Below are 57,671 nucleotides of genomic sequence, written 5' to 3' on the forward strand. Positions count from 1 at the left end.
CGAACATGAATCGAGTCAGTATTAAGCGCGACATCTACCTCTACCTGTTTGGCATCGTCGTATTACTCACAGCCATCTACAGCTTGATGGTGTCTCAGAGCTATCACATCGGTCTCAATGAATCGGCAAAATATGGATTCTTATATGAGTTGGAAGTCGCAGAGCAACAATACATCGAAACAGGGCAACTGCCAGGCTACCAAAACCCAACATTCCAAGCCTTTCTAAGCTATTCAGATCTGCCCGCTAAGTTCCAACAAGCCTTTGATTGGAAAGCATTTGATAACGATGAAATTCATGAACACTACGAGCTTTCATCAAACAGCGAATCAGGTCAGTACCTCTATGCCGCAAAACATCCGATATCAGGTAGCGACGAAGCGCTATACATCATTTCGGAATATGATGAAGCCATCTACTTGAATCTATTCGAGCTGAATCCACCTGATTCTGTAGCTCAAATTAACAATGCCTTCATCGCTATCGGTGCCCTTTTACTCTTGGTATTTTTGATCATTCGCCTTCTGATACATCGAGTCACCAAACCGATTATTACCCTATCAAAATGGTCTGAATCTCTTGATGTGGACAAGACTGAAGGGCTAACTCAGTTTCGATATAAAGAGATCGATCAGTTGGCTTCACAACTGGTTAAAAGCGTACAAGGTGAACGCCAAGCCAATGAACGTGAAAGCTTTTTCTTAAGAGCAGCCAGCCACGAATTAAGAACACCAATTGCCACCATTTCAGCCAGTGGCGATATGCTGGTTCGGTTGTCTGAAAGCATTCCAAACAGCGGTCAGCGAGCCGTCGCGCGAATCCAACGTTCAGCCTCCAACATGAAAGCCTTGGTAACAACGCTGCTGTGGATGAGCCGCAATAGCGAGATAGAAACCAACTATGAATACATCAAACTAGAACCTTTGATCGATAACATCATCGAAAGCCAACGCTATCTTTTGAAAAACAAAGAAGTAGATATTCAAACCAAGGTAGAGCAAGAAGAACATACTCTGCCCCGTGAATTAACTGAGGTTGTGCTCACCAACTTAGTCCGAAATGCATTTCAACACGGTGGTAGCGGAGATATCAGAATTACACTGACAGAACATCAGTTTGAGGTGACCAACCGTTTGGAAGATGAAAACCTAGCAAACGACTCAGAACAGCAAACCTCTTTTGGTATCGGCCTAGAGCTCATTGATCGCGTTTGTCAGAACCAAGGTTGGCAGTTTACTCATGAAACCCACAACAATGAGTTCATCGTTAAAGTCATGCTGTAGCGATTTTCTGAAAGGTTAATTGATGGTGACCAAAAGTTTACCTTGGCTTGGTTATGTTAGTCGCACAATCTAGTTAGGAGTTATGTTATGGGCACTTGGATTTTAGAAACACTGTTGTGGGCTGTGGTAACCGTGGCGGTTTGTGTCGCGATTTGGGGACTGTACTTACCTAATATCTTAATCGCATTAGGTGTGTCGGTAGCGGTATCACTGTTATTGGGTAATAGTTGGAGAAGCTAGTTGTTTAAGGAAGAACATAGTTCAACACGTTAGTGAGTATTGGCACACCCGACAGCAGCGATATTGACTAAGTACGTTGATTAGGCACGTACTGTCGGGCGCGAATTAAATTAGCTACTTAGTGTTTCTTCAAAGACACCCAGTTCACGACCAAGCCATGTCGCTCTTACTGTGTGGTCCAAAGTTTCTTCACCGCCAGTCACAGGGTGAATCAACACCGACATATCACCGCGTTCTTGCTCAAGCCATTCAACAATACCCGACTCTTTGTTAGCAAAGTGAATCTCAAACATCGGCATCTTATGTGGACCAACCAAACGCTGTATTAATGGGAAAACCTCTAATACATCTTTACGTTCCGATAAAATTTTCTGACGCAGTGTTTCTGCCTGCTCTGCAAAACGCAGAGGGAAATAGATATGACCGTGGTACATGGCACCATCCTTTAGAATTATGATGCGAACAGTTTAACCTGCTTTCTCCAGCAAGGACAGCCAACCAATGGTAGCCGAAGTATTAAACATCATGTAGAAGACTGATCTAGCAGAAATTTCTAGAGCATTGCAACAAAAACGCCACACGTAGTTTCAGTGTGGCGTTTGTTTTTAAGCTATAAAATGCTTTAGCAATAATTAGCGTTAGTAAATTGAATCAACATTCAAAGGACTGTTCTTTGGTTTCTCTAGTTTTAATTGTTCAACCGCACTAAGACCTTTAGAGCTAATTCCGCCACTATAAGACTTCGTGCCATCAGCATTAGTCATTGAAGTTTCTCCCACGTTCCAAGCAACAAAGAAATCACTTAAGTCATAGTTGGAAACGTAGGAGCTACATACCATCATTAAGTCGCCACCGGTTAGCCCAGTATCTTTGGCACTACAATAGTTTTCAACCGCATCGCCCTCTGTATCACCTCGAGCTTTACGGTGCATAAGTTTGAACATGTTCCAGCCTTCATCTTCACTATACACATCAGATTGGCTTGCACCGCGTGTATACCAATCATCAATTGCAAAGTTCGATTTTGCCCAGATTTTTAGCTGACCAAACATAACTAATCGTAAACCTGCATCACCATGTGACCACGCATGTTCATTATTGAGCTCTAGCCATTTAGGTGCTTTCTTAATATCCGATTTAATACGATCCATTTCAGGGTTTGCATTGCGCCCCTCTAACTCCTGCATATACAACGCAAGAAGGTTATTGGTCACTTCTGTACTACCAGCCGCAAGGAAAGGATCTGATGCTAAGTTATGACCCACCTCATGCCACAACAGCCAGTCGTTCACAGGGTTGGTTGGAATGTATGTCCGATTTGCGTTAAAGCTTGAATTCATCACTGGGTAACCAGAGTGAGCCGCACCAATCGAAATCTGCACGTCATTCACAAAACGATGGCGGAACGCCTTTAGTTCTGGATAAGTAAACCTACGGTGTAAACCAGTGCTTTGTTTCTCATCACGCCCGTAGAAGTCACTTGCAGCTTCAGCGAAACGATTCATATCTGTTGCGAATTGGTTCAAATTAGCGGATTCTAGATTCCTGATTGGTGTAGTGTAAATAAATGAACCCGTATCGATTTCTGCAATTGGTGCGTCTGCCGATTGAATAGTGTTAATCCACTGTCCCTCTTTCCACCAAGCCGCTTTTAACGCGCCATTAATGCTAAACGAAACTTCACCAAGCTCTTTTACTTTCGGTTGAATATAAATCAGGCCGCCATAAGGGGCTTTGAAATTTAAGCTCGAACCATTGTAATCGTAGCTGGTTTGCATACGCGGAGGACGTTTCAAGCTCGTTTCGTGATTCGGCTTACCTGTAAGATCATCCGCCATCATCACAGTAATCGTAGCTGCCACGCCATCTTGAATGGTTACTTCTTGTAATTGAGGTGCCCACAGACCTGTCGATTGATTGTTTCCTGCCGCATACGTCACCGCTTTACCGTTGGTCTGAACCATTACCGTACTTGACGAAGATGCCCCCGAAGTTCGACCCGGATACATTGTGGTATCAACAACGATTTCATGATCCCAGAATGAGCGCCCCAACATGATACGAGTCAGTGGCTTTTCCATATAGTTCAACGGGTAACTAGGATTCAACTGTCCCGATAACTCACCTTCACCATGAATCATTCCATTAGCGACTAACGACGCTTTTAGGTCAACAGGACACTGTGCATCCATTGTGTCTGTTTGATGTAAGTCTTGGGTATAACAGTTTAGGAACTGAACAGCTTGCTTGAACCCCAACTCATCTTGTATGTCTGTTTCAAAACGGTATGCGTTGTCATTCCACATCCATACAGATAGGTTATCAAACGCTTGATTCAATTCGCTGTTAGACAGACGCTTACCTTGAGTACCTTTTGTTCTATAGTAAATTTCATGCTCATAAAGCGCCGTAAAGTTAGTGCCCAAGTTCGCCGCTTTAACCATACTACCAACAACAGCTTCACTTACTTCATAGCGTTCAAAGTCTGCGCGATGATAAGCACCACGAACAGTAACACCATCTCCAGAACGAGTTTCAATACAGTTAAATTCATATTCATAATCGTTTGTACAAGGATCAGTTCCAACAAATGCAGATTGCAGTTCTTTGATCGCCGCTTCACGCTCTTCTGCCGATTCAACAAAGATACGTGCGGATTTTTTCTCCATTACTGTTACACCAGACGCATCAAGCACTGGCTTCCCTTCAGCGTCTAACTTAGTAACCTCATAAGTCGGGATCTCAAACTTAATCTTGGACTCATCTTTGATCCACTCAACCGTACCATCTTGATTTACCGTGAATGGAGGCTCTCCTTGGTTATCTTGAAAACGCTCAAGAACCACCATTTCCTTTTGGCTCTTCACGTGAAGATTAGGATAAGGTGCTTGGCAGTAATAAGAGCTACCGCAGAAAGCTTGGTTTGTCGGCGTAACGTTTTCACCACCAAGAGATACACCTACGGCATCTGCCAAGCGTCCAATAGGTTCAGGGTTAGTCGTTTGAATCGCATCCATAAACAAGATATTGCCACCGTCATTAACATAGTTAATAAGAGCCGTAATATCGTCTTGGTTTAAGTTAGGGTTATCCAAGTCAGCAACAAACTGGTTAGTCATGCCATCTTGAACCAACTTAGGTGGGTATGCCTGAAGGATCAAAATCGGCGTAGTGCTCGCCTCCAAGCCATCAAAGTCACCTGAACCACGCTTTTCTACTGATGCAAAACCATACTGAGGACTAACAAAAAACGTGTACTGCTTACCCATTGTGGAGTGGTGATAAGCCGAATAGGCTTGATCAATATTGGTGACTGCATTCATCCCGGCAATAGGCAAACCATTGTTGAACCACTCAAACAAGTTCGAGAAAAACAGCCTCATGCTGCCTTGGTCATCATGTAGTAGGTTTTCAAACGTCGAAACAGTGCACTGTTGTTTGTTGCTGTCGATATGTAATGTGCGATTAGCCCAATAATTCTCTGGGCATGACAGAATACTTGGATATAAGCCATTGCCCATGAACACGACCTTACCTTTGCCTATCTCGCCTGCAGTAACGAATGGAAAACCATAAGTCGCGTTGTCTTCAGAGACTAAAGGAATCGGAGGCATCGAAATGCTTGGGTGTTGTGCGATGTAAGGCTTGCTTTCACGAGTCCAAGCCTGTTGCTCACTAAAATAAAGCTCACGGTTTTTATCAGTTCTTGGCATCACCACAGGGAATGCTCTGTTCGATATGTTTAGAGCTCGCATACCACGGGTATACCCAGTCGCACCGTAAAAGCTACCATTGTCATTGAAGACATGGAATGTGGTGACGTTGTGGAAGATTTGCAGCAGAGACTCTGTAACATACTGACCAGAATCCATAGATAAAACGGCAGGTTGACGAACATAATCCATAAACTGAGGCGTTTGGCGCAGCTGCTCATCAATGACTGCCGTTAACCCTTGGCTAAACTGACCAACAAACTCATTAGGAAGTTCGAAGTCTGTACCCTCTATCAGCCCCCCATTTGGCAGAGTTAGGTTGATCAACTCATTTATAACGTTAGGGTACTTTGAAAAGGTATCTTGGACTTCTTCAGATATCTCATAATAACTTACATGATCAACCGCGTAGCGCTCTAGTAATGACTGGATATTCGCTTTCTCTACCACATTATTGGTCACATCAGACAATTTATAAGTAATCTGATTACCCGTAATGGAGCCAAACTCAAACGTATCAATACCAAAAACAATTCTGTCGCCCCACAGGTACTCAAAGGTTCCCTCTTCATCCGTCACGCCCGTCGCGTTAGCCGAAAAGAAACTGATCCCAGAAATCGGCGTACCATTAGCGTCTGTAAGCTTACTGCGAGTTAACACCTTGCCTTCAACACTTGGCTTATAAGCATAGGTAGACTCTGCGTCTGCAGAAACAAAACCAGCGTTAAGGTTATTGTCCGCATTAGGGTCAACCGCAGGAACAACAGTTGTGTCTACGTGTGAACTAGGAGCCTTACCTACTTCATCGGTAGACTCTTCTTCTTTCGATGAAAAGTACGCATCAACAGCATCTTGATCATCAAGTTGCGAGAACACATCCTCAATATCAAAAGCATCCAGTTCTTTTAAACAGATAGCACTTTCAGTCTCACAAACATCAATTGATTCGAGTACCTTGGTAACGTTGTCTCCATGTAATTCTGTCAACTCAAATGCCGCATGAAGCGCATCATTTGAAATCGTGCTTTCGGTAACTTCAGGGAAAGGAGCAGTGAAATCACCTAAAGTAAGGTGACCCAAGGTACAACTAAAACTCACGCCTTGTTTTACACTGAACGTTCCGTTTTCAAGATGAATGCCGTCACAGTACACATCTCCAGAAACAAACGCCCCGCTCGACAACAGCGAACCGATGTAAGTTGTTGGGGGAATAATATCTGTTGGTGGAACAATGTCAGTCGGCGGAAGAATATCCGTTGGTGGAAGAATATCCGTTGGTGGAACAATATCTGTCGGCGGAAGAATATCCGTTGGTGGAACAATATCTGTCGGCGGAAGAATGTCTGTTGGAGGAACCGTATCAGGGCCATCACTATAGCTTAGTGAGTCGTGATTACACCCGGAAAGAGCCGCGGATATGATAGCCAGCGCAATTAAGTTTTTTTTCATTGAGCGAAGTTAGTCGTAATTTTAAATGGACCGTTATCTTATAGATTTACTCCATCTCGATGACTATTGTTTTTTGTCTTGACCACAAAGACCATTGCTCATAAGCGATTGAATAAAAAGATAATTGAGACTCTCATTCCAATTGCAAAACCTCCCCCTACCTTAAAACGAAAAAACACCATATCTCGATGAGATATGGTGTTTCAATTAGCCATTAACATTAAGACCGATAGGGTATATCTGCCAAAAACACGTTCAAAAAAGAACTAAGGCTTAAGCTTTAAAACTCGGTCAATGTCTTCTGCAGAATGGCGCTCTGGTACTTGCTCCCACTCTTCGCCAAATGAACGGTTAACCACTCGGCCTCGTTGGAAACCTTCGCGCGCTTCTAGTTGCTTCGCCCAGCGCACAACGTTGGTGTAAGACTCAACCTGTAGGAACTCAGCAGCATCGTATATTTTGCCCAGCACAAGGTTGCCATACCATGGCCAGATCGCGATATCAGCGATGCTTAGCTCTTCACCTGCCACAAATCTGTTATTTGCGAGTTGTTTGTCTAACACGTCTAGTTGACGCTTAGCTTCCATCGCAAAGCGGTTAATTGGGTACTCTTGCTTTTCATCAGCGTAAGCATAGAAATGGCCAAAGCCTCCGCCTAGGAATGGGGCAGAACCTTGTGCCCAGAACAACCAGTTAATGGTTTGTGTTCTTGCTGCCCCCTCTTTTGGTAAGAAGTGACCAAATTTTTCAGCTAAGTGCATCAATATAGATGCCGATTCGAAAACATTAACGTCTTCGTCACCAGACTTGTCGACAAGTGCTGGTATTTTGGAGTTTGGATTCACGCCAACAAAGCCAGAAGAGAACTGGTCAGCCTCACCGATGTTGATCAAGTACGCATCATATTCAGCTTCTTTAACACCCGCCGCTAACAACTCTTCCAGCAAGATAGTGACTTTTTGACCGTTAGGTGTGCCAAGAGAATACAATTGAAAAGCATGGTCACCAACAGGAAGTTCTTTATCAAAGCGAGCTCCAGATTCAGGACTATTGATGTTTGCCCACTTGTTACCACCAGCAGTATCGTTAACCCAAACTTTTGGCGGAGTGTATTGTTCTGACATGATATTTCCTTATTAATATAGGGTCTCACAAACTGATATTAGGTCACATGCCTGTGGTTAAAACCCCTGAATACGATTTATTTTCAAACTGTTAAGCATGGCTTATTCCAGAAAGACATAACCCGCTTAAGCGTTGGTGTGTGTTGAAGGTAAGTCTGTATTCAAACTTCAATCTAATATCGATAAGTCCACTGCATCATTTAGCAATGATTTTACGAACGACATACCGACAGCTTCAAGAAAGCTGTGATAAAATCGGGATATTACAATTGATAAGGATTTGGCAATGTCTTCTGATTTCACAGGTTCGAGTGCAGCGTATGCTCGCCAAGAGAAAGGCTACCGCGAAAAAGCACTAAAACTGTACCCTTGGGTTTGTGGTAAGTGTGCGCGTGAATTTGTTTACTCAAACCTCCGAGAGCTTACCGTTCACCACGTGGATCACGACCATACAAACAACCCTGAAGATGGCAGCAACTGGGAGTTACTGTGCCTGTACTGTCACGATCATGAGCATTCAAAATACACTGACCATGAGCGTTATGGTGTGGATGCAAAAGCGAGTTTAGATGATCATCAGTCAGCGACACACAACCCGTTCGCCGATCTCGCTAAGATGATGAAGAAGTAACACGCCTTCAGAGTAGTCTTTGGTAGATGGTAACTGCTAGATAATAGATACATAACAAGAAACCCCAGTATGTCACCATACTGGGGTTTCTTTTATCTGCCGTCATAACCAAAGAATAGAGTTCAGGTAGGCAGGATCAAAAAAGCCTTCCGAAGAAGGCTTTTTAAGAATCAAATCGAATTACGCTGCCGCTTGTTTGCGAGACTCTTCTACCTTCTTAGCGCGTTGTTTTAGCGTCAATTTATCGCGGTATGCAAACCAAACGTAAGACACAACCACTAAGAAGAACAGGTATGACAATGAGAAAATGAACGGCGATTGAATGATATCGTTCGAGATACCCCAAGAAACACCGATAACAGTCACTGCAATTTTCGCAAAAAAGCCACACATCAATAGCACTAATGCCAACTGTGGGAAACGCGTACTGCGGAATGCAAGCCAGTAGCAACTACCAACTGCTAGAGCCGCAACATAGAAGCCGAATAGGAAAGAGTGAATATGGTCAGCTGCCGCTACACCACCAGAAATTGACATCAATAAAATTAAAAACAGTTTCATAATACTCGCCTCACCATAAGTTGGAAACGCATCCTTTCAAATTTGGAATCTCAGTTTGCGTACTATTTTCCCACTTTTTACGGACAACACAACCCCTCCAATCGAACAAAATGTAAGCAAAAGTACTAACAAAAAGCACCCTTAACAATTACTTAACATTCTGTTTTTAATAAAACTCCGTTACTCCTTGTCTCATATGAACAAAGCGCTGTTTCGATTTATTTTGTTACACAAATTTAACCTTAGAAATTAATTAAAATTATTTGTAACTCTGTGATATCCGCACGGAATACGTGTCTATTCAAAAACCATCACCTCAAAATCCCTGAAATAATAAGAAAACAGAGCGAAAAAGAACAAAACAGAAAGGTGTTGAATACATTTTAAAAACCAATGAAAAACAAATTATTAACAAAATGAATTTAATTTACCGAAAATGGAAAAAGAGATTCCAATCACATTTTTATTGGTTATAATCCGCGCTCTTTTGCGCTATCTGTTGATAAACGCAAACTAATTTTGAAGAAACAATCACAATAACCCGTCTTTAGTTAAGTGGCTCTCCACTAACCGATGACAAAACTGAGAATAAAAATGAGCAAGATTGATAAAGCAACACGTATCCTGCTAGCAGGCTTCTGTATCAACCTTTGTCTTGGCATCCTGTATGCTTGGAGTGTATTTAACAAAGCGCTAGTAACTGAAGCTGGTTGGAGTGCTGCTGAAGCATCTTCACCTTACGCTATTGCAACTATCACATTCTCTGTTTGTCTTCTTGTTGCGGGCATCCTACAAGACCGTATGGGTCCACGTAAGATCCTTATCCTAGGTACAGCGCTTACAGGCCTAGGTATGATTGCTTCTGGTTTCGCTACAACGCCTATGATGCTGAACATCACGTTCGGTGTGATGACAGGTGCTGGTATCGGCTTCGGTTACGCATGTCTGTCTCCATCAGCAATGAAGTGGTTCCACTCTTCTAAGAAAGGTATGGTTAACGGTCTTATCGCAGCAGGCTTCGGTCTTGCAGCTATCTACCTAGCACCAGTAACTTCTGCGCTAATCGACAGCATGGGTATCCAAACTAGCTTTATGATTCTTGGTGTTGGTGTACTTGCAATCGCAGTACCTCTAGCAGCAACAATCAACAACCCACCAGCGGATTACACGCCAGCTGAGCCTAAAGTAAAAGCAGGCCAAGCTCCTAAAGCGGTTAAGAAAACTGAAGACCTAACTTGGAAAGTAATGCTGAAGACTCCTCAGTTCTACTCTCTATGGATCATGTACGCATTCGCTGCATCTGTTGGTCTAATGATCATCGGTAACATCACTACAATTGCTAGCGTTCAAGCTAACCTGCCAAACGCAGTTTACCTAGCGTCTATCCTTGCAGTATTCAACTCAGGCGGCCGTGTTGCTGCGGGTATGCTTGCAGATAAAATCGGTGGTGTACGTACTCTACTTCTAGCGTTCATCCTTCAAGGCGCGAACATGGCTCTATTCGCTACGTTCAACTCTGAATTCACGCTAATCATTGGTACGGCTATCGCAGCTGTTGGTTACGGTACGCTTCTAGCAGTCTTCCCAACACTAACTGCTGAGTTCTACGGCCTGAAAAACTACGGTACTAACTACGGCGTGCTTTACACGGCATGGGGTATCGGCGGCGCTATCGGTGCAGCAGTTGTTGGCTTCTCAATGTCAAACGGCGAAGGTTACGGCCTAGCTTACACAATCTCTGCAGTTATGATGGCAGTGTGTATTGTTCTAGCAATCATCACTAAGCCAATCTCTGAAGCTAAAGTTGCTGAACTAAAAGCATCGCAAGCTTAATCAACAGAAAAGATTGAATTTGTTACTGAAGAGCTTAACCTTAGGGTTAGGCTCTTTTTGTATCAAGCGACTTCTCCATTGACGACCGAAACCACTCTTCAGCTCTCCCCTACTTATTATCTCGACAACTTCAATCGGTTGGTTGAACACGCTCAAACGCTCTACCCCGATCTTCTGAGTGACGATGAATGCCGTTGGTTGTCCGCATACAAACGTCTTTCCGTTTCAAGCCAATGCTTAATGGTTCGTTTGCTTTCTCGTAAAGGCCGTTGGTTTCGCAGCGATAAACTCAACTATATTGAGATTCCAGATCTAAAGACCGCACTGCAAGAGCTAAGCACCTCAGGCTTCATTGGGTTGAGTCATCCCGAAGAACAGCATGACCTCGACATTAGTGAGGTCGAGCTAGGGTTGTACTTGCTCACCAAACCAGAGCTGTTGAATGTATTCCCCGCCCTTAAGAGCCATAGAACTGCCAAGAAAGACGAGCTGTTGTTACGACTTGATCAGCAACCTTTTGATCAATTTCAAAGCCTAACTTTTGACTGTATTTACGTCATCGAATCTCAAGTGATCGATGTATTACTGTTGCTGTTCTTTGCCAACACCTATCAAGACTTAAGCCAATTCGTCTTGAGCGCTCTTGGGCTCAATACCTTTGAGAACTACCCATTAAGCAAGCAGCGCCGCTTCTTCACTTCTAGAGATCAACTCAATCAATTAATCCAGATGCGCGATATTCAACGCTTGTATTCAGAAGGTGACCGCAAAGATGGCGAGTTTCTGGAACTGCTTTTAAATTCGATTCCTGAAGAATCAGAGCACAGAAGCATTGCCAGAAAACGCTCGCGTTTGATCAATGATATTGCTCGCGATCTAGAAAGGCTTAACCTAAACGACCAAGCTATCTTTTGGTTCAAGCAATCTACACTTCCTCCTAGCAGAGAGCGACTTGCGCGCATCTGTGATAAGCAAGGTACGCTAGACTTAATGTGTGACATTGTCACGCAGATGAAAGCTACTCCAACGGATGTGTCAGAGTTGGAAGTCGCGATTAAGCTTGAAGACAGGCTACTCCGGAAACAGGGGCACAAAGTTTCACGAACCATAAAGCCGAGCTGCAAAGAGATAAGACTGGAATTGGACCTCAGCCAAACGCGAGTCGAGCTTGCGGTGAAGCAGCATTATGAGAACCAAGGTTGGGATGTCTACTTTTCTGAAAACAGTTTTCTGTGTGGCTTGTTTGGTTTGGCTTTCTGGGATGTCATTTTCGCAGACGTTGAAGGCGCCTTTATCAATCGATACCAACATCGACCATTGGATCTGTACCATTCAGATTTCGTAGACAAGCGAGCCGGACAGGTTGAAGCCGTGTTTCAGACGATATCCAAACATGGGCTGAACCATTTGCTCAATATTTACGATGAAAAGCAAGGTATCGCTAATCCCTTTGTTCATTGGAATTATTTTCCTAAGGCACTCATCGAACACAGCTTGGCTTCGATTCCAAATGCCTTAGTTGTCGATCTCTTCAAGGTGATATTGAGTGATTTAAAGCTATTTAGAACTGGGATGCCGGATTTGATTGCATTCAAGGGCGGTGAGTTTCATTGGATTGAAGTCAAAGGCCCTGGTGATAAACTGCAAGACAACCAGTGGCGCTGGATCAAAGAGTTTGAGCGATTGTCTGTCCCTTTCTCTGTTTGTTACGTCAATCAGTGAGTCTTAGTTCTTAGCTCTTAACTGTTGGCTTTTAGCTTTTAACTCTTAGGGCTTAAATCTAGCTAGGTCTAAACTCCAATTTCTGAGCACAAGCGAGTGACGCGCATCGACAAGTCACTCGTCCCATCAAGATCTTGTCTACAAAATTGTTAGAACATGAGCATTTTCAATCATTTTCGATATAATTATAGAAAATGCCTAATATTTAAATACGTATGAATTTGAAAAAACTCTTCATTTTAGCTTTTGTTAGCGTCTTCTCAGGTTGTGCCGTCTACGCGGGTTTAAACTTCGACGAACTGTTTGGTGAACAACAAGTACGCGATCGCCAAGCTCCTATTCTTTCGGCTCAAGCACAGCACTTCATTGACGAAGTAAAGCCGATCATTGATAACCGATGTGTGGTTTGTCACGCTTGTTATGATGCCCCTTGCCAACTCAAAATGTCTTCAGTGGAAGGCATAGACCGAGGCGCGAGCAAAGCACTCGTTTATCAAGGCACCCGCTTGACGGCATCAGCCCCTACTCGCTTGTTTGAAGATGCGTTAACCACGCAAGAGTGGCGCGATGCGGATTTTCATCCAGTCCTCAATGAGCGAATGCAGAACTCAACGGCTAACCTCGATGCTGGTCTTGTTTCTCGTATGTTGATCCAGAAAGAGAATCACCCTCTGCCCGATCAAACCCAGCTTGAAGGTTTCGACTTTTCAATCGATCGCGACCAACAGTGCCCAACGATTGAAGAGTACGCTCAATACGAGAGAGATTACCCAACTTGGGGGATGCCTTATGGGATGCCGAATTTAGATAAAACCGAATACGCGACTTTAATGAGTTGGTTGGAAAATGGCGCGTTAATGAACGACCATATTCCGCTAAATGATGCAGAGCAAGAGCTCGTTAATGTCTACGAAAGCTTTTTAAATAAGAGTGATAATAAGAGCCAACTTTCAGCACGTTACATCTATGAGCACCTGTTTTTATCTCATGTCTATTTTTCTGATTTAGCTCAGCCAACACGCTTCTTCACTGTTGTTCGCTCTGCAACACCTCCGGGTGAAGCGGTACAGCGCATCACGACTCGTCGCCCTTATGACGATCCAAAAGTAGACCGTGTTTACTACCGTCTGATTCCAGAGCAAGGCACCATCGTCGACAAAACGCACATGCCTTTCGCACTTAATAAAGAGCGTCTACAAAAGTGGAATGCCTGGTTTGTCGACGTTAATTACGAAGTAAAACAACTGCCTAGTTACGACATCGATGTTTCAGCTAACCCAATGACATCATTTGAAGCGCTGCCAGTAAACTCGCGCTTCAACTTCATGTTGGATAACGCGCAAAACACCATCATGGCCTATATCAAAGGACCTGTGTGTCGTGGCCAACTTGCCTTGAACGTAATTAACGACCGTTTTTGGGTTTTCTTCATCGACCCAGAGAAAGCCGATGTTCCGGAAATCAACGCCTTCTATGCAAGCCAAAAGAAAAACTTAAAGCTGCCTAGCGAGCTAAAAAGCAACACCGTACCTGTGACCAACTGGGTAAGATACGCGAAGCAACAAGCGCGATACCTAAACGCGAAATCAGACTTCACCAACCAATGGTTCGAAAGTGGCGTAAACCTAGACACTGGCATCATTTGGGATGGCGATGGCATCAACCCGAATGCTGCTCTCACCGTATTTAGGCACTTCGATAGCGCCTCTGTTGTACAAGGGTTAGTTGGCACGCAACCTAAGACCGCGTGGATTCTTGATTATGCTCTTCTAGAGCGTATTCATTATCTTCTCGTTGCAGGCTTCGATGTTTACGGTAACTTTGGCCACCAACTGATTACACGCATGTTCATGGACTTCTTGCGTCTTGAAGGTGAGAGTAACTTCTTAACCCTTCTTCCTAAAGACGTTCGCCACATTGAACACTCTAGCTGGTACCAGAACCAAAGCGCACAACTGAGTGACTACTTGCAGCGAAACATTGCGCCTTTTGATCAGCCGACCAGCGTGGTTTACAAAACGGCCGATCCGAAGCGTGAACTGCTTAATATGATCAAAGATAAGCTCGCACCTGTTCTCGATAATCGTTTTGAGATTGTTGAAACAGGTTTTGGTAGAAAGAATGAAGCACTGCTTAACCAAGTGAATTTGATTAAGGGAGAAGGCCTGCGTCATGTGCCTCAATTAGTGATGATCATGATTGAAGGCGAAAACGGCGAAGAACAACTGTTCACTATGATTCACAATAACGCGCACAGCAACATTTCTAGCTTGTTTAATGAAGAAGGTAACCGCGATTACGCCAATGATGACCTAACCCTCGTACAAGGCGTTGTCGGTAGCTACCCTGCGGCTTACCTATCATTAACCGAGAGCGAGATTCCTAATCTGGTTAAAACGCTGCAAAACTTAAGCACAGAAGAGGACTACGTGGCGCTGCTAGACAAGTTTGCGGTACGACGCAGTTCTAGCGAATTCTGGCCATTCAGTGATCGCGTTCATCGTTGGTATCAACAAGACCAACCGATCGAGTTCGGCTTGTTGGATTACAACCGCTTCGAGAACCGTTAGTTTTCACTCATAAAGCATAAAAGCAAAAATCCTCTGTCTTGGCAGAGGATTTTTTGTATATAGGAAAGTATCTTAAGTGCTATTGAGAAGCGACGAGTTCTCTATATTGAAGCCGATGCTTCCGGTTGGTGTAGCTCATCAAAAAACGCACGCGCGGCGGGAGAAAGGGAATCCACAGGTTGCTTCAACACCACGTAAAACTGGCTCTTGAGGCTCCATTTCTCGGGCTGAAGCGGAATCAAGGCTTGGTCATAATGGCCACGGTCGATTAAGTGAGACGGTAAAAAACTCAGGTGTGTGCCGGCCAAGGTTAAAATTACACCCGACTCGACATGCCAACCATCAAAAGGCTTTACGGAATCGTACTGCTCGATATTCAGTAATCGGAACATCTCGTCTTTGGCATAGCCGCCCATGTTGATGCGACAGCCATCCAATGAGAAATCCCTGTCCATGATCTTCTCGGCCAGATCTTTGCGCGCATACAGATAACTGTGCTCTTCAAACAGTGGGTATTTATGTTGAAACGCTGATTTTTGATGTGACCCTAGAACCACTATCATCATATCAATCTGGTTCTTTGCTAGCTTCTCATTCAACTGAGTGAAATCGCCAACATCAACACTCACCTCTACACTGTTACTGCGTTGGTAAAACGTCTCGATCGCTTTAGGAAGTGGGTTATAGGGCAAAGTGACGGTGTTATCCAAGCATCCAATTCGCACATGCCCTGAGAGTTCTGTCTGTACACCTCGTAACTTATAAGCGAAGTCAGTTAAGGTCGACTTCAATTGGTTCGCATATTTATACACTTGCTCACCTTCGTGAGTCAGCTTAAAACCACGTCGTCCACGTTGGCATAATGTTAATTCTAAGCTTTTTTCCAAGGCAATAAGCTGATTACTCAGCACAGGTTGGCTAATCCCAGTGCTGGCGACCGCCTGATTGATGCCTCCTTGCTCAACAATTTCACAAAAAAGCTCTAATCTTCGCAGGTCTCTTTTATCTAACTTATTGTTTGAATTCACTTTGCCACTCACATTTGTTTTTTGTTATGTTTACATCTGATTATATTCATTTATTAACAATAAATACATCAGTATGCTTTATTCACACTTATGGAATAACAATGCATGGATGGCAATATGGCGGCAGAAGCTTACGTGAATAAACCCGAAGCAACACACAGCCACAAAAAGATAGATGACTTCGAATTGGAACCCGTACCCGAGAAGGCCAAACGATCTTGGTGGGTTATCAGCCTTATTTGGTTGGCTATCGGCATCGATATTTCGGGATTGTTTCTCGGCTCGATTCTAAGCAGCGGTATTGGTTTTGAAGACGCACTGCTTGCCACGTTTATTGGTTCAGGCTTATTGGCGATCATCGCTATGCTGTGTGCCAACATTGGCTTTCAAGCCGGCGTCTCTACCCCGCTGGTGAGCAGCGCGGTATTTGGTCGTAACGGCGGTAAAATCCTTGGCTTCATCAACGGCATCTCATTAGTTGGCTGGTTCGCATTCCAGGCTGATTTCTTCGCTTTCATCATGGTCGATGCACTGGCGAAATACGACATCATAATTTCACACCTCACCGCTCTTATTGGCGGCAGTGTATTAATGATGATGACGGCTATCTATGGCGTTCGCGCTTTAGGCAAACTCAGTACCTATTCAGTTCCATTGATGGTGACGCTGATTACCATCGGTTTGTTTATGGCCGCTGATTATCAAGGTGGCGCAGCGCCATCGATTGAAGACCCTTTGACACTAGGCCAAGCCATCTCTTTTGTTATGTCTATCTGGATTCTTGCTGCGGTTGCTGCGCCTGATATTGCTCGCTACGCCAAAACACGTCGTGATGCGATTTTAGGAGCGGGTATCGGTTTCCTCGTCGGCAACAGTGCCATTATTCTTATCGCATTGATCTTGACCAAAATGACCGGCACCGACGACCTAGTTGAGGTCTTCTTCACCTTAGGTTTAGGTATGGCTGCCATCATCGTACTGGTGTTTGCTCAATGGACCACCAACAGTAGCAACCTGACCTCTGGCGGCTTATGCATGTCGATGGTTCTACCGAAGATTCCGCGCCCTGTTCTGGTTGTGATCATGACCATCGTCGGTATTGGCATTGCTCAACTCGGCATGGTGAACAAGTTTACTGACTTCTTAATGCTCCTCAGCGTAACCATTGCGCCTGCGGCAGGTGTCTACATCGTTCAATATTATGTTTTAGATTCAACAAAAATGAGCTTTGAGAACATCCAGCAAGTTCCAGCTTGGATGTTTAAAGGTTTAGCTTCTTGGGCATTTGGTACTGTCTTCAGCGCTTGTACCGCACCAGAGTTTTTCAACCTGTTTTCGTTCACCAGCATCTCGGCGTTAGACGGCATTCTTGCCGCTGGTGTGATTTACCTCGCCCTAATGAAGCTTACTCCTTCAAGTGATAAGGAATAGTAGTTGTGATTATTACTGAACAAATGATTGATGATATCGCGCTTGGTGCGACGGTATTAGGTACTGGCGGCGGCGGTGACCCATACAGCGGTGCCTTGATGGCGAAAGTAGCCATTGCAACGGCAAAGCACCCTGTACGCATGATTCCTTTAGAAGACGTGCAAGACGATTGGATGACAGTGCCCTCTTCAATGATTGGCGCACCAACCGTCGCAGTAGAGAAACTCAATTCGAAAGATCAAATGTTGATTGCTTTCGAAGCGATGGAAAAAGCGCTCGGCACTGAAGTAGCGGCAACGTTTCCTATCGAAGTCGGAGGTTTTAATTCGCTGATTCCAATTCTCGTTGCAGCACAAAAGAACATTCCTGTGATCGATTGTGATGCGATGGGACGTGCGTTCCCAGAAGCTCAGATGGTGACCTTCTTTCTTGATGGTCTCCCTTCTGCCCCAAACACATTGGCCGACGAGCGTGGCAATGTCGTCACGCTTTATCCGATTGACGGTATTTGGTCTGAAAAGTTTGCGAGGCCGATTACCGAACAGATGGGCGGCTCTGCAGCAATGTGTGATTACCCAATGAACGGTAAGAACCTAAAACGCAGCGCACTGCCTGCAACACTGACTCAAGCAATGAAGATTGGTGAAGCGATTAGACTGGCGAACGACAACAATCAGAGTGGTACACAGGCCGTGTTAGACATTGTCGGCGGCCATACCATCATCAGTGGCAAGATTGTTGATATTCAACGTGAAACCGATGGTGGCTTTGCGACAGGTGGTGTCGTAATTGAAAAGCTGGCTCAGTTTGAAGATACCGGCGTCGATAACGTGTTTGTGCAGTTCCAAAACGAATTACTTCTCGCTCACAAAGGCACAAGCCGCGCCGACATGAACCAAGATAACCTGCTGGCATCAACACCAGATCTTATTTCGATCTTGGATCATGAAACGGGTAAACCAATCACAACCGAACAACTTCGTTACGGGCAGCGCATCGATCTTATCGCCTACCCTTGCGACCCTAAATGGCGCACTGACAAAGGCATCGAAGTCGCGGGCCCGGGTTACTTTGGCTACACAGTCGAGTATCAAACCACTGAACAACTAAAGTCTGCATTGAAGAGGTAGTCGCATGACAAACATTACGCTTGATTACTGCCGCCTTGGCATTGACGTAGGTGGCACCAATACCGACGGTGTGCTGCTCGACGCAGACTTGAATGTGATTGCCAAAGTAAAAACCGCAACCACACATGACATTTCAACCGGCATTGATAACGCGATTTCTGCACTATTAAACCAAGCAAACATTGATGGCAAACAGGTGAAACATGCGATGCTTGGTACCACTCAATGCACCAACGCAATCGTTGAACGAAAAGGTTTAGACAGAGTCGGCATGATTCGCTTAGCGCTTCCAAGTGGTGATAGCGTCCCGCCCCTTTGTGGTTGGAGTGAAGCGTGGCAAACACTGCTTGGGGAGCACTTCTACCAAGCACACGGCGGCTATGAATACGACGGCCAGTTGATTGCCGATATTCAAGAGTCTGAGATCCGCGAGCTTTGCCAGAAAATGAAAGGCCAAGTGGATTCCATTGCTATCTGCGGTGTCTTCTCTCCCGTCAATGGCGACCAGGAGCTTCAAGCAGCAGAGTGGATTCAACAAGAACTTCCGGGGGTGAACCTTTCGTTATCCCATAAAGTGGGCAGCTTAGGGCTTTTAGAACGCGAGAACGCCACTATCCTCAATGCGGCTCTGCAAGGTACAGCAAAACGATTCGTAGACGGCTTTTGTAATGCACTCATCAATCATGAAATCCACACCACACCTTATTTCGGTCAGAACGACGGCACACTGATGTCGCAACAATTCGCATTGATGTACCCGATTCTCACCGTGGCTTGTGGGCCAACGAACTCAATTCGTGGAGCGAGTCACTTAACGAAGTTAAAAGACGCGATTGTGGTCGATGTGGGCGGTACTACGTCTGATATTGGTGTGCTGACTCACGGTTACCCAAGAGAATCGAGCCTCGCAGTAGAAATCGGCGAAGTGAGAACCAACTTCCGTATGCCTGATATTTTGGCGTTAGCTATTGGTGGTGGTACCAAAGTTCGCTTTGAACAACAGCGTATAGAGCTAGGTCCCGAAAGTGTTGGTCATACCTTAACGCAAACGGCGCGTAGCTTTGGCGGAGATGAACTTACGCTCACCGATATTGCACTCAAAACAGGTCAAATGCAGTGGCAAGCAGAACATCAACTGAGTGATGAGATTGGTGTTTCGGCCGAACAAGCAAGCAAGGTTTATCAACAAATGGTCACGGATGTTGAAGAAGGCATCGATAAGATGAAGACCTCTGCAGCGAGTGTACCCGTGATCATGGTTGGCGGCGGCAGTGCACTATTCCCAGATCATTTTGAAGGAGTAAGCCAAGTGGTTCGCCCTGAGCACTTTGAAGTAGCGAATGCGATTGGTGTTGCGCTGGGAGAAATATCAGGCCAGTTCGATAAGATCGTACCGATTGATCCAGCATCACGTGAAGAGACCTTAAAGAGCTTGGAAGAGCAATCAAAGCAACTGGCGATTGAGGCGGGCGCATGCAGCGACAACGTTGCAATCATTGAACGCAGCGAGATTCCATTAAGCTACCTACAAGGTAATATGGTTCACGTTAAGATCAAAGCAGCTGGACATATCAAGATGATTTAAAGTGAATCAACGAAAATTGTATTTAACCAAATCCTATAACTAAAAAGCAGCCAATTCTTTCATAAAAAATGAAGAAATTGGCTGATTTTTATGTTGTTACTTTTGGTTTCTAGCTCACGATACGTTTCTGTCGCAACCTAAGGTTTGTTTTTATAACTGCTCTTGCAACGCCTCAAGTGACTCTTGAACCAACTTCGACAACTCGCTATCTTTGCCTCGGTATTCACTTAATGGATCGCTGCTCGCCTCTATCACTTGGCAAGCATTGAAAAGTTGCAACAAACCTAAACTGCCCGCGGAACCTTTCAGTTTATGAGCGAGAGATTTTACCTCACGTCCATTGTTCGAATCATTCGCTTCGACCATTTCGCTTAAAGTGACGCGGCTACTCTCTTCAAATAGTCCCACAATCTGCTTCATCTTTTCTAAGCCAAGAATGGACAAGTCACCTTTGATGACATTGGAATCAATCAATTTCACAGGAGTCTCTCCTTCGTCTTCAGTTTGCGAAGCTTTGATAGCTAGATCAGAGACGACACTCGCCATCTGAGATGAGTACAACTCGTTGCCTTTATTACGTTGAGGCTTGCTGTTTTGACTGCATATAGAATCGTTAGGATCAGGTTGTGGCAGTAGCAAAGTCTTGCCATCAAGCTGTGTTACAATGAGTTGAGCAAGTGCCTCTTTCTCTAACGGCTTAGGCAAGAAGCCATCAAAGCCAGACGACAAGTAGCTTTCAACTTCTTCGTTAAACACATGAGCCGATACTGCGATCATTGGAGGTACTTTTCGAATTACGTCTTCTTCACTTTCATGCTGAAGCGCATCGTCTTTGAGCTGTTGAATTAACTCGACGCCATCGCAATCTGGTAAGTTAATATCCACCAACGCAATATCAAACTCTTGCTCACTGAATATGGCTCTCGCTTCTTGTCCGGTTGTCGCAATCACAACCTCGTGGCCTAGATTATGCAGAAAGCCTTCAGCAACGATGCAATTTACTGGGTTGTCTTCAATCAGAAGTACCTTCGCTCGAATACACGCTTCAATGACTGGTACTTTCGTTTCTATCTTCTCACCGGCTTCAAGTGGCAGTGAGAACCAGAACTGGCTACCCTCGCCTTCTTCAGAATGAACGCCAATGTCCCCGTTCATTGCCAACATGATACTTTTACTGATCGCCAATCCAAGCCCTGTGCCGCCGGTTTTGTTGCGACCGCTATCGGTTTGGGTAAAGGCATCAAACAGGCAAGATTGTTCGCTAGCGTCAATGCCGACACCGGTATCTGACACTTCAAACATCACTCGATTTTCATCTTCGATATCTAAACTGATAAAGATATCGACCGAGCCACTTTCCGTAAACTTAATCGCATTACCAACCAAGTTATTCAAGATTTGGCTGATTCGCGTTACGTCACCACGCCAATAGCGTTGCACGTCACTTTCAATATGGAAATCAAAATTGAGCTTCTTCTCAGCGGCGCGCCCTTCCATCAATTGGTAGGTATCTTGAACCATCTGATGAAGGTCAAACGACGCTGTGCGGATTTCCAGATGCCCCGCTTCTATCTTTGAGTAATCCAACACGTCATTCAAAATCGCGAGTAGGTTCTTACCGCTGCGGTTAATGATGTCAGCATAGCCGGATTGCAACGGGTCTAGCCCGGTATCTTTGAGCAATCTTGCGGTACCTAACACACCGTTCATCGGCGTTCGTATTTCATGACTCATCGTCGCAAGGAAAGCAGATTTCGCGCGGCTAGCTTGTTCTGCGGCGTTGCGAGCCTTAGCATGGTTCCCTACCTCGATATTCAGCTTCTCATTGGTCTTCTGCAGCTGATAGGTTCGGTCTGTGACCAACTCTTCTAAGTGTTCTTTGTGCTCTTCAAGTTCGCGTTTCGCCTTTGCTTCACCCACCGCAACGACTTGCAGCGCCTGCGCGGTATTTCTGGCAGTGATGATCGCCTCGCCCATATGAGCCAACTCATCATTACCCTTAACCGAGATATCAATATTCAGGCGACCTTGTGCGATAGACATCAAGGCCGATGAGTATTCAGTAAGGCGTTTCACGACCGAGATATACACCACTCGCCACACGATAAATGCGACGATAACCAAGCCAATAACCGAAATCACAGACAGCGACCATTGAGCCAAATTCAACGTGCTCGTCAGCTCATCAACCGCTTTTTTGGTGCTGCGGTTTGAATCATCAACCAGTTGGTTAACCGTTGTATTCAACTGAGAGAACAACTCCAGTGTATTTTGCATCAGAAACTCTGACTTTTTGGTGTTCTCATATTGTTCTAACGAAATATCAAACACGACTTGGCGTTTTCTGAGCTCTTCAAGAAGCTGAGACATCTGCGCTGAACGAGTAGGATCTTCGACCGCTTTAACGCGGCGTGCCATGATTCTTAGATTGGATTCAAACTCAGATTGGATTTGATGAATACGTTCTACGTTGGTGACAGTCTGTGTCTCTTCTATTTGATTGAGCATTTTGAACGCCAGCAAATGCAATTCATGTAGACGCTCTGACAAATCAAGATCAACCTCTACAAGCGCATCCAGGGCTTGGTAGGCTTTATCCGTTTCTTTGGTTTCTAGCAGGTCATAGATGTGCGTTACGTTAGCAACCGCGATGGTAGCCGTGTTCAAAACTTGGGTTCGCGTCAGCTGCTCTAGCTCTTCGGCAAGTAAGCGCATCTCTTCGACACGAGACGACAGCTCTTTGTTTAACCAAAGCTTACGCTCAACCGACACACCCAACTCAGCCAGTGTGTTAATAACGCTTTGAACATTATTTTCGAGTTTATTAAGAAGTTGAGAATCGAAACTATCGACACCAAGATCTTTGATATGTTGAAGAAGCGACTCAAGTTGGTCAAACAGTACGGTGCCAGCCTCTTTTCTTTCAGCTTCGTTTCTCGCATTAGAAAGTGTTTGTACTGACGAAATAATACGGTTACTCAACTCAGAAACCTGACGAGCTTCGATCATGGCAGGAAGCGCCGAATCAACGACGTTTCTTTCCGTTTTGGCTACAAAGCTAAAACCAGAAACACCGATCAATGCAGACAATAGAACCAACAGTGCCATCACTAAGAATGAGGCCAGCAGCTTGCGTCCAATACTCGCTGAAGCTAACAACATAAACTCTAAACCTTAAAACGTTCTTCTTTACCCATGCAGAATACGCTATATTTTGCAGTGTTTCTTATCTAAAACCAATAAAACGGCAATTCATGCTATCTAGACCTTTCGCTTCAATAATTCTTCTCTCACTACTGGCCTCAGTGACTACTGTCGCAAGTGCTAGCGAGCCTTTGAGCCCAATAAAACCAGCCGAAGCCACATCGCAAAAAGAGAAAATCTGTGCCATTTATCCGCACCTAAAAGACTCATACTGGTTGTCTGTGAACTACGGAATGATCTCTGAAGCAGAAAAGCAGCAAGTTGAGCTAAGAGTATTGGAAGCTGGCGGTTACCCCAACGTGGCCAAACAAGCCTCGCAACTGGTGCTTTGCACACAATGGGGAGCCGATGCCATTATTTTAGGTACGGTTTCACCCGATGCGTATCATGACAATCTCAGCGATTGGGTTGGCTCGACGCCTGTGTTTGCTACGGTAAATGAGTTAACCGTCAATGAAGAACAACAGAAGGTATTAAAAGGTACGGTCGGTGTCGATTGGTACCAAATGGGATACCAAGTCGGAGATTTTTTGTCGAAACGACACCCGAAAGGATCAGGCGAAACACCTATCGCCCTGTTACTTGGTCCACAAGCAAGTGGCGGCACTAAGCCTGTGGCACTGGGGTTTTATGATGCGATCAAGTCGAGCGATATCAAAATTGCGATCAGCTATTGGGCAGATAACGATAAAGAACTGCAAAGAAACCTAGTACAACAGGTGATCGAGGAGCCGGATATCCAATATATAGTCGGAAGTGCCGTCGCGATTGAAGCAGCGATCAGTGAGCTACGAGCAGCCGATAAAACCGAAGAGATTGGATTAATTTCAAGTTACCTAAGTCACGGAACCTACCGTGGTTTACTTCGTAACAAGGTACTTTTTGCGCCAACAGATAAAATGGTTGAGCAAGGTCGCTTGTCGGTAAAACAAGCCACGAGTTACTTACGCGGTCAACCTTACGAGCAACACAGCGCACCGATTATCGAAGCGCTTACACCTGCAACTCTCAAAGATCAAATTATCGCAGACTCATTGTCACCTTCTGAGTTTCGTCCTGTATTCAGTGTGAATCCATAGTGCTATATTGGTTGAAGAACTCAAAACAATAAAAACGAAACAACAATTTAGGGAACATTCATGCAAAAAACAACGCGCACTATGCCAACACACAAGCATATCGCTTTGGTCGCTCATGACCACTTCAAACCTGAGCTACTAAGATGGGTCAAAGAGAACAAAGAAAAACTACAAAAGCACTTCCTTTACGCAACGGGCACGACTGGTTCTCTACTCAGTAAAGAGACAGGCCTAGCAATCAAGAGCATGATTAGTGGCCCTATGGGCGGTGACCAACAACTTGGCGCGCTTATCTCTGAAGGCAAGATCGATATGCTGATTTTCTTCTGGGATCCACTTAATGCTGTACCACATGACCCAGACGTAAAAGCACTGCTTCGTATCGCAAGCGTTTGGAACATTCCTGTGGCAACCAACCGCGCTACCGCTAACTTCCTGTTTAACTCATCACTGCTTGAAGAAGAAGTGATCATCGAGATCCCAGACTACGAAGCGTATCTAGCAGAGCGCACGTAATCGCACGTTAAATGTGCTCTCTACTGAACAGACTAAAAAGCCTGCATTTTATCGCAGGCTTTTTTATGTCTCGTTTTCAGGCGTTAAACAGTTCAATCCTAAAACAGTGCAGTGAATCTCTCTACTTGTCACTCCACACTGCCATCTCGTTGCCACTTGGCTCTCTGAAATGGAAACGTCTGCCGCCGGGAAAGCTAAAGATCTCACGGTTTATCTGACCACCAGCATCAATTACATCGCGCTCGGTTTGCTCAAGATCTTGGCTATAGAAAACCATCAGCGCCGCGCCGTTATCCGTATTCGACGCCAGATCCGCCAAATAGAAGCCACCCATTAAGCCTTTGCCTTCAAAAGCAGAATACTCAGGGCCATAGTCTTCAAAGCTCCAACCAAACACTTGGTCGAAAAACGCCTTAGTTGCAGCGATGTCTTTCGCAGCAAATTCAATGTAGTTAATAGAGCCGTGTTCCATAGCAAACTCCTTATGCTTTATGCGTCTGCCTTGTGATATCAAGGCAGGGCTTGAAGATCTAATATTAGACAATCACGTCAAGTAACATCACTTTTTACGAACAACGGGGTAATCAGAACCATGCAGCTCCTGCACAAAACCAGAACCGTCACCGCTGTGCGTGATCCATACTTTCTCTTTTGCTCGCGTCATTGCTACATAGAACAAACGACGCTCTTCTGCATAAGGGAACGCGTCTGATGATTCAGTCAATGCGCCATCAATATGTAGTTGTTTTTTCTTAGTCGGGAACTGTCCTTCGTCAACACAAAGAATAATGACAAAATCCGCCTCTTTACCTTTACTGCCGTGGCAAGTCATGAACTTGATATCAATGGACGTGAAGATCTTCTTCCAATCTTCCAACAACTCTGGCTTATGGTAATGATTACGTCCAAGTAGCAGCACAGACTTGTTGGTTTTACCTTTAGATTGGCGGTTCAATTGGTCGAGGATCTTCTCAACTTCTTTACTTGGCGCACTGTACACCGCCTTCTGCTTCTGTTGCTTGAAGCTGTTCAGTTCTTTCGGAATCTGAATTGGGTTTTCTTGTACAAAACGATTAGCCACCGCACCTAGCTGATTGTTAAAGCGATAAGTGGTATCGAGGTGATGAATGGTCGAGCTTTCAAAACGATCCTTAAAGCCCGTGGTCAAATCCACATCCGCACCTGTAAACTGGTAAATCGACTGCCAGTCATCACCTACTGCAAAAATAGAGGCTTGATGCTCGGCTTTAGACTGATTACAAAGTGCTTCAACCAAAGCAAGGCGATCTGGCGAGATGTCTTGGTATTCATCGATCATGATGAACTTCCAAGGTGAGATAAACTTGCCCTTCTCGACATACTGGGTCGCTCGACTGATCATGATTGAGAAGTCGATATGATTTTGTTCTTTCAGTTCCTTTTGCCAAGCCGTCACACATGGCCAACACAGTGACAGTTCGCTGTTGAGGCGCGTATAGTCTCGATGATCAATCAGCTGTTGCTGTACTTCTTTTTTCGTTAAGCCCGACGCATTCAACTGTTCAAGCTGCTTTTCAAGCCAACCGATCAATTTGAGGTTTGAAACGTGACTACCAAGCTCATCGTCACCGGTTAAATAAGCGATTGGCCATTTAGACAAGTGTTTTTGCCAACGTTTGAAGTTGGTCGGTGTCATCCAGTGCTTTTTCAACCAATCAATGCACCATGCTTGGCGTTGATTATCATCGAGCGCGAGTGGAGAAATAACCACGCGTTCGGGTTCAACTTGATTCAGTATCTTTAAGCCCAACTGGTGGAAAGTGCTGACTTGCACCTTCTCGGCAGATAAACCAATTTTGCTGTCGAGACGCTGCTTCATCTCTTCTGCCGCTTCACGACCAAAAGCGAGCAATAGCAACTCTTCAGCTTGAGCTTGATGGCTTTGTAGTAAATACGCGACGCGTGCCGTTAGAACGCTGGTTTTACCCGAGCCTGCGCCCGCTAAAATAAGGTTATGATCATCATTCATCAACACCGCATATTGCTGCGATAAGTTCAGTGGTGACGACTCACATTGCGCAAACAACACTTCCCAGTTTTTTCGCTCGGTCTCTAGCCATTGCTGATTTCTTTCAGCTTGCTTGATTTCCGTTTCAGATAACCATGGCTGCATTCTTGCGATGCGATTTGGCATGCGCTGCGCGGCTTCATCCAGAGTCATAGTCATGCTTTCTAAACCAGCGTTGACCATATCAACCCAAGTGTTGACCTTAGAATGCGGTAGGAAAGCAGGGAGTTGCTCAAGACGTGTTAATTCAGCTTCCCACTGAGGTACGTGTTCAGCCAATTGTTCACATTGAGTGTCGTGCCACTTCTGATAAGCGCTAACTGAGGCGCGTGCAAATTGACGACATTGATCCCAAGGTAAGCCTTGTACTAACCAACTGCGCTGTGTTCCATCTTGTTGATTAGCAAAAAATTGTAGCGATCCCCAGAACAATCCGCGTTTTATCGCGATCTTGCCACTCCAAATAGTAAATGGGATACGCTCTTCACTGCCTACTGAAGATAACAGCAAGCGTGGACCATCAAGTTCAACCTGATGATATTCATTTTGAATAAAAAACTGTGCAGTCTTGTTAGCGCTTAGCTGCATTGGAGTGTGCTCTTAATTGGGAATATTGAATTTATATCATGATGCAATGAGAATTAATAATATCTCATATCTTATCGACGCTTTCATGACCACCTACGGGCAATTATGGATAAGTATCAAATTCTTGTGCTTGATTTCTGTTAGGATTATGGTTTTTAGTGTGTCAAGTGAGCGACTGTGGACTTCTCAGCCAAATTGCGCCTCTATTGGGCGAATAAAACCATAAATTACAGCATATTAATTCTCATCACTCTGCTCGGTGTGGTGGTGCCTGCTTGGTATTATGGACAAAACACACTGATCACGCCTTTGATCTTGGGCGTTATTGCTGCGGCTCTTGCGGAAAGTGATGACAGCTTTACCGGACGCTTGAAAGCACTCACGCTGACCTTTATCTGTTTCGCCGTTGCGGCTTTCTCTATTGAACTTCTCTTCCATACGCCTTGGCTGTTCGCGATCGGGCTTTTTGTTTCAACCTTCTCTTTTATCATTCTCGGGGCAATTGGCCCTAAATACGCGAGTATCGCGTTTGGCTCTCTCTTAGTTGCCATATATACCATGCTTGGTGCACACGAGAGCACCAACCTTTGGTTTCAACCACTTCTACTGTTGACTGGCGCCGCTTGGTACTACTTCATGTCGATGATTTGGCAGATAGTGTGGCCAATGCAACCCGTGCAGCAAAACCTTGCCACGGTATTCGATCAAATCGGTAATTACATCGATTCAAAAGCGGAACTCTTCTACCCCGTTTCAGACTTGATTCCCCAACCACACCGAATCATTGAAGCCAAGCTCAATGCGAGTACCGTTAATGCACTTAACATGTGTAAAGCGACGCTGCTTAATCGCTCTAAGCGCGGACACATTGACGGCCCTAGTGACCGATTTCTCAACACCTACTTCATCGCACAAGATATTCATGAACGCGTAAGCTCTAGCCACTATCGTTATCAAGAGCTAGCAAAACACTTTGAACGCTCTGACGTGTTGTTTCGATTTAAGTATCTACTGGAAGCGCAGGCAAAAGCGTGTAAAGAAGTGGCGAGCTCATTGAAAGTTGGCGCTGAATACCAGCATGGTGACAAGTCTGTACTGGCACTTGATGAGCTGATGTCTTCGCTCAATCACCTGCACCAACAGAACAACCCTGAATGGAAATCACTGCTGAACCAGTTGGATTACTTATTCAATAACCTAGCAACCGTTGAAAAACAGCTCTCGAATATCAGCAACCCAGATGCAGAGAAGATTGAAGAAGGTGTATTGGACGATACCACCCCTCATACTTTGACGGCAATGTGGCACAAGATCAAAGCTAACTTGCACACCGATTCTATGCTATTCCGCCACGCGATTCGTATGGCGATCACTTTGACGCTGGGCTACGGGATTATCCAAGGTTTTGATATCGAACGAGGTTATTGGATTCTACTGACGACACTGTTTGTGTGTCAGCCGAACTACAGTGCAACCCGTCAAAAACTGACGGCGCGTGTCATTGGCACGGTCGCAGGTTTATTGATCGGAGTACCGTTACTGACTTTCTTCCCGTCGCAAGAGAGCCAATTGGTGTTCATTGTGATCAGTGGCGTGATGTTCTTTGCGTTTCGAATCAATAACTACGGGTTTGCGACCGGCTTTATCACACTGCTTGTGCTCTTCTGCTTTAACCAATTAGGTGAAGGCTACGCGGTAGTATTACCAAGGTTAGCAGATACCTTTATTGGTTGTGCCCTCGCCGTGCTTGCTGTCATTTATGTGTTACCTGATTGGCAATCGAAGCGACTGCACAAAGTGATGGCGGATGCGCTCGATTCCAATAAGAACTATCTCGCTCAGATCATCGGCCAATACCGTGTTGGTAAGAAAGATAGCCTTAACTATCGTATCGCTCGACGTAGTGCGCATAATAATGATGCAAACCTGACTGCCGCGATCAGTAGCATGTTGGTTGAACCGGGTAAGTACCGTACCTCTGAAGATGAGAGCTTCCGATTCTTAACACTCAATCATGCTCTACTTAGCTATATCTCGGCTCTGGGTGCTCACAGAACGCGTATTGATGATGAGGCAACACACAAACTGGTGCTAGATGCTCACAGAGTAATCCACGAGCATCTCGACGCTCTAAATGATCAACTCTATTCTCATAAAGAGCATTGTGAAGTGAAAAACGCTTATGACCCTGAGTTGGATAAACGTTTGAGTGAATGGCGAGAAGAAGATGAGAGTTCTGTCAGAATGGTTCTACAACAGCTCCATTTGATCTATCGAATGCTTCCAGAACTGCATACCCTAGCAACCAAGTTTGCCGTTAAGGTTAAGATCGACAAGCCGTTTGAAACGGAAGCTTCTTGAGCAACAAACAAAATACCGTAAAAACAAAAAGATAACGCCAATTGCTTATCTTTTGATCATCACAAATATTTATACATTGCTTTACCTATACCCCTAATTGGGTAGAGCAATTACTTACCTACCCTTGTGCCACAAGGGTTGCAGGCGTTTTTACATTGTAGAGATTTTCTGACTTTGATTGACCAAGCCTTAACTTTGCCTAACATTTCTCGGACAAAAAACGACCACAGGAATTTATAGTTGTCTTAGTTTCAAGAAACTTCAAACATCAGTTAATATTCACTTAATCTTGTTTGATTTCCTGAATCAGTAGGCTATGCTCTAAAGAGCATATGGATTTGAACAAAGGTCACACTATGAATACACAGCAATTTGAAGCATTTAAACAGCAAATACAGCTTCTTAGCCCACAACAATTAAAAGCACTTCAGGGTGAGATCGACGGCAACCTTGAAACAGAGAAGCCTTCTTTGCTTACTGATGAAGAGTTAAACGCGCTAAATGACCTGTTCAGTTAATAGACAGACGTCACTATTTTAGCTTAAGTTCACATTTTAACCGTAAATTTCATCTGTTCACCATTGCGCTCAAAATATCGTCCGCCTAGACTCATTTCATACGTCAATAAAAGGTTCTGATATGTCGATATCTGGTATCCAATCTGGTTACGCCATTATTCAGCAATCCACCAACATGGCTGAAGAAGCCGCAATCGAGCTCAACCAAGCCTCCAAACACGCTCTAGAATCCGACGACACTTTCCAAGCTAGCGATCTCAGCTTTAATCAAATAGAGCCTGAACAATCCATTTCCTTTAAAGACAAAGAACCTGAACCAGCTTCATCTTCAACCGATTCCTTGATTAAACTGACACAAAGCGCAAGTTATAACCGCGTTGGTGCGAGTGTGGTTGATCGTCAAAACGAAGCCATCGGTAGCCTTCTCGACATTCATATCTAAATTTCGCTCAAATACTGCCTATATTTGGCGAAACTTCGCTGCTTTTTGCTTCAACAACCACACAAACTGTAACTCATTATATCAGGCGCTTGTTTCTGGTTTATTACTCGGTAGAATCAGCGCAAACCAATTTGCTGCACAAACTTTACTTCATACTATTTATGCCAAAACTAAATCTGCATCGCCGTGACTATGTTTCTATTTTAGGAGGCGACATCTCCGCAGACGAATTAGAAAAAAAGCTTCAGCCTCATTTTGAAAAGCCAGTAAATAAGCTGACACCTAGCCCCTACCTGACAGAAAAGAATCTCACACGTCGCTGGACAGCGCTCGATAATGCAGATTCACAGCAAGAACTGCTCGACCCTCATACACAAAGCCAGATCCAAGCTTATGAGAAAAACATTGAGCACTTTATTGGCACAGTTAAAGTCCCTGTCGGTATCTCAGGCCCATTAAGAGTTAATGGCCTATTTGCTACGGGCGATTACCTCGTACCACTCGCGACCACAGAAGCTGCGCTTGTCGCGTCTTATAACCGTGGCTCTAAGCTGATTACGGCTTGTGGTGGCGCAAGTGCTATGTTGCTCAATGAAGGCGTAACACGTACTCCTGGCTTTGCATTCCAAGGATTAGTTGAAGCCGGACAGTTTGTGGCTTGGGCTGTAACTCAATATGACCAGTTCAAGATCTTGGCAGAATCAACAACATCACACGGCAAGCTGACCGACATCAATATCAACATCGAGGGTAACCATGTTTACTTGGTGTTTGAATTTCTAACCGGAGACGCTTCGGGTCAGAATATGGTGACCATCGCGACCAACGCCGTGTTTGAGTACATTATTGAAAATACGCCAGTTAAACCTGACCACGCTTTCCTTGATGGCAATTTGTCAGGCGACAAGAAAGCCAATACCCAAACCTTGCGCAGCGTGCGTGGCAAAAAGGTGACAGCAGAAGTGAATATCCCTGCTGAGCTTGTCGCTAAGTACCTACACACGACACCTGAGAAGATGGTCCAGTTTGGTCAAATGACCACAGTCGGTGGCGCTTTGAGTGGTACTATCGGTATCAATGCCCATTATGCGAATGCACTGGCGGCACTTTACATCGCTTGTGGCCAAGACGCGGCCTGTGTCGCTGAGTCAGCGATTGGTATGACGCGTATGGAACTCAACAAAGAAGGCGGTTTATACGCTAGCGTGACACTGCCTAACTTAATGGTGGGGACTGTCGGCGGTGGTACCGGCTTGCCAAGTCAAAAAGCCTGTTTAGATTTACTTGGGCTGCATGGCAACGGTAAATCACAAGCACTCGCTGAAGTTTGTGCTGCATTGTGTTTGGCGGGTGAGCTATCGATTGTGGGCGCATTTTGTGCCGGCCACTTTTCACGAGCGCACCATAAGTTAGCTCGTAAATAACCTTTATCCAATTTGGCTTGTTCGATTTTGTCGTTCATACAAAATCACAAGCCAATCTGAATGCGTGAGTCATAAATGGATTACTTACACTTATCTAGGGTGAGCCTTAAGCACCTCACTGCGCTGCATATTATGCTGAACACCCACAGCGTCACTCAGACCTCAGAGCAACTCTGTGTCAGCCCTTCGAGTGTAAGTAAAACCCTGTCTCAGCTGCGTGGCATCCTGAATGATGAGCTTTTTTATCGAGATGGTACCAAGCTTATCCCAACTCCCTTTGCTCTAAAGATAGCGCCCACGGTTCACGCAATTCTTTCAAGCATGAACGGACTGCTTCATCAGAAGAGTTTTACCCCTCATGAGTACCAAGGCAGCTTTTCACTTTCGATGCGCGAAAGTACCTTCGAAGTATTTGCCTCTAAGATAAGTAAAATCACCACTGAACTCGCGCCAAACGCGAAGCTCAACATCTATTCGAAACAACAGCTCGGCTTCGATGCTTTACTCAGTGGCAAGGTCAATTTGATCTTGTTGCCTCATGATATATCTCAGCCGCCGACCGATAACAAAGAGCTGGTTTGGGAAACAATTCTTCCAGATGAAATGGTTTGTTTGATGGGCGCACACCACCCTCTCGCTCAGCAAGAACTGACGGTGGAAGGCTACCTAAATTATAAGCACATTGGGATTTTAGATAACGAATTGTCTCAGCCTTATTTTGAACAAAACTTGGTTCAATGCCACCAGCCAAGAGAGATGGCAATATCGGTCGCGGACTTCGGTGCTGCGGCTGTGTTGTGTCATCACACGCCTTTCCTGTTCACTTGCTCTAAACAGTGGGCTGAGCGTGCTAAGCAAGCTCAGGGGTTAGTGAGCAAGCCCTTGCCTTTTGATTACGGTAAGGTGGCGTATAGCTTGGTGTGGAACAAACCCAACATGAATGATCAAGCGATCAAATGGTTGTGTGACCTGTTTTTAGAAGCTTAATATTTTTAGAGACTTAATATCTTTAGAAACTTAACGTTCTTAGAAGCCTGATTGACCGCCTAAGCAACATAGAGGTTAGGTATAAACCTCAGGGGTTTGCATCGGTCTTTGAACTATGGTGTAGAGCTTATCGTGAAAGCTCTGCATCTGTTGTTCGGTGCATTTCGGCCAATCTAACGCTTCGCCAATCACACCATGGTGTTGAAATGCATTCAGTCGAATTCGAACATCACTTGGTAGAGTCTTCAAGTAACGCCCCACCTGTTCAATTTCATCTTCAAGATCGCTTTTATTTGGGATATTCAGCAACCTAACTTCGTGCAGTTTTCCTTTATCTGCTAAGTAGTTAATGGTTTCAAACACCCTATGATTGCCTCTACCCACTAGCCATTGATGTGTTTCCGATTGCCATGATTTTAGGTCAATCATCGCACCATCGAGATAAGACAACACCTTGTCCCACCCTTGCAGTGACAGCGAGCCATTACTATCAATAAAGCACGTGAGATGCGCTAACTGTGGATCACTTTTAATCGCTTGAAACAGTTCAATGATAAATGGCAACTGCATGGTCGCTTCACCGCCAGAAACGGTAATGCCACTCAAGAAAAACTGATTATGTCTGACAAGCTCCATAACCTCTGAGACCGTCATTGTGGTAATTTTCGGGCTCGACTTATGGTCGCAGACATCAATGCACTGATCACAGTTAGTACAAGCTGCTGAGTCCCACTTCACTTTACCATCAACCATGCTTAAAGCGCGGCTTGGACAGCCACTCACACAATCTCCACAATGGTTACAGTGATTGATTGTGTGTGGGTTGTGGCAGGTAATACAGTCAAAGTTGCAGCCCTGAAGAAACAGCACCAAGCGATTTCCCGGGCCGTCAACACAAGAAAAGGTCAGCACACGGCTGACCTTCGCTTGTTTTTCTGTCTTATTATTTTTAACCCTAGCCATTTGAGTTGTTAGATCAGAAATTTTCATAATTCACATTATTCGTATTCGAAACACACAACACACGTTAAAGCTATTCGTATGTCGGCGACATCTCTAAACTCGCCACGCGTGGTTTACGCTCTAATATGCCCGTGTTCTTCGCAGCTTCAGCACCTAAGAAGGTGGTATTGGTGCGTGAGCCTTGCTCGTCATACTTGGCAATGTCAGACAGCTTAATCATGTAACCCGTCACACGAACCAAATCGTTTGATGTCACGTTAGCCGTGAATTCACGGTAACCCGCTTGAATCGCACCTTTACACAAGTTGAACATCGCTTCAGGGTTAGATTTCACTGTTTCGTCGATGGTCAGAATGTCACTGATGCCCGAGGTGTAGAACTTATGGTGACCCACAGTTGCACGAACGTAAGATACTGGATCCGGTTCGGTACCATAAGGAATACGGACACCCGGGGTCACATCTTCATCTAGGCTAATACCGCCTTGAGCATGCAGCAGAGCTTTACCTTCTAACCCATACTTCACTTCAGAGCGTTCAACGATCTCAGCCAGCTTTTCAGAGATACGGTGACCAAGCTGATTCGCCTGTTCATCGTGACCATAGCGCCCTGCTTGGCCCTCTTTCTCCATCAAGATGTTGACTGCTTCCGCCATGCCGTAAATACCGAACATTGGCGCAAAGCGGTCTTCTTCGATAAGGCCTTCTTTGGTCAGGAAGCCTTCAAAAAAATTAGACTCTTCATGTAAGAAGCGGCTACGAGCGTTCATCAACTCAACCATGATGCCACTGTAGTTCGGCAGTACTTGTTGTAAGAAATCAGCACTGTCCCCAGACTTCAATGCTACCTGCTTAAGATTCATACGCACCAAGGTGTTTGAACCGCCCGCTAACGGCAGAGAGTTGTAGCAGCTCACAATACCAAAACGCTTGTCGCCGTAAGCCTCGGCATGCGCTGGATAGTTTGCAATATGTGGTTTACTGCATTCACAGATGTTGCTCGCCGCATGACGAAGTAGATCATCAGGTGTCACAGCTGGGTCGTACATAAAGGTTAAGTTTGGCGCGATCTGCTTCAATTCAGCGTCTACACGTAAAATCGTACGACAGATAATGTTGTCTGTCGGGCCGATATTCACATGCATAAAGGCGTCTGGCAGTGTGCGATCCAACATGATCCAGAAGAGTTTAATCTTTTGGTATACCTGCTCTTCCGTTAAGTCGCCAACGAAAGGCATCAACACATCATCCAACTGACCTAGGTAAACCGGGATTGAAGTGACAGAAGGAACATGGTGGTAAAGGATGGTAAGCATGTTCAATGCTTCATCGAAGTTGGTTGCCGCACTAAGCTCTAAATACTCTGAGCCTTGATGTAAGTATTTAGAATAATCTGGAAGTACATAGCGCGGCTTAAATGGGGCGTGTCCTTCAAACATGTCACACAGCACACCTTGTTGTAAGGCTTGCTCTACTTCTTTGCTTACCGGCATATACGGCAGGCTGGCTTCAGCTTCTAAGGCAAGATAGCTCGACTTCTGTTTTGGTGACAGGTTGGCATCTGAAATGATATTGCTAAAGCGTTGTTGTTGCTCAGAAAGTGGTAAAGAAGTAGATGACGCAGATTGGTGGCTCATGATTAAACCCTTAGTGTTATTATGGACTTATTTTATATCTCACCGTTATGTTTCCACTAATGAAATGTATGCAAGACTACATTTCCAAAATGGAAATGAGTGATTTGTTAATTAGCGGTGTTGAGTTTTCTATGAGCGAGATGGGAAATAGAGAAACCAGAGTTAATAGCGAAGAAATGAGAAAGCGCTAACTCGTTCTGTTTAAAACGATAGCGCCAAAAAGAGAAAACCCACATAACTGACGGTAGAGTCGTTAATGTGGGTTTAGTCTTTAAAATGAGCATTCTGAATGCTAGCTCAAGGCATACACACGATTACAGATCTGGAAGCGCTTGTTTACGTCCAACACCCATTAATACCTTTAACTCTCCTTGTGGAGTGTCAATCGAGAACGGTGTAGAGACTTCAACCACTGCAAAGCCCGCTGCACTCAATACGTTTTCTGAGCGCTGTTGGCTTACACCGTAGTCTTCACTGTCGCTTTCCAAGTACCAATCCCAGTGTACAAACGTGCCGTCGTTTTCAAGCAGCGTGTAAATCAGACTGACTGTGTCTTGTAGGTTCGGGATAAAACCACACACCGAAGAGGCTACCACTAGGTCAAACTGGTTTCTGAATGCTGGATGCTGCGCTGCAAGTCCGCGCGATAAAATATCAACTACCGGTTCAACGTTAGGTAACTCTTTTTTATCTAACTCTTCAATCATCCCTTCAGAGATATCAAGTGCGATGATCTCTTTTGCTAAAGGAGATATTTTCTGGCTGAGTAGTCCTGTACCACAACCAAAATCAAGGACACGGGTTCCGTTTAAATCAACGAGCTGTGTTAACTGGTCAAATACGGACTGTGCGAATACTGCGGTCGCGGGATCTTTATCCCAATCAACGGCGTACTCGTCCCATTGTTTCGCCATCATGGCCTCCATCTTTACTTCTTGTAGGTTCGGAACCTCCCCAGAGTAAACCAAATTAGTCAATTCGTCATAGAGTTATCATGCAAAGATGGACTATTTCTAAGATAGTCAGCACAATATTCAGATAATATGCACCGACCCCCGCTCAATATGGAAATGAAATGAACCTTTCTCAAGTCCAAGCCTTTTGTTCCGTTGCTGATTTAGGATCAGTTTCCGAAGCTGCACGCCAGTTAGAATGCAACCGAACCAAACTCAGCATGTCGATTAAAGCCTTGGAAAAAGAGTTAGATGTCGAGCTGTTCGTCCGCAGCGGAAACCACGTTGAGCTTTCAGAAGCGGGTAAAGCGATTTACAAGGATTGCGAAGGCATGTTGGTGACAGCCGCGCGTATTAAACAAACCTGCTTGCATGTCTCGGGCGAATTCAACGCGGAGATTTGGATAGCACGAGATGACTCCCTACCCGATGAAATGTGGCAGGACTTATCCCACGCCTTAAATAACAAGTACCCTTCTACCTCATTCAACTTCGTTCTTGCGTCGAGCGGTGATTTAGCAAACCTAGTTGAAACTCAGCAAGTCGACTTCGCATTTGGCGTCGATTACGAACGTGTCGATGACCCAAGAATTATCTACAACCCGCTTGGTAAGATTCGAATGATGTCTGTATGTAAGAAAGGCCATGATTTGAGTGCGATGCGACGAGTGTCTGATGAGGTACTGAGAAATTCGATGCAAGCGACCATGGTTTATCTTAATGAAAAGGATAATCCTGAGCTTGAGCCCTTCTCTCGCCGCTATATTGGCTTCTCTAGCTTCGACTTCATGTTGGATACGATTTTACGTGAAGAGGCATGGGGCGTAATGCCAGAGCCATTGATTCGCCATTTATTGCGTGAACAAGAGCTTGCCGTGATCAAACACACCTACGGCTTAACACAAGAAGACTACTGTATGTTTACCGCAGCTGGCATGGCAGAGCACCCAGGAATGAATTGGTTGGCCGACCAGCTTAGTGATTACTTGTTTGATTTCTAGCTCGCGCTTATTGCTTATCGTCGATAACAAAGGGAAAACCACAAACAGCACTACTCCTAGAAGACCATCACGTGATCCACTAAGTAGCGTCCATCTTCTTCAACCAATACCATTTCGGCGACAAACTCGCCTTTGGCGATGGTGTAAGCTTGTTTCCACACAAAGGCGATGGAATCTGAACGTCTGAACAGCGCAACGGGCTCACGCTCAGCAAAAAAGCCATTACTGTGCTGATAATGGTGACACACCCTCTCTAAATATTCTGGCGTAACAATGTCTTTCATTCTTTGAGTAAAGTCTCGACAGTGCTGCTCATGATCAACCTTAGTTGAACCATCCATCAGATTATCCATGATCGGGTTAGCAATCACCCACAACTCGTTATCACTGATATCGTCAAACTTCATATTGATTCACTCCTTGTCCATCGCAGTCGCAGTTCAATCTAGAAGACCAATGAAACCTTAGCGACTAATGTGTTTTATTAATCATAAACGATCCTATTTCAGTTGCACACCATCCCAAAAAAACACTCAACGTCAACTTTATTGACACTTTAATCTTAATCTAAGTCACTGAATTTAATGCATTTATACGTTTCGATCAAATAAGACATATAAACGTCATCAGATAAAGTTTGTAAAGTTAGCTCATTATTAGAACAATGAAGTTATCAAAAACATCTGGAAAATATTATGTGTGACAGGAAAAGCCAAAACGAAAATCGAGTACTATTGTTCTCAGCCCTTTTAGCATCAGGCTTCGCTATTGGCGGATTGGTGTTGGGTCTTCTCGTTGGCTCTCTGGTCATAGTATTTGACGGTGTCTATTCTCTTATCAGCTTACTGTTAACTTTATTGTCACTAGCTGCTTCAAAATACATTAACCGCCCTTCAGATAGAGAGTTCCCGTTCGGTCGAGCAATTATCGAACCGATTGTTATTGCCATCAAAGCCGTTGTGATTCTGCTTGTGGTTGGTTATTCACTTTACTCCGCGATTGGTGCCCTAATGACGGGTGGTCGTGAAGTTGATGCTTCTATTGCAACTCTGTTTGGTATTTTCAACGTATTGGGTTGTGGTTACGCTTGGTGGTACATCGCGAATAAGAGCAAACGTATTTCTTCAGGCCTGATTCAGGCTGAGTCTAAACAGTGGCAGATGGATACGCTACTGAGTGTCGCCGTAACCGCGGGTTTCGTAGCGGCTTGGTTAATTACTTTTTCTCCGCTTGCAGAATACGCAGTGTATGCCGACCCAATGATGATGTTGCTAATGTCTTTCTACTTCATCAAAGTGCCTTTCGACATGTTACGTGAGGCGATGCGCGAACTGCTTATGATGTCGGCAAACAAAGATATTTGTGATGCGGTCGATAAGAACGTTGTCGCGGTAGACAAAGAAGCGGAGCAAGATTTGGAGCTGATGGGTGTGACTAAGGTTGGTCCAGAATTACGAATCAATGTTGATATTCATACCAACGACCAACAAGCGATTGCGGTCGATGATATTGAACGTACGCGCCGCCAACTTAAGCGACGCCTATCGAAGATGCCTTATGAGCTTCAATTGAACCTCAATGTCGCGAGCTAAGCTTTCACCTAGCAAATGACGCTGGAACATCAGCGTAAATTACGACTGAGATTGAACCTTTTTAGAAGCCGACGCCTTTGCCGTCGGCTTTTCTCTTGTTACCCACCAGCAAGCCAGTGAGCCAACAGTTACCATACATACGCCCTGCCAAAACGTCATGGTCAATGACAAACCCAAAATCACCGAGGAAAGCAGCGTCGCGAAGATTGGCGTAAAGTACGACATGGTTGCCAAAAACACCATGTTGCCACCAAGAATCGCCGTGTTCCAAAGTGCGTAGCCTGCCCCCATACAAGCGCCCGCTAACGCTAAATCAACCGCCGCACTGGTTGTCATCACCATGCCGGTTTCATCACTCAATGCGTATTTGATCCACAGAGTGATCGCCGTAGCGATAAAGAAAAGCACAATCGCATTCTGACCTTTCGCGACACGCTGGGTGTAGTTGCAGTAAACAGCCCAAATAATCGCACCGAAAAACGCCATAGAATAGGTTTTAGGATTGGTCGCAATGTTGGCAGCAATCTGGTCGACAGAGAGACCTTGGTCACCGCTGATGCTCCAAGCCACACCAAAGAATGCCAAGAAGATGCTTGGATAAACCAGCCAGTTAATCTTCTTGTCGCTCAGCAGCACCGCAAACAACACCGTCAGTGCTGGCCATAGATAGTTGATTACCGCCATCTCTATCGCTTGATGTCGGCTGTTCGCCATTCCCAATGCCAGAGCCAAGAAGATCTCATAACAAACGAACAAGGCGCCGCCAATCAGCAAGTAAGACTTAGAAAAACGTGAAAGCTTAGGTAGCCCCATAACACAGACCAACAACAGCGAACTCACCGTATAAAGACTGGCCGCACCACCAATTGGACCTAGCTGTTCTGAGACGCTACGAGACAGAGCAATCAAGCAGCTCCATAGTAAAATGGCGATAATACCGTAGCAGCTATAACGATGAGATTTCAGCACGCCTTTTCCTTTATCTGTTTTGATGGTCACTCTATGGTTAAACCAAGTTCAAAATAATTGGCCGAGTACATTTTCGTACTCGGCCATCAGCACTTTGTTTACAAAGCATCTATCAATTTACGAAGCACCAATCAATTAACGAAGCATCTATCCACTAACGAAACGCCAATCAATTGACAAAGCATTGGTCGATTAACGAAATCAACCGATTGTGATTGCGTTTTCGCTAGTGGCAGTCAGTTGTTGACTATTAACTAAGCCAGTAGCAGAGCTTGTAAGTCAGCCAAAGACTTCACCTGATAGTGAGGATTGATACCCGCTGGCGTTGCCTTTTCTTGGCTATTTAACCAACAAGTTTCGATGCCAAAATCGAGTCCACCTAGAATATCGGAATGTGGGTTATCCCCGACCATCAATATTCTTTGCTTCGATGGCAATCCAACCAGCTTATGCGCATATTCAAAAATCTCGGCATCCGGTTTGGCTACCCCAACTTCTTCAGAAATGATCACGTGATCAAAGTAATCCGTCATTCCTGTGCGCTCTAAACGGATTGACTGCAGCTCTGTAAAACCGTTAGTGATGATGCCCATGTTCACCTTGCCTTTTAAAGACTCCACCAACTCTTGTGCACCCGGTAACAAAGAACAGATGTCCGCCATCGCCGTTAAAAATGCACTGTTTAAAGCAGCCGTTGTTGTCTCTAGTTTCTCAGCCCAGCTTTCGAAGCGTGTGTGTTTCAGTTGGTCTGCGGTAATGCGACCATCTTGGTAATCGACCCAAAGTGGTAAGTTAACCTTTTGATAAGCCGAATAATCCTGTTCGCTGAAGTCCACACCAAAACGAGAAAACATCAGCTTCATTCCCTGATAAGCATCAAAATGGAACAAGGTTTCGTCTGCATCAAAGAATATCCAATCGTACTTCATTTTATTTCCTATTATTCGCGCTGTTGAGCACTGCCTACACTGTTTTTTTCGTTGTTCTTATCGCGCCCTAAAACGGCGAAGCATCACTTTACCCTCAAATTTGTGAGCCTGTATATAAATCTAATAATTTATATAAAACAAGTCGCAAGTCATGATGTATCGCAAATTTTGCCACATATTAAACCAATACCATACTAGGGCGTGTTGACCTTTCGTGGTTAAGTTTTGTTCGAGATAAAAGCGTTTTAATCGCGGCGAGGGGGAAGTAGCCTAGTCATTCTAAGCAAATTTCCCTCAACAAAGAGTAAAACGCTTTTAGCCGAACCCTTCGGGCAGCGTTTGCTGGTCATTTCTACTACGTTAACGGCTTCTCATGTAGGCAAGCTACACATCAAAGCCTCTGCCTTGTATAAATGCCCAGCAACTCGCTGCAAAAATCAGCTCGAAAAATCAACACGCCCTAAAAATACACTTAAGTACCGGGAGGTATTATGAAGCACTTTTTACCGTCATCTGTCATGCTCACCCCTTTTCTTGTCAAATACTATGACGAGGAGCCAGAAGACTCCCTTGATTCTGAAGAGTCGCAAGATCCTCAAATTGAATGCAGTGATGACTCCGATAAAACGTCGACACCAGCCTAACCAAAGCAACTTTCAGTGAAAAACCTTATTTTTCATTGTTATAGAGCACCATTCTGCTCTTGGTGGAGCCAATTTATCGCTAATCACTACTGACAAAGAACACAGCCAAAAACCATGAAAACGATTGCTATATGAGCCCCATCACAACGGCTAGCCACAAAGTGGTAGTTCGGAATCAAAGTTGTTCCAGATCAATGGTCAACCACTTGAATGCCGACAACATGTAGGAAATTAAAAATCATAATTAACGGAGTTTTCCAATGTCTACTGCATTTTACATCCCTACAATCAACTTCATGGGTTCTGGCTGTCTGAAGGATGCTGCTGATAGCATTCAGTCTCAAGGCTTTAAAAAAGGTCTGATCGTTACTGATAAGATCCTGAACCAAATTGGCGTAGTTAAGCAGGTACAAGACCTTCTTAGCCAGCGTGGCGTAGACGCAGTTGTATTCGACGGCACTCAACCAAACCCAACCATCACTAACGTAAACGATGGTCTAGAATTGCTGACTGACAACGATTGTGATTTTGTTGTTTCTCTAGGTGGCGGTTCTCCACACGACTGTGCAAAAGGTATCGCTCTGGTTGCTTCTAACGGCGGCAAGATTGCAGATTACGAAGGCGTAGACCAATCTGAAAAGCCAATGATGCCATTGATCGCTATCAACACCACGGCTGGTACGGCATCTGAGATGACACGTTTCTGCATCATTACTGACGAAGCTCGTCACATTAAGATGGCTATCGTTGATAAGCACACAACACCGCTTATCTCAGTAAACGATCCTGAGTTGATGCTTGCTAAACCTGCATCATTAACTGCTGCAACGGGCATGGATGCGTTAACGCACGCAATCGAAGCTTACGTTTCAATCGCAGCAACGCCAATTACAGACGCTGTAGCAATTAAAGCGATCGAACTTGTGCAAGCGCACCTAAGAACAGCAGTAACGCACGGCGAAGACATTGAAGCTCGTGAGCAGATGGCTTATGCACAGTTCATGGCGGGTATGGCATTCAACAACGCTTCTCTTGGTTATGTTCACGCAATGGCGCACCAACTGGGTGGTTTCTACGACCTTCCACACGGTGTATGTAACGCTATCTTGCTTCCACACGTTCAACGCTACAACGCGCAAGTTTGCCCAGAGCGTCTACGTGATGTGGCAAAAGCAATGGGTGTGAATGTTGAAGGCATGACAGCAGAACAAGGCGCAGAAGCTGCGATCAACGCGATTGTTCAACTTGCAAACGACGTGAACATCCCAACAGGTATCGCGCAACTTGGTGCGAAACTAGAAGACATCCCAACGCTGTCTGACAACGCACTGAAAGATGCTTGTGGTTTCACTAACCCTAAACAAGCAACTCACGAAGAGATCTCAGCAATCTTCGAAGCGGCAATGTAACCTAGATACAAATCACTTCTTATAGCTAAAACAAACGGGCTCACCTTCTGAGTCCGTTTTCTTTTATCTGTCCTGTCCCCTTCAAATCTTTGCCTTCCATCTAATCACTAAAAAGTCGCATTGTTGCAATCGCTTGGTTATAGTCAAACTATTGATATATAGAATAACAAACAGGTTCCATTGAGTCGTAGGATAGCTAGCACCTCATTATTGGCGTCACTCATTTCATACTCCGTTCAGGCAGAGGAACAAAATGAGTGTCACAGTCAGCCGTTAGAAGACGCCCCTGTCGAAAAGGCTTACCATTTCCTGAACAGTAAGTTTTGCCAACCCGCACTCTGGTTCGATAGCTTCTTTGTCGATGACCGAATAACTGAAGATGCCAGAGCTGGCACATCTGTACGTTGGTATAACGATTTTATTTATTCTGAAGGTGGGGAGCTAGACTACTCGACCAAGCTCAATGCGCGTCTTCACCTTCCCTTTGTCAGTAAACGCCTAAAGTTGATCTACGAATCAGTCAGCGATGAAGAGTTCTTGGATTTTTTTCCGAATGATTCCGATGAATTGGAAAGTGCATTAGGCCTGCGTTACGACGCCTATGCCAAGGGTTATAGCAGCTTCAATATTAAGGCAACATTGCGACCGCGTATCGAAGCTCGCTACCGTTTTACCTACCCTCTCACCACCGATGCGGTATTCAGGCTTACCCAACGGGTATATCAAGAAAAACAAGAGACTGGCGAAATCACTGACATCGATTTTGATCTTTCTTTGAGTGATGATTTCTTGGCTCGATGGTCAAGCTTTGCGGGGTATAACGACGACCTTAAAGGTTGGAACTATGGTACAGGACTAACCTTGTATCACTATCTTGCTCAAGACCAAGCACTTCAATATAGCGCCACGATTAATGCAACGGATGAGCCTCATAATCATTACGAATACGCTCAGGTTTCGGTTACCTACCGACAAAACGTATGGAAAGAGTGGCTGTTCTACGAACTCATTCCTCGTTATCAGTGGGAACGAGAACCCTATGAGAAACACACCGAAGAAGCCAACATCACCCTGCGGCTTGAAGTCCTGTTCAACAATGTCTAGCTCAATAATATCTAGCTCAACAACGCATAGTTAGTGTTTAGGATATGAGCATCGAGAGATAAGAACAGAGGCATAAAAAAGCACATCATGCGATGTGCTTTTTCAGTTCAATCAGGCTGAAAGTGTAATCTTAACCTTTGTAATTTCTTACTCGCGCCGCTTCTGCTTCACGTTTATCGACAACCGTCTTACCGATAGGCGCCAGCGAGATAACCGCTAACTTAAGGTGTTGAATCGCGAACGGAATACCGATGATGGTAATGAAACACGCCACAGCTGACATGATGTGACCAATCGCAAGCCAGATACCCGCAAATAAGAACCAAATCACGTTACCAATCACGCCTAGCGGGCTCGTACCGATGTCTATTTCATTGGTTAGCTCGTCACGTGAAATCGCTTCCTGACCAAATGGGAAGAATGAGAAGTTACCCATAACAAAACACGCTCTACCCCATGGAATACCAACGATGGTTAGGAATGCGAGCAGTCCGAAAAACCACCAAGCCAGTCCCATAAATACGCCACCGAACAGAAACCAAATGATGTTTCCTATTGTTTTCATTCTGTATTCTCCAAATCTTTGAATACTGTTTATTTCATATGCCAAGTAAGGCAATGCTTGTTCTAATAGGTTCATTATTGTTGAACCTTTATGAACCGTTTATGAATCACTTACATTTTATGTGATTGATATACACCACGGTTCTCTAAATCTACATAGGGCTAAACCCATTTCTTTGATACCATACACTTAGATTTTTAGTACCAAAAAGCTAAACAGACTCAACAACGAATTTAAGGCCGAATTTATGAATAACACTGAGCAACCTAAAAAGAAAATCAAAAACTGGGTGCCAATCGTCTTCTTCGGACTTCTCAGCACGGTTCCAGTGTTCATGTTCTTAGTTGATGTGTACATCAACCAGTATATGTAACAGAGCCAGTCATCCTAGCTGCATAAATGGATACCGGACCGATTTCCTGTATCCATTTCCATTAGCTCCGTTCTTCTGCTGTCCGTTCTTCTGTAATCAACTCAACTCTTCCGCAATCAAATTAACCCTTAGTTAATCAAATCAGCTCTTCGTTAATAAAATCAAGAATGTCGATCAGCTCATGATCAGGCAAATTAAGTAAGTTATCACCTACATACCATTCAATCTTACATTGATTTGGCAGTTCGCTGATCGCTGGGTTTCCTATCCAAACCTTGTGTTTCTTCGCGATGTTATCTCTCACGATAATGCCGTCTTCGTAGCTCACAGGTAAATAGAGGTGAAGCATGTTGACCTGCGGTTGTTGTGGGTTAACCGTAAACTGAGGGTAATCTTGTAGGATTTGATAAACCTGTTTGGTTCGTTCGTATAAAGCAGGCATCAGTTCTAATCGCTCATCAAACTGCATTGCTGCTGAAACCACATAAGGCGTTCGGTGATAAACATTGCCACCTTGGCGCTTCATCCACGCCGATGCTTTCGCTACAAAGGCTTTATCGCCCAATAATAACGAACCACCAAGGCCATTGAGACCTTTATACAGCGAAACATAAGCACTATCGAAGCCCTGAGCAATCTCGCTGTATGGTTTCTGGTAATACGCGCCGCACTCCCACAAACGTGCACCATCCATATGAAGGTGAATCGATTGTTCTTTGCAGTACTGCTTTATAGCTTCAAGCTCTTCCCACTCTGGCAATTGACCGCCAATTTCGCGCATCGGTAATTCATACAGAGCGGCGGCGATCTCATCAGGCCACGCCTTTAAGTCATCAACATTCCAAGTGCGAAATACGTTGCCGACTGGAAGCACGTTGAAACGATTTTGGAGCTGATACCCTTGGCGTTCATGGCGAATGATATGACTCGACTCATGCATCGCAACTACCGAGTTTCTTTTCTCTTGGCACGCAATTTCTAATGCTGTGGGTTGGTTCATCGTCCCGGTAATAACAAACACGGCAGCTTCATAACCAAGCAGCTCTGCGACCTTGTTTTCAAAGCTCTCGATAAACTCGCCATCACCGTAGCTATCATGGCTCACATTGTGTGTTTCACACCATTCAGCCATCTGAGCGAATGTTTGTGCTGGTGTCGGTTCTAGATGACCGGAAAGCAACAAATCACATTGTTGACGCAAGTCCATGCTCATAGTTTTTTCCTTTATTCATTATCGTTCTATGTAGGGTTATTGGATTATTTACGTTACCCACCAACGGTGACATAAAATGCACCTATTCGCTTTTATTATTAGCGAATAATTAGTTTTACGCAGTCATCGGCTGCGTGTGCCGGAAATACTCAAATTGACGGGTGTTTTATATAATTAAGTCCCTAAAAACACGCGCATCTAACTAGATAAGTATGGGCTAATTCGTTGTTGTTCAACCATTCTTCTATTATTGTATAACTATAATTCCAATAAATATTATTCGTTAATGAACAAAGAGGGCTATATGTCGAAAAATCGAGTCTTGGTGCTATTCGCCCACCCTTCTCAACATCGTTCTGAAGCAAACAAACCCTTATTTGAACAAGCCAAACGCGTTGACGGTGTTACCTGCGTCGATCTCTACGCTGAATACCCAACATTTAAAATCAACATCGACCGAGAACAGAAACGCCTGTTAGACCATGACATCATCATTTTTCAGTTCCCACTATATTGGTACTCAACACCGGCAATTCTTAAAGAGTGGCAAGATCTCGTTCTAGAATACGGCTTCGCTTACGGCACCGACGGCAACGAACTACAAGGCAAGAAATTGTTATGTAGCATTACTGCAGGAGGTAAAAAAGATGCCTACCAAAGTGATGGTTACAACCATTTCACGATTCGAGAACTGCTTCACCCAATCGAACAAACCGCTTCTCTGTGCGGGATGAACTATCTCGCGCCCTTTGCGTTATTTGGCTCGCGTACCGCTTTGGAAGAAAACCGCATTCAAGAGCATGTCGATAGCTATAAAGTGCTGTTAGAGGCGTTAGTTGCTGGCAAGATCAATATCAAGAAAGCCAGCAAAGCAGAAAAACTCAACCACTACGTAGAAGAACTAATGGCAGAGGTTAAATAATGACGGGATATTTTCTACAAGCATTTATCTACTTAGTCGCAGCAGTTATTGCCGTGCCTATTGCCAAAAGACTTGGCCTTGGTTCTGTATTGGGTTACCTCATTGCTGGTGTTGTGATTGGCCCAATCATTGGTCTGGTAGGTGAAGAGACCACAACGATCCAACACTTTGCCGAGTTCGGTGTGGTTATGATGCTGTTCTTAGTCGGTCTTGAGCTTGAACCTAAGATGCTTTGGGCAATGAGGAACCGACTTATGGGGCTGGGTGGCCTGCAAGTTGGTGGCACTACCGCGATTGTAATGGGTATTGCTCTGTTCTTTGGGCAGCCTTGGACGATCGCACTGACTATCGGTTTGATCTTCGCACTGTCATCTACCGCGATTGTACTCCAAACCTTTAACGAAAAAGGGCTATCCAAAACAGAAGGCGGAAAGAACGCTTTCTCAGTCCTACTGTTCCAAGATATTGCCGTCATTCCTATGTTGGCATTTATCCCTCTATTAGCCTTGCCAGAATTAATTGAAGCTGCACAAAGCGCGGTTGCTTCGGCTTCTGATCACCATGAAGAGTTAAGCCTCGTCGCTGGCCTACCCGGTTGGGCTTATGGCCTTGTGATCACAGCATCTATTGCGATTGTTGTGGTCGGCGGACACTTCTTGAGTCGTCCACTGTTCCGCTTCGTGGCAAGCTCAGGCCTGCGTGAAATCTTTACTGCAACCGCACTGATGTTGGTGATTGGCATTGCTGCACTGATGAGCCTAGTCGGCCTATCTCCGGCTTTGGGTACCTTCCTTGCGGGTGTGGTTTTAGCGAACAGTGAATTCCGCCACGAACTTGAGTCCAATATCGACCCGTTTAAAGGGCTGCTACTTGGCTTGTTCTTCATCACCGTAGGTGCAGGCATCAACTTTGATGTTCTATTCAACGACTTTGGTTTGATCATTGGCCTAACCCTTGGCGTTATGCTTCTTAAAGCCTTGGTGCTATTTACGTTGGCATTGATCTTCAAAATCAAAAACAGTGACCGTTGGCTGTTTACACTGAGCTTGGCGCAAGCCGGTGAGTTTGGTTTTGTACTACTAAGCTTCTCAGCTCAAAACCACGTATTACCTGCTGACATCGTCCAAACATTGTCGCTGGTTGTGGCACTTTCAATGTTCCTAACACCAGGGCTGTTCATTCTATTTGATAAAGTGATTCTTCCTCGTTACGAACAAAAATCTAACGACCGCGAAGAAGATACCATCGAAGAGAAAGGTACCGTTATCATTGCGGGCATTGGTCGATTCGGTCAAATCGTTAACCGCTTGTTGGTGTCGAACGATGTCAATACGGTGGTTCTGGATCACCAAGCGAACCAAGTAGACTTACTGCGCTCTATCAATATCAAATCTTACTTTGGTGATGCGACTCGTCACGACTTGTTGCATACCGCCGGAATCGAAGAAGCGGCAATGCTAGTAGTAGCAATCGATAACCAAGACTCAAGCGTTGAGTTAGTGAAGTACGTTAAACACACCTACCCTAAAGTGAAAATCTTAGCCCGCGCATTCGACCGTGGTCATAGTTATCGCTTACGAGAAGCAGGTGCAGACTTCGTGGAATCAGAGACCTACCATTCTGCTCTTGAAATGGGCGCTGAAGCCTTGCGCTCTTTAGGTCATCACCCATTCTTCGTCGAGCAGCAAAAATCGACGTATCAACGCGTTGAGAGTCGTAAGTCTGAGAAACTTTACCAAGCTTGGTCTGAAGCGGAAGAGAATCCACGCTACGACAACAACTACCGACAAATCTTCATTCACCTTGAAGAAGCAATGAAAGAAGATATGAAAAAAGACCGTTCAGACAAACACTCTCGATCTGAGCGTGGTTGGACACCTCCACCAAAAGGCTATGCAGATGGCTTTGAGGAAGAAGAGTCTTAAACAGCATCTAGACTTCAGCTCTAGATAACCATGCAATTCAACCATCAAAAGCGGCTATTTAAGCCGCTTTTTCTTTCATTTACCCCTTACAAAACGTCAAATGAGCCTAAATATCGAGTGCTGAAACTCGTAATCCGGGAGATTTGTGTGATCTAGCTAAAATTTTTAATTTCTGACCACATAGCAAAAGTGGATTCAATTTTTACATTATTGAAACATTCCAACACTGCATAAACCACACCATAAACATGGCTATATATGCACTCATTCCTGCCATTCAAGCACCCACCCAATTCATAGCGACCACTCTCTAAGGCTTGAATTACATTGCATATATCGAAATACGCCGCAAAAGCCCCAACAAACCCATTCATCAATCAAATAAATAACGCACGACATTCACAAATTCAAACCATCAAAATTAACATAAACATTTCAAAGTATGTCTATCGTTACAATTTGTAACGAATGGCGGTTGTCGGTATAGTCCTGCAATTCAAAAAGTGAGACCTTTGCGCTCACCTTAAAGGAGATATAATAATGATTACTAATGATGCTGTAATAATGGGCATGTTAGCTGTTATTCTTGGCGGTGTTTTTATCACGGAAAGTAGCCAAAATAGCGCACTGAAAAAATTCTACTCGTTCGTTCCGGGTCTATTGCTCTGTTACTTTGTTCCTTCTCTATTGAACAGCCTAGGCATCATCGACGCATCAAACTCAAAGCTGTACTTTGTTGCAAGTCGTTACCTATTACCAAGCGCACTCGTTCTACTGATCATCTCAGCTGACTTACGCAAAATCTTCGGCCTTGGCTCAAAAGCCGTCATCATGTTCCTAACGGGTACTGTCGGCATCATCATTGGTGGCCCTTTGGCGATTCTGATTATCGACCAAGTTAACCCTGACCTCGTATCTGGCGATGTATGGCGTGGCCTTACAACTGTGGCTGGTTCTTGGATCGGCGGCGGTGCGAACCAAGCAGCAATGAAAGAAGTGTTCGAGGTTGATGATCAACTCTTCTCTGCAATGATTACGGTTGATGTTATCTGTGCGAACATTTGGATGGCCGTGTTACTTATCATGGCAGGTCGCCAGAAGAAGATTGATGCATGGTTAAAAGCAGACACATCATCTATCGAAGAGCTAAAAGAGACGGTATCTAAATACCAAGAAGAGAACGCTCGCCCAACAACCACAACCGATCTCATGAAGATCACGGCAATTGCCTTTGGTTTAACCGGGTTGGCTCACTTATTCAGTGACATGATTGCACCGTGGATCTCAACCAATGCGCCGGAACTTGCGAAATACAGCCTAACATCCGGCTTCTTCTGGCTGATCGTAATGGTAACAACGTTCGCGCTGATCGCTTCATGCTTCAAATCTACACGCAGCCTTGAGCACAGCGGCGCGTCAAAAGTCGGTTCAGCATTCATCTACATCCTAGTTGCAACTATCGGTATGCAAATGGATGTGACAGCTATCTTAGACAACCCAGGTTACTTCTTCATTGGTATTACATGGTTAACTATCCATGCCCTTCTGATGATTGTGATGGCGAAGCTAATTCGTGCACCATTGTTCTTCATGGCTGTAGGTAGCCAAGCTAACGTAGGCGGCGCTGCATCGGCACCTATCGTAGCGGCTGCATTCCACCCAGCATTGGCACCAGTAGGTATCCTAATGGCGGTATTGGGTTACGCTCTCGGTACATACGGCGCTTACATCTGTGGCCTCATCATGCAAGTTGCTGCTGGTTAATACGACTAGCGCCAACAATCTGCTGAATTTTAAATCCGATATTGGTTTGCCAATGTCGGATTTTTTATGCGCGTTATAAAGAGGTAATGGAACAGCAATTAAAACTTTAAGTTCATACTTATATTTAATGATTAGAACTTACCAAACAACTATTTCTACTTCCTTCCTAAACTACACTCGATTAATTACTATATTTCTACTGTCTTGGCATTGTTAACATTCAAAGAAATTTAACATCGGTTAAATTTATACATACATCTGTCATATTGCGTAGCAAGCCGTATGTGTTTAGCATCTACCCTCATAGAGAAAACGAAACTTAGAGATAGAACCCCCACGAAAAGGAAAGTGTGGCGACAAGCCAAGTCCTGCAAGATTGAAAGTCGCCATACTCCGAAACCGTATAACAATAAATATATGAATGGTTATAGAATGAAGTTATCCCAAATGACTTATCTCAAAGAACCGAACACTCCCACAAAGAACATTTTCCTCTAGGAGTAGAGATGAAGAATTGGAAAGTAAAATCGACAAAGCTAGTTAAAGGTCAGTACCTAGATTATCGAATCAGAGCGCAAAGCATAAACATTGACGCGAATGGGTTGTTAGAGTTTTACGACATGGGCATCGTTGTATCTAGCTTTAGCAGTGACGAATGGTTTATCTGCTACCACACCAATGTATTTGGCTACACCAAGAAAAGCTACTGTAACCCGTTTCAATTTGCTCACTGTAAACAACTCAAAGAGATAGAAGAAGCAAGGCAAGAGATTGTCACGAACTCGCCATTAGCGCTGTTTATTAAAAACCGAAAATGTAGACCAAATCCGGTTGGTAGAAAACCAAATTTTTAGTGGGTTTAAGTTACGAGGAATATACAGAATGAGAAATATCCTTGATAAATTTAAAAAAGACATTGGTGTTTGGTTATTTTTAATGCTCATCTTTGGTTATTTTATCTACGCTTCATTCAATATATGTTGGAGTGAAATATTCAGTTAATTAGCTAAAGCCATCCCGATTAATATCAATACCAAGCTTTAGCCTATTTAATGCCATAAAGGAAATAAAACTAGTCGAATAAAGACGCCAATTTATTTTCCACCACAGGGCTGATATTAAAGCTCAACATAAAATCTGGACGCACTTTTTCGTCTTTCTCAAGGTAATAGTTCGCTTCAATGCCAAATTTCCAAGGGCGTCCATTCAGAACCGTTGTTTTACTAACACTGATGTTTAACGGGATTTCCGCCTGATCCTTATTCCAGTCATAGGTGAATGTCGGCGCAGAGCCCACCGTCCAACCACCTCCTAATATCTCAACCCAAAACACTTGTGTCGATGTCTTGTTGATTCGAGTATCAGAATGGTTAGCTCCGTCTCCAGAAACGCCATACAAGTGGTTGGGGAACATACCGACAACTCGTTCACTACTCGCCTTCCCGACCATAAACTCAGGCCCGACAGCAAACTGGTCCGCCGTTAAGTCACTACTGCCCGTTGGTAAAGAAGCAAAGAGACCGAAAGCGACAATAGTACCGCCCTCCATTTTAGGCGCATAAGCTAAATCAAATGAGATGTCTGTAAAGCCTGACTGATCCATGTGCTGCGAGCTTGCTGGTGTGTCCACATGGAAATCGTTCTGTACATAAGAGATAGCCGGGCGGAAGATCACTTTGTCACCATTATCCATGGGAAACGGCAGTGTCGGCTGTAGAACCGTAGCAAAACTGTCCCCTCCTCCGTCATATCCACCAGAGTATTGTAGTTTTAAGTTGAGGCTAGCGTAAGCTGTATTTGGGTTTGCAAGTTCCTTTGCTGCCTGTTCTGCCGCTTGATCGCTTTCAGATTTAGAAATGTCGACCTTAGCGCTAGCAAAATTCGGCGTTAATAATAGTCCAGTGATTATCAGTGCAAGTGGTTTACAAGCCATGAGCCCTCTCTTCAATAGTAAAACAATAAGATGTAACTGCTTATTGAGTATTTTAGAGATTACTAGGCAGTAAAATGGCCATTAAGTGACAGAGAGATAAGTTAATCCTAGGTAGAATTTGGATACAAAAATGCCCCAAATCGCTTTGAGGCATTTTCAATTAGTCAGGAAGCTCGGGAGTGTTTACTCCTTTTGCTTATTCCCAATCAAGAATTACTTTACCAGACATACCAGAGCGCATCATGTCGAAGCCTTTCTGGAAGTCGTCCACTTTGTAGTGGTGAGTAATGATTGGTGTTAGATCTAGGCCAGATTGAATCAATGAAGCCATCTTGTACCAAGTTTCGAACATCTCACGACCGTAGATACCTTTGATAACCAAGCCTTTAAAGATTACTTGGTTCCAGTCTACTGCCATATCTGATGGTGGAATACCTAGTAGAGAGATCTTACCGCCGTGGTTCATGTTAGTCAGCATGCTGTTGAACGCAGATGGGTTACCAGACATTTCTAGGCCTACATCGAAGCCTTCAGTCATGCCAAGATCAGACATTACGTCTTCAAGCTTCTCTTCCATCACGTTTACTGCACGAGTCACACCCATTTTCTTAGCAAGATCTAGGCGGTATTCGTTTACATCAGTGATTACAACGTGACGAGCACCAACGTGCTTAGCAACAGCTGCAGCCATGATACCGATTGGGCCAGCGCCAGTAATTAGCACGTCTTCGCCTACTAGGTCGAAAGAAAGCGCGGTGTGTACTGCGTTACCAAACGGGTCAAAGATTGAAGCTAGATCGTCAGAGATTTCTGCAGGGATCTTAAATGCGTTGAACGCAGGGATCACAAGGAACTCAGAGAACGCACCAGTGCGGTTAACACCAACACCTGTTGTGTTACGACAAAGGTGAGTACGGCCGCCACGACAGTTACGACAGTGACCACATGTGATATGGCCTTCGCCAGATACACGGTCGCCGATTTCAAAACCACGAACTTCTTGGCCTATGCCAACAACTTCACCCACGTATTCGTGACCTACTACCATAGGTACTGGGATTGTGTTTTGTGACCACTCATCCCAGTTGTAGATATGTACGTCAGTACCACAAATTGCGGTTTTCTTAATACGGATAAGAAGATCATTATGACCCATTTCAGGTTTTTCAACCTCGGTCATCCAAATGCCTTCTTCAGGCTTAAGCTTAGAAAGTGCTTTAATTTTCATAATGTTACCTAGTTCATCTCGCCTAACTGTAAGGCGAGAATCAAAAATCTATATATTCTACTGGGTGTTGCTCTATCTAATTAAAGGATGCTCGTGGCATCCCTTTAAAATTAGATGATACCCATGTCTTTACCAACTTGAATGAACGCATCGATTGCGCGGTCTAGTTGCTCACGAGAGTGTGCAGCAGACATTTGCGTACGGATACGAGCTTGACCTTTTGGTACTACAGGGAAAGAGAAACCTACAACGTAGATGCCTTTCTCTAGTGCGCGTTCTGCGAATTCAGCCGCTACTTTTGCATCACCAAGCATGATTGGGATGATTGCGTGATCTGCACCGCCCATAGTGAAGCCAGCTTCTTCCATGCGAGTACGGAAGTGAGCAGAGTTTTCCCATAGTTGAGTACGTAGGTCGCCAGATTCCGCAAGAAGATCTAGAACGCGGATAGACGCAGATACGATTGCAGGTGCAACAGAGTTAGAGAATAGGTATGGACGAGAACGCTGACGTAGCCAGTCGATCACTTCTTTCTTACCAGAAGTGTAACCGCCTGAAGCGCCACCCATTGCTTTACCTAGCGTACCAGTGATGATATCTATACGGTCTACAACGTTGTGGAACTCGTGAGTACCCGCGCCGTTTTCGCCCATGAAGCCCACTGCGTGAGAGTCATCAACCATTACTAGTGCGTCGTACTTGTCTGCAAGGTCACAGATAGCAGGGAGGTTAGCCACTACGCCGTCCATTGAGAACACACCGTCAGTTACGATTAGTGTGTGACGAGCGCCCGCTTCTTTAGCAGCGATAAGTTGCTGCTCTAGCTCTTCCATGTTGTTGTTTGAGTAACGGAAACGCATTGCTTTACACAGACGAACGCCATCGATGATAGATGCGTGGTTTAGTGCGTCAGAGATGATTGCGTCTTCTTTACCTAGAATTGTTTCGAATAAACCAGCGTTTGCATCAAAACAAGATGTGTAAAGGATAGTGTCTTCTTTACCTAGGAACGTAGAAAGCTTTTGCTCTAGTTCTTTGTGAGAATCTTGAGTACCACAGATGAAACGTACTGAAGCCATACCAAAACCGTGCTGATCCATACCATCTTTAGCTGCTTCGATAAGAGCTGGGTGGTTAGCAAGACCTAAGTAGTTGTTTGCACAGAAGTTTAGTACTTCTTCACCAGTCGAGATAGAAACCGCTGCTTTTTGTGCAGAAGTAATAATGCGCTCAGACTTGTAAAGACCTTCTTCTTTAACTTCTTCGATTTGAGTTTGAATCTGTTGGTAAAATGCAGAAGACATTGTCTCATTCCTTCCTAGTTATTATTTCGCAGCATCGCGCGCCGCTTTATGTAGGGATGCAAACGATCTCAACACGATCATTTACACTGTAAAACTTATGCCTATATTCTAGTTGAACATCCCCGTTCCGATTATCCCTTTAGTTGGAAAAACATTAATGAACCACAGGCATGAATAATAGTTCATCCCAGTGACACAGGGCACATTAACGCCCTTCACTTGCTCTTTTAAACGCCAAATCACCTTTAATTTCCGTCTAATTTCGCTTTCATATCAAATCTCAATTTTTCATCTCAAAACGATATAGTGATGAATGCCCGCTTCTCTCAGAATGCGCACCAGCAACGCCGCTATACAAATGAAACACGATGAGAAGAGAAACCAAACACATGAACCTATCAGACCACATCATTCAAGAAGCCTTCGAAAACGACTGGCACACCTGCTTTTATCAGCCAAAGGTTGAACCTAGTATCGAGAAAGTGACTGGGGTTGAAGCGCTGTTTCGTTTAGATATTCCAGAAGAAGGGATTTTCTCTCCAGGTGTGTTTATTGATCGTGCGTTTGCATTGGGTTACGAGGAAGAGATCTTCTTTAGTGTTCTTGAACAGTCACTGACAGAGGTAAAATCTCTCTCATCTCACTTGAACTTGGCGGTTAATATCAGCAAGAAGGTGCTGGCTAACCCTGATAACGTGGAAAAGGTTCGTGAATTGCTTTGGAATACCTCGTTCAAAGCAAAGCAGCTTACTTTTGAACTCAGCGAAAACGATCAGTTGGATGACCAACTTTGTGAGCAGATTAAACGCTTTCAATCTCTTGGCATTAAAATCTCAATCGACGATTTTGGTATTGGCTATTCAGATATGAATAAAGTGATGAGCCTTAATGTCGATGAAGTGAAGTTTGATAAATCAATCGTGAATAGCGCAGAACCAGCACGTTCGGACTTGGTGAAGCGCACGTTGGCGTACTGCAAAGAGTCTGGAATTGAAACCGTGGCAGAAGGTGTTGAAGATACGGATACACATCAACTCGTCCACCAGCTAGGTTTTGATAGCTATCAGGGCTTTCTATATTCAAAGCCACTGCCTTTGACTGACCTTAGACTTGTCATGTAAGAGTGCGAACTCAAGCAAGGTTAACTTAAGACAAACTCGACGCTTTTCTTTTTCTGCTTAAGGTCATGATATCGAATGCATTTGAAGTAAATATCGTGTTTGTTTTGGATGTTCTGAGAGAATGGGTTATTCACCACTTTCTTTATATCAGCCTTGAAAAATGGCATGCCGAGTTTGCTCATGTACGGCTCTAAGTAGAGATCATAAAGAAACTGGGACATTGCAGGGTCAAGAGTCGGAAAACGAAATTCAGTGCCAGCCAAATTATCTGCCATGTAATCGAAGATCTTACGTCGGATCACGACGCTGACTGCACCAACACTGCAAAGCATTTTGCTGAGGCCGTCGTAAACCACATGCCCGATAATGACGCCCTCGAACAAGAAGCAAAGCACCTGCATATCTTCTTTTCTCACCCCGAGATACTGAGCAACCTCGATAAAGTCTTTGCCATAAGTTTTGAGGTGCATCCCTTGTATAGACTTAATCCTTTTCGCAGGAAGCGAACCCATGTTGTATGACTCTACGCTGGTAACCTCATAGTCGTAACCGATCTCGGCACTAAACGGACGTTCCATATTCTTGGTTGCAGCTTTGACTTGAACCATCTCTTCCACTGAAAAGTCATACTCCACCTGAAAGAAGCTTGCGATACCA

General features: G+C 44.5%; 46 protein-coding genes (2 of these 46 only partly in view). 26 read left to right on the top strand and 20 right to left on the bottom strand.

The genetic code is table 11. The annotated features are described in order from the left end of the window. Together MSG38_RS02875 and MSG38_RS02880 are read left to right on the top strand one after the other, a co-directional pair. Positions 1-1,283: the 3' portion of a HAMP domain-containing sensor histidine kinase gene (locus MSG38_RS02875; protein ID WP_248400953.1), read on the top strand. The gene continues 10 nt to the left of window position 1, outside the view; 1,283 of the gene's 1,293 nt are visible here — the last part of the coding sequence; its start codon lies off the left edge, out of view; its stop codon occupies positions 1,281-1,283. Positions 1,284-1,370: 87 nt separating this feature from the next. Beyond that, positions 1,371-1,523 (top strand): hypothetical protein, encoded by a 153-nt coding sequence (locus tag MSG38_RS02880; RefSeq protein ID WP_009844874.1) that lies wholly within the window; start codon positions 1,371-1,373, stop codon positions 1,521-1,523. Between the two features lie 110 nt (positions 1,524-1,633). Here MSG38_RS02880 and MSG38_RS02885 read toward each other — a convergent pair whose 3' ends face one another. The 3 genes from MSG38_RS02885 to yghU form a co-directional block, all read right to left on the bottom strand. After that, complete coding sequence (locus MSG38_RS02885) at positions 1,634-1,957, bottom strand: DOPA 4,5-dioxygenase family protein (RefSeq protein ID WP_017082518.1); 324 nt, start codon at positions 1,955-1,957, stop codon at positions 1,634-1,636. Positions 1,958-2,161: 204 nt separating this feature from the next. After that, complete coding sequence (locus MSG38_RS02890) at positions 2,162-6,685, bottom strand: SslE/AcfD family lipoprotein zinc metalloprotease (protein ID WP_248400954.1); 4,524 nt, start codon at positions 6,683-6,685, stop codon at positions 2,162-2,164. 266 nt (positions 6,686-6,951) lie between these two features. After that, complete coding sequence (gene yghU, locus MSG38_RS02895; protein WP_248400955.1) at positions 6,952-7,809, bottom strand: glutathione-dependent disulfide-bond oxidoreductase; 858 nt, start codon at positions 7,807-7,809, stop codon at positions 6,952-6,954. Between the two features lie 286 nt (positions 7,810-8,095). On the opposite strand from yghU, the gene MSG38_RS02900 reads away from it, so the two are divergent. Further along, positions 8,096-8,440 carry a YajD family HNH nuclease gene (locus MSG38_RS02900; RefSeq protein WP_017060876.1) on the top strand — a complete coding sequence of 115 codons (345 nt, stop codon included), beginning with the start codon at positions 8,096-8,098 and terminating at the stop codon, positions 8,438-8,440. Between the two features lie 180 nt (positions 8,441-8,620). Here MSG38_RS02900 and MSG38_RS02905 read toward each other — a convergent pair whose 3' ends face one another. Further along, the gene (locus MSG38_RS02905) at positions 8,621-9,001 is read right to left on the bottom strand and encodes a hypothetical protein (protein ID WP_017064770.1); all 381 of its coding nucleotides are present in this window, start codon (positions 8,999-9,001) and stop codon (positions 8,621-8,623) included. Positions 9,002-9,595: 594 nt separating this feature from the next. Between MSG38_RS02905 and MSG38_RS02910 the strand changes: the two genes are divergently transcribed. The 3 genes from MSG38_RS02910 (at position 9,596) to MSG38_RS02920 (ending at position 15,126) form a co-directional block, all read left to right on the top strand. Then, a complete protein-coding gene (locus MSG38_RS02910) occupies positions 9,596-10,834 on the top strand; it encodes an OFA family MFS transporter (protein WP_048608721.1) in 1,239 nt (412 codons plus the stop codon). Positions 10,835-10,891: 57 nt separating this feature from the next. Continuing rightward, complete coding sequence (locus MSG38_RS02915; protein ID WP_248400956.1) at positions 10,892-12,556, top strand: VRR-NUC domain-containing protein; 1,665 nt, start codon at positions 10,892-10,894, stop codon at positions 12,554-12,556. 215 nt (positions 12,557-12,771) lie between these two features. Continuing rightward, entirely contained in the window at positions 12,772-15,126 is a 2,355-nt protein-coding gene (locus MSG38_RS02920; protein ID WP_248400957.1) for a fatty acid cis/trans isomerase, read from the top strand. Positions 15,127-15,227: 101 nt separating this feature from the next. Here the strand turns inward: MSG38_RS02920 and MSG38_RS02925 are convergent, their stop codons facing one another. After that, entirely contained in the window at positions 15,228-16,166 is a 939-nt protein-coding gene (locus MSG38_RS02925) for a LysR family transcriptional regulator (protein WP_248400958.1), read from the bottom strand. Between the two features lie 93 nt (positions 16,167-16,259). On the opposite strand from MSG38_RS02925, the gene MSG38_RS02930 reads away from it, so the two are divergent. Genes MSG38_RS02930 through MSG38_RS02940 form a run of 3 tightly spaced genes read left to right on the top strand, consistent with a single transcriptional unit; the run spans position 16,260 to position 20,300 of the window. Next, complete coding sequence (locus MSG38_RS02930) at positions 16,260-17,585, top strand: cytosine permease (protein ID WP_248400959.1); 1,326 nt, start codon at positions 16,260-16,262, stop codon at positions 17,583-17,585. Positions 17,586-17,590: 5 nt separating this feature from the next. Beyond that, a complete protein-coding gene (locus MSG38_RS02935) occupies positions 17,591-18,715 on the top strand; it encodes a DUF917 domain-containing protein (protein ID WP_248400960.1) in 1,125 nt (374 codons plus the stop codon). Between the two features lie 4 nt (positions 18,716-18,719). Continuing rightward, positions 18,720-20,300, top strand: coding sequence for a hydantoinase/oxoprolinase family protein (locus MSG38_RS02940; protein WP_248400961.1), 1,581 nt, complete (start codon positions 18,720-18,722; stop codon positions 20,298-20,300). Positions 20,301-20,450: 150 nt separating this feature from the next. Here MSG38_RS02940 and torS read toward each other — a convergent pair whose 3' ends face one another. Further along, positions 20,451-23,462, bottom strand: coding sequence for a TMAO reductase system sensor histidine kinase/response regulator TorS (gene torS, locus MSG38_RS02945; protein WP_248400962.1), 3,012 nt, complete (start codon positions 23,460-23,462; stop codon positions 20,451-20,453). A gap of 92 nt (positions 23,463-23,554) precedes the next feature. Here torS and torT point away from each other — a divergent pair, with 92 nt between their 5' ends. Together torT and MSG38_RS02955 are read left to right on the top strand one after the other, a co-directional pair. Beyond that, positions 23,555-24,583 carry a TMAO reductase system periplasmic protein TorT gene (torT, locus tag MSG38_RS02950; RefSeq protein ID WP_048608737.1) on the top strand — a complete coding sequence of 343 codons (1,029 nt, stop codon included), beginning with the start codon at positions 23,555-23,557 and terminating at the stop codon, positions 24,581-24,583. A 60-nt stretch (positions 24,584-24,643) separates the two neighbouring features. Continuing rightward, complete coding sequence (locus MSG38_RS02955; RefSeq protein WP_017064778.1) at positions 24,644-25,099, top strand: methylglyoxal synthase; 456 nt, start codon at positions 24,644-24,646, stop codon at positions 25,097-25,099. A 121-nt stretch (positions 25,100-25,220) separates the two neighbouring features. Here the strand turns inward: MSG38_RS02955 and MSG38_RS02960 are convergent, their stop codons facing one another. Continuing rightward, positions 25,221-25,571, bottom strand: a complete 351-nt coding sequence (locus MSG38_RS02960; RefSeq protein WP_248400963.1) for a VOC family protein — start codon at positions 25,569-25,571, stop codon at positions 25,221-25,223. An 87-nt stretch (positions 25,572-25,658) separates the two neighbouring features. Beyond that, positions 25,659-27,734: a DNA helicase IV gene (helD, locus tag MSG38_RS02965; protein ID WP_248400964.1), complete on the bottom strand. Its 2,076-nt coding sequence runs from the start codon at positions 27,732-27,734 to the stop codon at positions 25,659-25,661. Between the two features lie 177 nt (positions 27,735-27,911). Here helD and yccS point away from each other — a divergent pair, with 177 nt between their 5' ends. The 5 genes from yccS to MSG38_RS02990 all read left to right on the top strand — a co-directional run bounded on the left by yccS (position 27,912) and on the right by MSG38_RS02990 (position 33,466). Continuing rightward, positions 27,912-30,095 carry a YccS family putative transporter gene (gene yccS, locus MSG38_RS02970; RefSeq protein WP_248400965.1) on the top strand — a complete coding sequence of 728 codons (2,184 nt, stop codon included), beginning with the start codon at positions 27,912-27,914 and terminating at the stop codon, positions 30,093-30,095. Between the two features lie 332 nt (positions 30,096-30,427). Beyond that, positions 30,428-30,613 carry a hypothetical protein gene (locus MSG38_RS02975; RefSeq protein ID WP_029235859.1) on the top strand — a complete coding sequence of 62 codons (186 nt, stop codon included), beginning with the start codon at positions 30,428-30,430 and terminating at the stop codon, positions 30,611-30,613. Between the two features lie 121 nt (positions 30,614-30,734). Further along, positions 30,735-31,055 carry a hypothetical protein gene (locus MSG38_RS02980; RefSeq protein ID WP_048612972.1) on the top strand — a complete coding sequence of 107 codons (321 nt, stop codon included), beginning with the start codon at positions 30,735-30,737 and terminating at the stop codon, positions 31,053-31,055. Between the two features lie 161 nt (positions 31,056-31,216). Then, complete coding sequence (locus tag MSG38_RS02985; RefSeq protein WP_086969385.1) at positions 31,217-32,479, top strand: hydroxymethylglutaryl-CoA reductase; 1,263 nt, start codon at positions 31,217-31,219, stop codon at positions 32,477-32,479. A gap of 75 nt (positions 32,480-32,554) precedes the next feature. Continuing rightward, positions 32,555-33,466, top strand: a complete 912-nt coding sequence (locus tag MSG38_RS02990) for a LysR family transcriptional regulator (RefSeq protein ID WP_248400966.1) — start codon at positions 32,555-32,557, stop codon at positions 33,464-33,466. Positions 33,467-33,541: 75 nt separating this feature from the next. On the opposite strand, the gene MSG38_RS02995 is transcribed toward MSG38_RS02990, so the two are convergent. The 3 genes from MSG38_RS02995 to MSG38_RS03005 all read right to left on the bottom strand — a co-directional run bounded on the left by MSG38_RS02995 (position 33,542) and on the right by MSG38_RS03005 (position 36,979). Beyond that, positions 33,542-34,456, bottom strand: coding sequence for a YjjW family glycine radical enzyme activase (locus MSG38_RS02995; RefSeq protein ID WP_248400967.1), 915 nt, complete (start codon positions 34,454-34,456; stop codon positions 33,542-33,544). Positions 34,457-34,499: 43 nt separating this feature from the next. Then, positions 34,500-36,065 (bottom strand): YjjI family glycine radical enzyme, encoded by a 1,566-nt coding sequence (locus MSG38_RS03000; RefSeq protein ID WP_248400968.1) that lies wholly within the window; start codon positions 36,063-36,065, stop codon positions 34,500-34,502. 314 nt (positions 36,066-36,379) lie between these two features. Further along, positions 36,380-36,979 (bottom strand): methyltransferase, encoded by a 600-nt coding sequence (locus tag MSG38_RS03005; protein WP_017064785.1) that lies wholly within the window; start codon positions 36,977-36,979, stop codon positions 36,380-36,382. A 161-nt stretch (positions 36,980-37,140) separates the two neighbouring features. Between MSG38_RS03005 and MSG38_RS03010 the strand changes: the two genes are divergently transcribed. Beyond that, complete coding sequence (locus MSG38_RS03010) at positions 37,141-38,019, top strand: LysR family transcriptional regulator (protein WP_016797108.1); 879 nt, start codon at positions 37,141-37,143, stop codon at positions 38,017-38,019. Positions 38,020-38,075: 56 nt separating this feature from the next. Here MSG38_RS03010 and MSG38_RS03015 read toward each other — a convergent pair whose 3' ends face one another. Continuing rightward, entirely contained in the window at positions 38,076-38,426 is a 351-nt protein-coding gene (locus MSG38_RS03015; protein ID WP_248400969.1) for a hypothetical protein, read from the bottom strand. 288 nt (positions 38,427-38,714) lie between these two features. Here MSG38_RS03015 and MSG38_RS03020 point away from each other — a divergent pair, with 288 nt between their 5' ends. Next, the gene (locus MSG38_RS03020) at positions 38,715-39,611 is read left to right on the top strand and encodes a cation diffusion facilitator family transporter (protein WP_050633104.1); all 897 of its coding nucleotides are present in this window, start codon (positions 38,715-38,717) and stop codon (positions 39,609-39,611) included. A 39-nt stretch (positions 39,612-39,650) separates the two neighbouring features. Here MSG38_RS03020 and yddG read toward each other — a convergent pair whose 3' ends face one another. Together yddG and yjjG are read right to left on the bottom strand one after the other, a co-directional pair. Beyond that, on the bottom strand, positions 39,651-40,580 hold the full coding sequence (gene yddG / locus MSG38_RS03025; RefSeq protein ID WP_172379206.1) for an aromatic amino acid DMT transporter YddG: 930 nt from the start codon (positions 40,578-40,580) through the stop codon (positions 39,651-39,653). Positions 40,581-40,834: 254 nt separating this feature from the next. Next, on the bottom strand, positions 40,835-41,509 hold the full coding sequence (gene yjjG, locus MSG38_RS03030) for a pyrimidine 5'-nucleotidase (RefSeq protein ID WP_004730231.1): 675 nt from the start codon (positions 41,507-41,509) through the stop codon (positions 40,835-40,837). 904 nt (positions 41,510-42,413) lie between these two features. Between yjjG and yiaY the strand changes: the two genes are divergently transcribed. Then, positions 42,414-43,562 (top strand): L-threonine dehydrogenase, encoded by a 1,149-nt coding sequence (yiaY, locus tag MSG38_RS03035; RefSeq protein WP_086775646.1) that lies wholly within the window; start codon positions 42,414-42,416, stop codon positions 43,560-43,562. A 180-nt stretch (positions 43,563-43,742) separates the two neighbouring features. Beyond that, positions 43,743-44,666: a hypothetical protein gene (locus MSG38_RS03040; protein ID WP_048608762.1), complete on the top strand. Its 924-nt coding sequence runs from the start codon at positions 43,743-43,745 to the stop codon at positions 44,664-44,666. A gap of 130 nt (positions 44,667-44,796) precedes the next feature. Here MSG38_RS03040 and MSG38_RS03045 read toward each other — a convergent pair whose 3' ends face one another. After that, complete coding sequence (locus tag MSG38_RS03045) at positions 44,797-45,231, bottom strand: YccF domain-containing protein (protein ID WP_052880048.1); 435 nt, start codon at positions 45,229-45,231, stop codon at positions 44,797-44,799. Positions 45,232-45,478: 247 nt separating this feature from the next. Here MSG38_RS03045 and MSG38_RS23965 point away from each other — a divergent pair, with 247 nt between their 5' ends. Further along, the gene (locus MSG38_RS23965) at positions 45,479-45,604 is read left to right on the top strand and encodes a hypothetical protein (RefSeq protein ID WP_017075772.1); all 126 of its coding nucleotides are present in this window, start codon (positions 45,479-45,481) and stop codon (positions 45,602-45,604) included. Between the two features lie 136 nt (positions 45,605-45,740). Here the strand turns inward: MSG38_RS23965 and MSG38_RS03050 are convergent, their stop codons facing one another. After that, on the bottom strand, positions 45,741-46,817 hold the full coding sequence (locus MSG38_RS03050) for a beta-eliminating lyase-related protein (RefSeq protein WP_061038430.1): 1,077 nt from the start codon (positions 46,815-46,817) through the stop codon (positions 45,741-45,743). Between the two features lie 304 nt (positions 46,818-47,121). Here MSG38_RS03050 and MSG38_RS03055 point away from each other — a divergent pair, with 304 nt between their 5' ends. The 4 genes from MSG38_RS03055 (at position 47,122) to MSG38_RS03070 (ending at position 52,282) form a co-directional block, all read left to right on the top strand. Beyond that, a complete protein-coding gene (locus tag MSG38_RS03055; protein ID WP_061038431.1) occupies positions 47,122-47,739 on the top strand; it encodes an NAD(P)H-dependent oxidoreductase in 618 nt (205 codons plus the stop codon). Continuing rightward, a complete protein-coding gene (locus MSG38_RS03060; protein WP_048608770.1) occupies positions 47,739-49,664 on the top strand; it encodes a monovalent cation:proton antiporter-2 (CPA2) family protein in 1,926 nt (641 codons plus the stop codon). Before MSG38_RS03055 ends, MSG38_RS03060 begins: the two co-directional genes overlap by 1 nt. A 540-nt stretch (positions 49,665-50,204) precedes the next feature. Then, positions 50,205-51,428, top strand: a complete 1,224-nt coding sequence (locus MSG38_RS03065) for a DUF819 family protein (RefSeq protein ID WP_046223963.1) — start codon at positions 50,205-50,207, stop codon at positions 51,426-51,428. Between the two features lie 506 nt (positions 51,429-51,934). Continuing rightward, the gene (locus MSG38_RS03070) at positions 51,935-52,282 is read left to right on the top strand and encodes a hypothetical protein (RefSeq protein ID WP_048608772.1); all 348 of its coding nucleotides are present in this window, start codon (positions 51,935-51,937) and stop codon (positions 52,280-52,282) included. A gap of 218 nt (positions 52,283-52,500) precedes the next feature. On the opposite strand, the gene MSG38_RS03075 is transcribed toward MSG38_RS03070, so the two are convergent. The 3 genes from MSG38_RS03075 to MSG38_RS03085 all read right to left on the bottom strand — a co-directional run bounded on the left by MSG38_RS03075 (position 52,501) and on the right by MSG38_RS03085 (position 55,893). After that, on the bottom strand, positions 52,501-53,361 hold the full coding sequence (locus MSG38_RS03075) for a transporter (protein WP_248400970.1): 861 nt from the start codon (positions 53,359-53,361) through the stop codon (positions 52,501-52,503). 196 nt (positions 53,362-53,557) lie between these two features. After that, complete coding sequence (gene tdh / locus MSG38_RS03080) at positions 53,558-54,589, bottom strand: L-threonine 3-dehydrogenase (RefSeq protein ID WP_017059546.1); 1,032 nt, start codon at positions 54,587-54,589, stop codon at positions 53,558-53,560. Positions 54,590-54,699: 110 nt separating this feature from the next. Beyond that, positions 54,700-55,893, bottom strand: coding sequence for a glycine C-acetyltransferase (locus MSG38_RS03085; protein WP_017064793.1), 1,194 nt, complete (start codon positions 55,891-55,893; stop codon positions 54,700-54,702). A 368-nt stretch (positions 55,894-56,261) separates the two neighbouring features. Between MSG38_RS03085 and MSG38_RS03090 the strand changes: the two genes are divergently transcribed. Further along, entirely contained in the window at positions 56,262-57,014 is a 753-nt protein-coding gene (locus MSG38_RS03090) for an EAL domain-containing protein (RefSeq protein WP_081090199.1), read from the top strand. 20 nt (positions 57,015-57,034) lie between these two features. Here the strand turns inward: MSG38_RS03090 and MSG38_RS03095 are convergent, their stop codons facing one another. Further along, positions 57,035-57,671, bottom strand: the 3' portion of a protein-coding gene (locus MSG38_RS03095) for a helix-turn-helix transcriptional regulator (protein WP_061038434.1). The gene runs 176 nt beyond the window's last position; only the last 637 of its 813 coding nucleotides appear in the window; its start codon lies beyond the right edge, outside the window; its stop codon occupies positions 57,035-57,037.

Source organism: Vibrio sp. 1CM24A, from assembly GCF_023161725.1.
Taxonomy (GTDB): domain Bacteria; phylum Pseudomonadota; class Gammaproteobacteria; order Enterobacterales; family Vibrionaceae; genus Vibrio; species Vibrio coralliirubri.

Coding starts and splice junctions, on each gene's coding strand:
- MSG38_RS02880 (WP_009844874.1), top strand. CDS start 1,371: ATGGGCACTTGGATTTTAGAAACACTGTTGTGGGCTGTGGTAACCGTG.
- MSG38_RS02885 (WP_017082518.1), bottom strand. CDS start 1,957: ATGTACCACGGTCATATCTATTTCCCTCTGCGTTTTGCAGAGCAGGCA.
- MSG38_RS02890 (WP_248400954.1), bottom strand. CDS start 6,685: ATGAAAAAAAACTTAATTGCGCTGGCTATCATATCCGCGGCTCTTTCC.
- yghU (WP_248400955.1), bottom strand. CDS start 7,809: ATGTCAGAACAATACACTCCGCCAAAAGTTTGGGTTAACGATACTGCT.
- MSG38_RS02900 (WP_017060876.1), top strand. CDS start 8,096: ATGTCTTCTGATTTCACAGGTTCGAGTGCAGCGTATGCTCGCCAAGAG.
- MSG38_RS02905 (WP_017064770.1), bottom strand. CDS start 9,001: ATGAAACTGTTTTTAATTTTATTGATGTCAATTTCTGGTGGTGTAGCG.
- MSG38_RS02910 (WP_048608721.1), top strand. CDS start 9,596: ATGAGCAAGATTGATAAAGCAACACGTATCCTGCTAGCAGGCTTCTGT.
- MSG38_RS02920 (WP_248400957.1), top strand. CDS start 12,772: ATGAATTTGAAAAAACTCTTCATTTTAGCTTTTGTTAGCGTCTTCTCA.
- MSG38_RS02930 (WP_248400959.1), top strand. CDS start 16,260: ATGGATGGCAATATGGCGGCAGAAGCTTACGTGAATAAACCCGAAGCA.
- MSG38_RS02940 (WP_248400961.1), top strand. CDS start 18,720: ATGACAAACATTACGCTTGATTACTGCCGCCTTGGCATTGACGTAGGT.
- torS (WP_248400962.1), bottom strand. CDS start 23,462: ATGTTGTTAGCTTCAGCGAGTATTGGACGCAAGCTGCTGGCCTCATTC.
- torT (WP_048608737.1), top strand. CDS start 23,555: ATGCTATCTAGACCTTTCGCTTCAATAATTCTTCTCTCACTACTGGCC.
- MSG38_RS02955 (WP_017064778.1), top strand. CDS start 24,644: ATGCAAAAAACAACGCGCACTATGCCAACACACAAGCATATCGCTTTG.
- MSG38_RS02960 (WP_248400963.1), bottom strand. CDS start 25,571: ATGGAACACGGCTCTATTAACTACATTGAATTTGCTGCGAAAGACATC.
- helD (WP_248400964.1), bottom strand. CDS start 27,734: ATGCAGCTAAGCGCTAACAAGACTGCACAGTTTTTTATTCAAAATGAA.
- MSG38_RS02975 (WP_029235859.1), top strand. CDS start 30,428: ATGGATTTGAACAAAGGTCACACTATGAATACACAGCAATTTGAAGCA.
- MSG38_RS02980 (WP_048612972.1), top strand. CDS start 30,735: ATGTCGATATCTGGTATCCAATCTGGTTACGCCATTATTCAGCAATCC.
- MSG38_RS02985 (WP_086969385.1), top strand. CDS start 31,217: ATGCCAAAACTAAATCTGCATCGCCGTGACTATGTTTCTATTTTAGGA.
- MSG38_RS02990 (WP_248400966.1), top strand. CDS start 32,555: ATGGATTACTTACACTTATCTAGGGTGAGCCTTAAGCACCTCACTGCG.
- MSG38_RS02995 (WP_248400967.1), bottom strand. CDS start 34,456: ATGAAAATTTCTGATCTAACAACTCAAATGGCTAGGGTTAAAAATAAT.
- MSG38_RS03000 (WP_248400968.1), bottom strand. CDS start 36,065: ATGAGCCACCAATCTGCGTCATCTACTTCTTTACCACTTTCTGAGCAA.
- MSG38_RS03005 (WP_017064785.1), bottom strand. CDS start 36,979: ATGGCGAAACAATGGGACGAGTACGCCGTTGATTGGGATAAAGATCCC.
- MSG38_RS03010 (WP_016797108.1), top strand. CDS start 37,141: ATGAACCTTTCTCAAGTCCAAGCCTTTTGTTCCGTTGCTGATTTAGGA.
- MSG38_RS03015 (WP_248400969.1), bottom strand. CDS start 38,426: ATGAAGTTTGACGATATCAGTGATAACGAGTTGTGGGTGATTGCTAAC.
- MSG38_RS03020 (WP_050633104.1), top strand. CDS start 38,715: ATGTGTGACAGGAAAAGCCAAAACGAAAATCGAGTACTATTGTTCTCA.
- yjjG (WP_004730231.1), bottom strand. CDS start 41,509: ATGAAGTACGATTGGATATTCTTTGATGCAGACGAAACCTTGTTCCAT.
- yiaY (WP_086775646.1), top strand. CDS start 42,414: ATGTCTACTGCATTTTACATCCCTACAATCAACTTCATGGGTTCTGGC.
- MSG38_RS03045 (WP_052880048.1), bottom strand. CDS start 45,231: ATGAAAACAATAGGAAACATCATTTGGTTTCTGTTCGGTGGCGTATTT.
- MSG38_RS23965 (WP_017075772.1), top strand. CDS start 45,479: ATGAATAACACTGAGCAACCTAAAAAGAAAATCAAAAACTGGGTGCCA.
- MSG38_RS03050 (WP_061038430.1), bottom strand. CDS start 46,817: ATGAGCATGGACTTGCGTCAACAATGTGATTTGTTGCTTTCCGGTCAT.
- MSG38_RS03055 (WP_061038431.1), top strand. CDS start 47,122: ATGTCGAAAAATCGAGTCTTGGTGCTATTCGCCCACCCTTCTCAACAT.
- MSG38_RS03060 (WP_048608770.1), top strand. CDS start 47,739: ATGACGGGATATTTTCTACAAGCATTTATCTACTTAGTCGCAGCAGTT.
- MSG38_RS03065 (WP_046223963.1), top strand. CDS start 50,205: ATGATTACTAATGATGCTGTAATAATGGGCATGTTAGCTGTTATTCTT.
- MSG38_RS03070 (WP_048608772.1), top strand. CDS start 51,935: ATGAAGAATTGGAAAGTAAAATCGACAAAGCTAGTTAAAGGTCAGTAC.
- MSG38_RS03075 (WP_248400970.1), bottom strand. CDS start 53,361: ATGGCTTGTAAACCACTTGCACTGATAATCACTGGACTATTATTAACG.
- tdh (WP_017059546.1), bottom strand. CDS start 54,589: ATGAAAATTAAAGCACTTTCTAAGCTTAAGCCTGAAGAAGGCATTTGG.
- MSG38_RS03085 (WP_017064793.1), bottom strand. CDS start 55,893: ATGTCTTCTGCATTTTACCAACAGATTCAAACTCAAATCGAAGAAGTT.
- MSG38_RS03090 (WP_081090199.1), top strand. CDS start 56,262: ATGAGAAGAGAAACCAAACACATGAACCTATCAGACCACATCATTCAA.